Genomic DNA, 55,661 nt, shown 5'->3' with positions numbered 1-55,661 from the left:
ACCCCGGGGGAACAACAATGACCAGCACCACTGACAACACACCGAATACCGTCAAGCCACGGGGTCAGCTCAAGTTGCTGGCCATTGCCGCAGTGGTCATCGGCCCGATTCTCGTTGCCTGGCTGATGGCAACCTGGCAGATCGGTATTCCGCAGACCCAGACCAACAACTCATCTCTGGTCGAACCGGAGTTGACCGTACAGGACTGGCAACTGGCGCTGGAACCGGTTGGCTACGGCGCCCCCTGGCGTCTGCTGGTCACAGCGCCGGGAGGCTGTACGGAAGCCTGTCTGGCATTGGTGCATGAAGCCCGCCAGATCGATGTCGCCACCGGCCGCGAAGCTGATCGTGTGGAACATGTTCTGGCCATCGGCGAACCGGCCTCCGATGAACTCATGCGTCGGCTGAACAACGATTATCCACAGTTGCAGCAATTGCCGCTCGCGCCAGCCGCCTATCAGGACAGTCTCGGCGTGCATCCGGATATCTGGCAGCAAGGGCCGCAACTGTGGGTCATCGATCCACTGGGCCGGGTGGTGCTGCACCGCGACCCGGCCAATCCTGGCAAGAACCTGCTGGATGACCTGCGGCATCTTCTTAAAGTGTCCAAGGTAGGTTGATGAGTATGCGCAAACCCGGTTTCATTTTTGCTGTCTGTGCCCTGCTGCTGGGTTTTGTGGTAGTCATTCTGGGCGCCTATACCCGTCTGGTGCATGCCGGCCTGGGTTGTCCCGACTGGCCAGGCTGTTATGGCTTTCTCAGCGTCCCGCGCAGCGATGCAGCCGTGGAGCTGGCGCAGTTGCGCTTTCCGGACGACCCGGTGGAAGCGTTCAAGGCCTGGGCCGAGATGATCCACCGTTATGCCGCCGGCCTGTTGGGGCTGACCATTCTCGGGCTGGCGCTGTTTTCCCTGAAACAACGCGGGCGTGACGGCTACCCCTTGAAACTGCCGCTGGGCCTGCTGGCGCTGGTCATCTGTCAGGCGCTGTTCGGCATGTGGACGGTCACCCTGAAACTCTGGCCGCAAATCGTAACTGCCCATCTGCTTGGCGGTTTCGCCACCCTCAGCCTACTGTTTCTGCTCAGCCTGCGCCTGTCCGGACGTTTCCCGGCAGATATCGGCCTGAACGCGCTGCGGCCGCTGGCCCGCGCCGTTCTGCTGATAGTGATTCTGCAGATCACCCTCGGCGGCTGGACCAGCAGCAACTATGCGGCGGTGGCCTGCGTCGACTTGCCAACCTGCCACGGCGAATGGTGGCCGGAGATGGACTTTGCCGCCGGCTTCAATATTTTCCAGGAAATCGGACCTAATTATCTGGGCGGCATGCTCTATGGCGAGGGCCGTACGGCGATCCATTTCACCCACCGGGTGGGCGCGATGATCACCCTGCTGGTTACCTTGCTGTTGGCCTGGCGACTGTACCGCGCCGGTCTGACGGCGACTGCGGTCTGGCTGACGCTGGTGTTGCTGACCCAGGTAGGTCTGGGCATCACCAACGTGCTGGCACATCTGCCGCTGGCGGTGGCGGTCGCGCATAACGCTGTGGGCGCACTGCTGCTGTTGAGTCTGGTGTTGGTCAACTATCAGCTGCGCCCGGTGGTCATCTCTCTGAACAGGCGCACGCGTTCCGGGGGTGTGGGACAGTGGACACCGGCCTGAGGGGCCAAGGTAATTGAAATCGACCCGCCAGCCGCTGGCCGGCTGGCGGGTTCTGACACATACTGGGGCAAACCTATAACAACAAGCGCCCAAGGCGCGGGGGAACAGCATGACGACCATGAGCAGAACCGCACGGGCCGTTGCCGGCTGGCGCGATTACCTTGAGCTGACCAAGCCCAAGGTGGTCGCATTGATGATCATCACCTCGGCTATCGGCATGCTGCTGTCTACCCCAGGCGCAGTGTCCTGGTCGGTGCTGCTGCTGGGCAACCTCGGCATCGCCCTGTGCGCCGGTTCGGCAGCAGCGATCAACCATGTAGTGGACCGGCGCATCGATCTGCATATGGCCCGCACCCAGCGCCGTCCGCTGGCGCAGGGACGAGTGAATCCCATCCACGCCCTGCTCTTTGCACTGGCGCTGGGTGTCGCCGGCATGGCCATTCTGCTGCTCTGGATCAATGCCTTGACCGCTTGGCTGACCCTGGGCTCGCTGCTGGGTTATGCGGTGATCTACACCTCCTATCTGAAGCGCGCGACACCACAGAACATCGTCATCGGCGGCCTGGCCGGCGCTGCGCCGCCCCTGCTCGGCTGGACCGCAGTTACCGGCCAGGTGGATGCCGAAGCGCTGCTGCTGGTATTGATCATTTTCGCCTGGACGCCGCCGCACTTCTGGGCGCTGGCCATTCACCGCAAGGCCGAATATGCCAAGGTGGATATTCCCATGCTGCCGGTTACTCACGGTGAGCAATACACCAAGTTGCATATTCTGCTGTATAGCTTCATTTTGCTGGCCGTCAGTCTGCTGCCCTACGTCATTCACATGAGTGGCACGCTGTATCTGGTGGTGGCATTGGGACTGGGTCTGCGCTTCATCGACTGGGCCTGGGCGCTGTACCGTGACAGCCGCCCACATGCTGCGATCAAGACCTTCAAATTTTCATTGTGGTACCTGCTGTGGCTGTTCGTCGCCCTGCTGGTGGACCATTATGCGGGAGTAGTCGGATGGCTCTGAGTGGAGTGCAGAAGACCGTTCTGATCACCGTGGCGGTCATCGCCCTGGTCATCGGTGCCGTCGTCAACAAGGTAGTGCGGCCAGCACCGCTGGATCGTGATGTGCTCTCGCAGAACGGGGTCTTTCTGTTTGATGCCCCGCGTTCGATACCCGAGGTGACACTGGAATCGGCAGCGGGCGGCGACTGGACACAGGATGATCTGCAGGGGCAGTGGGATCTGCTGTTCTTCGGCTACACCTTCTGCCCGGACATCTGCCCAACGACCATGGCCGAACTGCGTCAGCTGGTCACCAGCCTGCCGCCGGAACAGGCCGAGAACCTGCGTGTCACCATGATCAGTGTTGATCCGGAGCGTGATACGCCAGAACAGATGAGCCAGTATCTGAACTTCTTCAATGCTGGATTTCACGGCGCCACCGGCGAGCCAGAGCAACTGGCCCGCCTGGCGCAGGCACTGTCCATAGCCTACATCGAGCCGGATACCAGCGAGCCGGACTATCTGGTCGATCATAGTGGACAAGTCGTGATAGTTGACGCCGAAGGCCGTTATGTCGGCTTCATCCGCCCACCACTGAAACCCGATCAGCTGGCCCAATGGCTACCCAGAGTGATGGCAGAGTAGACCGAACCGCGGTACCGCCCATTGCTTTTAAGTGCCGCGCTCTGACTCGCATTGGAGCGCTACGCTTACAGCGCTGAACTTCAGCCGTGCTTATCGTTGCCGGCGGCCGGCATTTGCATATTCCCCAGCACCGCTTCCAGCAAACCGGGGAAGCGGCTGTCCATCTCCTGGCGCCGCAACGAATTGATATGGGTGGTGCCCACGCCATAGGTACACACCAGTCCAGCGTCACGCAACACCCGAAAATGGTGCGACATGCTCGATTTGGGACGCCCACCATCCAGCTCGCCGCAACTGGCCTCGGCCACTCGCGCCAGGCACTGCACTATCTCCAGACGTACCGGATCGCTGAGAGCATGCAGTACACGCTCCAGTACAAAGTCGTCGGGGGCCGGATGTTTGAAAGGTCTCATGGCTTCGAGTCTACATAATGATTTGTTTTTGATCTATTGTTCGATTATTATCGAACTATCGTTTCAACCACCCCACAGGAAAACTCATGTCCGCGCTCTTCCAACCTTTTACACTCAAGGACGTCACCCTGCGCAATCGGATTGCCGTACCGCCCATGTGCCAGTACAGCGCCGTTGACGGTCTGGTGAATGACTGGCATCTGCAGAACTACGCCGGCATGGCCCGTGGTGGTGCTGGCCTGGTTATCGTCGAGGCCACCGCAGTGGCACCGGAAGGTCGCATCACGCCGGATTGCGCAGGCATCTGGAATGACGAGCTGGCCCAAGCCTTCATTCCCACGGTGCAGGCGATCAAGAAACACGGTTCGGTACCGGGCATTCAGATCGCCCACGCCGGTCGCAAGGCCAGCGCCCACAATCCCTGGGAAGGTGACGACCATATTGCCAACGATGCCCCCCGCGGCTGGCAGACCATTGCCCCCTCGGCGCTGGCCTTCGGCAAGAACCTGCCCAAACAACCGCGTGAAATGACGCTGGAAGATATTGCCCGGGTACGCGATGACTTCGTTGCCGCTGCCAAACGAGCCCACGAGGTCGGTTTCGAGTGGCTGGAGCTGCATTTTGCTCATGGCTACCTGGCGCAGAGCTTCTTCTCAGAGCACTCCAACCAACGTACTGATGCTTATGGTGGCAACTACGAAAACCGCAGCCGCTTCCTCCGTGAGACCTTCGCTGCAGTTCGTGAAGTGTGGCCGGCGCATCTGCCGTTGACCATGCGCTTCGGCGTACTGGAGTTCGATGGCAAGGATGAGCAGACCCTGAACGAATCCATCGATCTGACCCGCCGTCTGAAAGACGCCGGGCTGGACATGATCAGTGTCAGCATCGGCTTCAATACACCCGAAGCACAGATTCCCTGGGCGCCTGCCTTCATGGGTTCGATTGCCGAGCGTGTGCGCCGTGAAGTGGGCATCCCGGTGTCATCTGCCTGGGGCTTCGGCGAGCCGCATATCGCGGAAAAGGCAGTACAGGATGGCCAGTTGGATCTGGTCATGGTCGGCAAGGCGCATCTGGCCAACCCGCACTGGGCCTATTATGCCGCGCGAGAGCTGAAGATCGACAAGGCTTCCTGGACCCTGCCGGCACCTTATGCGCACTGGCTGGAGCGGTACTGATCAGCTGACTGCTACAGCGCCAGCGGCAATCCCAAACGGACCTCCCGATGCATTTCAAGCAATCGCTGGAAATGCATCGGGTCCTTGATCAATACGCTGCTCTGCTCGGCGTGCTGATTCGCCGCCACCTCCCGTGACAACCAGAAGCGCAGTGCGGCCAGACGCAGCAAGTCAGGCCAGTGTTCGGCTTCCAGCGGAGTAAAGCGACGCAGACTGCCGTAGCCCGCCAACAGGGACTCGGCTCGCCGTACGTCCAGCCCACCAGTTTCAGCCAGACACCAGTCGTTCACACAGATAGCAACGTCGTACAGAGCCCAGCCGCTGAAAGCGTTGTAGAAGTCGATGATGCCGGTCAGGTGATGGCCGTCGAATAGCACATTATCCCGGAACAGGTCGCCATGCAGCACCGCCTCAGGCAATCCCGGGCGCTCTCGCTGCAGTCGTTCCAATATGGCAGACATCGGCTGTAACAACTGTCGTGCCGACGCCGCACAGCGCTCCGACAGCGCCTGGGTCTCAGCCACCATCCACTCAAGCCCCCGGTCGCTGCGCCGTTGCAGGCCGCTGTCGGCCGTGGCGTTGTGCAGCTGCGCCAGCGTCTTCCCGACGGCATGACAGTGACTGGCGTCGGTCAGATCGACATGTCGGCCAGGCAACCGCGGTTGCAGCAGTGCCGGGCGCTGATTGAGTTCATGCAATGCCCGGCCCTGACGATCGCGAATGGCATAGGGCACCGGCAGCTCTGCTTCATGCAGACAGTCGAGCAGTTCAACAAGAAACGGCAGCTCGGCAGACGGGCCGCGCTCGATCAGGGTCAGGACATATTCGCCCTGCTCGGTGGCGACGAAAAAATTGCTGTTCTCCGTGCCGCCGACGATGCCGCTGTGATCGATCAATCTGCCGAGATCGAAGCCACTGAGAAAGCCAGCCAACTGCTCGCGTTCAACCGGGGTGAATACCGACATGTCAGCGCCTTACCATTCGAAGATCTTCCACGAGGGGATACGCAAGCCGTTGGGATTGTCGGCACGGGTGAAATTGCCGTCATCATCCACCGCCACCAGGAAATAGGGCGCGCCATTCTTCGGGGTGACCTTGATGGCGTAGAGAAAACCATTCAGGCGATATTCTTCGATGGTCTTGTCGCCTTCCTGACGAATGGTAACGTCTGGCTCGCCGGTCAGCGGTGGCTCCTGCGCCATGACAGAGAAACTTGCGATCAGTACCAGTGCAGCCAACCCGCGGCCAATTATGCGTGTCATGTTAACCTTGTCCTTTTATGGAATGACGACAACCTCATTCTAGCCTCTTTTCTCTCTGGAACGCTGACCTGACGCATGACTGACTCCATTGCCCCGCTGATTCTCGTTGACGGCTCCTCCTATCTGTACCGTGCGTTCCACGCACTGCCGCCGCTGACCACCTCCACCGGCATGCCGACCGGCGCCGTCAAGGGCGTGCTCAATATGCTCAAGAGCCTGCTCAAGCAGTATCCGGATAGCCCCATCGCGGTGGTCTTCGATGCCAAGGGCCCGACCTTCCGCGATGCGCTGTTCGAGGATTACAAATCGCACCGCCCACCGATGCCTGATGATCTGCGCTCGCAGATCGAGCCACTGCACGCCAGCGTCAAGGCGCTGGGCCTGCCGCTGTTGTGCGTCGACGGGGTTGAGGCAGATGACGTTATCGGCACGCTGGCCAGGCAAAGCGCCGCTGTGGGTTGTCCGGTGGTGATTTCCACCGGTGACAAGGACATGGCGCAGCTGGTCGACGAACACATCACGCTGGTCAACACCATGACCAACACAGTCATGAATACCGAAGGGGTAAGGGAAAAATTCGGTGTCGGGCCTGAGCTGATTATCGATTTTCTCGCGCTGATGGGCGACAAATCCGACAATATTCCCGGCGTGCCGGGTGTGGGTGAGAAGACCGCACAAGGCCTGCTCAATGGGCTCGGCGGTGGCATGGATGTGATCTATGCCAATCTGGAGAAGATTCCCGAGCTGCCGATCCGCGGTGCCAAGAAGCTGCCGGAGAAACTGCTGGAACACAAGGACATGGCCTATCTGTCCCATCAACTGGCAACCATCAAGGTAGATGTCGAGCTGGATGTGAAGGTCAATGCCCTGCACCCGACCGAGCCCAACCGCGAAGCCCTGATCGAGCTGTATCGCACGCTGGAATTCAAGAACTGGCTCGACGATCTGCTGCGTGAAGCAAAAGCTGCCGGTCAGGCAGTGGAGACACCGAACCAGGCCGAGGCAGTGGACGCTAAATACGAGACCATCCTCGATCAGACGCACTTCGATCTGTGGCTCAATAAACTGCAGAACGCTTCCCTGTTCGCCTTTGATACCGAAACCACCAGCATCCATGCCCAGCAGGCAGAGCTGGTCGGCCTGTCCTTCGCTGTCAGCCCCCATGAAGCGGCCTATGTGCCGTTGACTCACAGTTACATGGGTGTGCCCGACCAGCTCGATCGCGATCACGTATTGGCCGCCCTCAAACCGCTGCTGGAAGATCCGGAGCGACCTAAAGTGGCGCAGCATGCCAAGTACGACATGAACGTGCTGGCGCACTACGGCATCCAGGTGCAGGGCGTGGCGTTCGATACCATGCTCGAATCCTATGTGCTGGACTCGACGGCGACACGTCATGATATGGACAGCCTGGCGCTCAAATACCTGGGCACCGGCACCGTGCGCTTCGAAGATATTGCCGGCAAGGGCGCAAAGCAGCTGACCTTTGATCAGATCGCGCTGGAACAAGCCGGCCCCTATGCTGCTGAAGATGCCGACATCACCCTGCGCTTGCATCAGACACTGTGGCAGAAATTACAGGGCATCAGCTCGCTGGCCAAGGTGCTGGAGCAGATCGAGATGCCACTGGTGCCGGTGTTGGCGCGTATCGAGCGCAGCGGTGCACTGGTGGATGCCAAATTGCTCGGCATCCAGAGCCATGAGCTGGGTGACAAGATGACCGCACTGCAGCGGCAGGCCTTCGAGTTGGCCGGTGAAGAATTCAACCTCGGCTCGCCGAAACAGCTGGGCACCATTCTGTATGAGAAGCAGGGCCTGCCGGTGATCTCCAAGACCGCTAAAGGCCAGCCGTCCACCGCCGAGTCGGTGCTCGCCGAGCTGGCGGAGCAAGGTTATGAGCTGCCCCAGGTGATCATGCAATACCGCACCGTGAGCAAGCTCAAGAGCACCTATACCGACCGCCTGCCGGAACAGATCAATCCGCGTACCGGTCGTATTCATACCAGTTACCACCAGGCGGTCACGGCCACCGGTCGGCTGTCCTCATCCGATCCGAACCTGCAGAATATCCCGATCCGCAGCGCCGAGGGCCGACGCATCCGTCAGGCCTTCATCGCTCCGCCCGGCTACAAGATCATGGCGGCCGACTACTCGCAGATCGAGTTACGCATCATGGCCCACCTGGCGCAGGACGAAGGGCTGCTGGAAGCCTTCCGCAAAGGCCTCGACGTGCACCGCGCTACAGCCGCCGAGGTCTTCGGTGTAGCCCTGGACGAGGTCAGCAATGATCAGCGGCGCAGCGCCAAGGCGATCAACTTCGGTCTGATCTATGGCATGAGCGCCTTCGGCCTGGCCAAACAGATCGGGGTCGACCGCAAGCAGTCGCAGGCGTATATCGACCGCTATTTCACCCGCTATCCGGGCGTGTTGCGCTATATGGAAGACACCCGAGCGCAGGCAGCGGAAAAAGGCTTCGTCGAAACCCTGTTCGGTCGCCGCCTGTATCTGCCGGAGATTCACTCGAAGAACCAGGCCATGCGCAAGGGTGCCGAGCGCACCGCCATCAACGCACCGATGCAAGGCACTGCCGCCGACATCATCAAGCGGGCAATGGTCGAGGTGGATCGCTGGCTGATTGAGTCGGGGCTGGATGCCCGTGTGGTCATGCAGGTACATGACGAACTGGTACTGGAAGTGCGCGAGGACCTGCTCGACCAAGTCAGCACCGGGCTTTGCCAGCACATGAGCGCCGCCGCCGAACTGGACGTGCCGCTGCTGGTGGAAGTGGGCATAGGGGACAACTGGGATGAGGCGCATTGAGCGCCCCATCGGAATCAGAATCTTTTTTGCAAGATTTCTGAACTTAACCGGAAACTGCCCGGTCAGATATTATGAATGGCCCGTCAAGCCATTCATGCTCCTTAGATGTGATTTAGTGTTGGCAGAATACCGGGCATCCCTTTCCTAGCACAGCCCGGTTGTTAAGCCCCGAATCTTCCCTCCCCATAGAAGTTCGGGGTTTTTTTTGCCTGCTCGTCTGCTGTCAGGCCCTCAGTCGATAGTCCACAAGCGTGTTACCCTCTTCGGAACAGGTCCTGCAGCCAGTGCGCAGGACAAGATTCCAGGAATCAAGACTGATGCAGAAAACTTGCCCCCACGAGCTGCGCAAGGCTTTTCGTGCCTTGCTCGCCAGCTCCGCTTGCTACCATACCGCTTCTGTATTCGATCCATTATCGGCCCGCATCGCTGCCGACCTCGGTTTTGAAGTAGGCATCCTCGGCGGCTCGGTCGCCGCCTTACAGGTCCTCGCCGCACCGGATATCGCTCTGATCACGCTCAGTGAATTCGCCGAGCAGGCCAATCGTATCGGTCGAGTGGCGCGGTTGCCGGTGATCGCCGATGCGGACCATGGCTACGGCAACGCGCTCAACGCCATGCGCACGGTAATGGAACTGGAGCGTGCCGGGGTCGCTGCCCTGACGCTCGAAGACACCCTGCTGCCCGCCCAGTTCGGCCGCCGCTCCTATGATCTGATCAGTATCGAGGAAGGTGTCGGCAAACTGCGCGCAGCGCAGGAAGCCCGCAATGACAGCGCTCTGGCGATCATCGCTCGAACTCATGCCGGAGTGCAGCCGCTCGCCGAAGTGATCCACCGCACTCGGGCTTATCAGGATGCCAACGCCGACGGCATCTGCCTGGTCGGCGTCAAGGATTTCAACCATCTTGAGGACATTGTCGAAGGCCTGCACGTACCGCTGATGCTGGTCACCTATGGCAATCCGGAATTGCGCGACGACAAGCGTCTGGCCGAGCTGGGTGTACGTATCGTGGTCAACGGGCATGCCGCCTACTTCGCGGCGATTCAGGCCACCTACGACAGTCTGCGCGAACAGCGTGGCATCACTGCCGGCAACGGCCTCAATGCCTCGGAACTGGCAGCCAGGTACAGCAGCCCGGACGAGTACCTGGGCTGGGCGGAAAAATACATGAACGTGAAGGAGTGACGCTGGGGGCTACTCGGTGGTGTCCGTCTGATCGCCGTCCACTACCGAGTCCTCGGCGGGATACAGCCAGCTTTCCAGTACCGCATGTGCTTCGTCGATACCCTGGCGCTTGGGTGAGGAGAACAGCTGCACAGTTGCACGGTTGCCGAATTCCTTGCGCACAGTGGTCTGCACTTTGAGCAGCACACCTTTGGCCGCGCCGTAGGACAGCTTGTCCGACTTGCTCAGCAGAATGTGCGCCGGCAGGCCGGTTACATCTGCCCATTCCAGCATCATCCGGTCGAACCCGGATAACGGGTGACGGATATCCATGACCAGCACCACGCCGGCCAGTGAGTTACGCTGAGTCAGGTAAGCATCCAGGTGCAGTTTCCAATGCTCCTTCAGCTCCAGCGGCACCTTGGCGTAACCGTAACCCGGCAGATCGACCAGACGATGGCTCTCGTCCAGGCCGAAGAAGTTGATCAGCTGGGTCCGCCCCGGCGTTTTCGAAGTACGGGCCAGGCGAGCATGGGTCAAGGTATTCAGGGCGCTGGACTTGCCGGCATTGGAGCGGCCGGCAAAGGCCACTTCCAGACCTTGATCGGCAGGGCACTGATCCGCCTGACTGGCGCTTTTGATGAAACTGGCCGTCTGGCAGAGAATGGCAAGAGGTGTAGCTGAGGGCATGGAATATCCGGTCTGTGTTGATGCATTCACGTCAGCGGCTAGCTTAGTATATAATGCCGCCGTTTAATATCATGACAGTGCACTGCGACAGTATGGCCATTGCGCTGCTTCCGAGTGGCGGCTAGCATGGGCGCTTATTGGTGCCGACCCGGTAAACCGTCGGCAAGCATGCAAGGCTGTCTGCACATAACAGTGGTCACCAAGACCAGACGCAGGCCAGGCCTGATTTTTCTTTTAGCCGTAATTGGATTAGCCGATGAATAAATTACTTGTAAGTCTGGTGTTATCCCTCGGTGTGGCCGGTTCGGCCCATGCACTGCAGGGTGATGCGGAAGCTGGCCAAGGCAAAGTCGCAATCTGTTCAGCCTGTCATGGCGCAGATGGCAACAGCGCCATGCCGAACTGGCCGAGCCTGGCCGGTCAGGGTGAACGCTATCTGCTCAAGCAGATGGTCGAGATCAAGGACGGCACCCGCGTGGTTCCGGAAATGACCGGTATGCTGACCAACCTGGACGAGCAGGACATGGCTGATGTCGCAGCCTATTTTTCATCACAAGAGCTGAAGGGCGGCGTTGCCAGCCCGGAACTGGTCGAGCGTGGCGAAGCCATCTACCGCGGCGGTGATATTGCCACCGGTCTGCCGGCCTGCACTGGTTGCCACTCGCCGACCGGCAAGGGCAATGATCCGGCCCGCTACCCACACCTGGCCGGCCAGCATGCTGTCTACACCGTTAAACAGCTGACCGATTTCCGTGAAGGTAACCGGGTCAATGATGGTGATGCCATGATCATGCAAACTGTCGCCTCGCGCATGAGCAACAAGGATATTCAGGCGGTTGCCGATTATATCCAGGGTCTGCGTTGATCCCGATGTTGCCTTGCAATAGCTGGTGATAAAAAAAGGGTGGCTACGGCCACCCTTTTTTGCGACTGTTGAAAACCTAGGCGGTCAGCAGGACAACCAGCCGGGGGAACCTTTTTGCCATCATGATGGCCTGAATGACACAGAACATTGTCTGAAATAGCGTTCGGAGAGATACATGCGCAAGTTGTTGACTGTTGGATTGATATGGTTGCTGGGCGGCCTGGCGATGGTTCAGGCTCAGGAAACTCAGTACCGGGCCGGCGTGCATTATGTCAAGCTGCCAGCCGTGGCTCCGACGCAGGAGCCGGACAAGATCGAAGTGGCTGAACTGTTCTGGTATGGCTGCGGCCATTGCTTCACCTTCGAGCCGATCATCAGCGAATGGAAACAAACCCTGCCCGAAGATGTGAACTTCCGCCCTGTTCCTGCCTTCTTCGGCGGCGCCTGGGATACCCATGGTCAGTTGTTCTACACTCTGGAGAGCATGAATCAGCTGGGTGAAGCCCACGCTGCGGTATTCCAGGCCATTCACAATCAGGGTAACCGCCTGGCCGATACGGATGCGATGGTGGAACTGCTGTCGCAATATGGTATCGATGAAGATGAGTTCCGCAAGACCTGGTCCTCCGCTGGGGTGAGCCTGAAGATGAGCCAGGCCAAACGACTGGCCAAGGCCTATCGTGCTTCCGGCGTACCCACACTGATCGTCAACGGCAAATATCGAATCGAAGGCGGCATGGCCGGCAGTTTCGAGGAAATGCTGAAAATCGCAGAATATCTGGTAGATCAGGAACGTTCCTGACCGAGGGGGCTTTGATGATTGCAACGGGCAATATCCCATGGCGACGCTCTACCCAGGGCTCCATGGCGCCGGCCTGTCTGCAGACCAACCCGAACTGGGCCTGCAGTGACGATGCACCGGCGCTGCCGGATGTGCTCCGCCTGCTGAGTTTCAATATCCAGGTTGGCATCAACACCCAGCGCTACCATCACTACCTGACCCGCGGCTGGCAGCATGTGCTGCCGCATGCGCGGCGTCAGCAGACCCTCGGCCAGATCGCCAAGCTGCTCAACGACTTTGATGTGGTAGCCCTGCAGGAAGTCGATGGCGGCAGCTTGCGCTCGGGCTTCGTCAATCAGGTGGAGCATCTGGCCAAAGAGAGCCAGTTCCCCTTCTGGTATCAGCAGCTCAACCGTAATCTGGGGCGCTTCGCCCAACACTCCAACGGTTTTCTCAGCCGCTTCCAGCCGCAATTGCTGGAGGATCACAAGTTGCCCGGTATGCTGCCCGGGCGCGGCGCCATTCTCACCAGCTTCGGCCAGGGGCCGGACAGTCTGCTGGTGGTGATGATGCATCTGGCACTGAGCACCCGTACCCGCGCCAGCCAGCTGGCCTATATCCGCGAACGCATTGCTGATCACAGCCATGTGGTGCTGATGGGCGACATGAACACCCATGCCGAGGACCTGCTGGAGCATTCGCCGCTGAAAGGCAGCAATCTACATACCGCCAGCCTGCCCGGCACCTATCCGAGCTGGAAGCCAGCGCGGGTGCTCGACCATATTCTGCTCAGCCCCAGCCTGAATATCGAACAGGTGGACGTGCTACCGCAGCCGATTTCCGATCACCTGCCGGTATCCATGCATATCCGTCTGCCGCCCAGCATGTGCAGCCTGCCAGCCGCCAAGCAATAATGCCGCGCTGGTTGCCCCACCCTGTCCACCCGATGGCAGGCCTGCTGATAGCCTTGCTGCTGCTCGCCGGCTGCAGTCGCGGTCTGGTGATTGATACCAGTCATACCGCCCGCGGCCAGGACAGCCGTGTGCAGTATGTCGTCCTGCACTACACCTCATCCAACTCCGTCAGGGCGATGAATACCCTGACCCTGGGCGAGGTCAGCAGCCATTACCTGATCGATACCCATCCGCCGACCATTTACCGTCTGGTGGACGAAAACCGGCGCGCCTGGCACGCCGGTGACAGCAGCTGGCAAGGGCGCACCTGGTTGAATGCCAGCTCCATCGGCATTGAGGTTGTGCACCCCGGCTATCGCGATACGCCCCAAGGGCGACAGTGGCTAGCATGGGACCAGGCACAGATTGACCGTCTGATTCCGCTATTGCAGGATATTCTGCAACGACACGGGCTATCACCGGAGCATGTCATCGGCCACAGCGATATTGCACCGCAGCGCAAACTCGATCCCGGCCCCTTGTTTCCCTGGCAGCAGCTGGCCGAGGCGGGCGTGGCCATCTGGCCGGAGGCTACTCAAGTCGCCCAGTACCAACACTTGCTGGCCGGCCAGACACCGCCCCTGGCCTGGTTCGAAATGGCGCTGGAGCGCTTCGGCTATAGCCTGGCCCGCCGGCCTGGTCAGACCGACGTTATGCGCAATATCATCGCCGCTTTCCAGATGCGTTTTCGGCCGGCGCTGCATGATGGCGCACCCGATGCGCAGACCGCGGCCATTCTCGCCGCACTGGTACCCGGCAGTTTTAACGAAATAGCACGTTTCACCGATGTCACCGCGCCGGCCGTACCTGCGATCACCTCACCCTGAAAGGATTGTCTCACCCATGCTCAATGGAATCTGGCTGAGCTTCTTCCTCGCCGCCTTCAGTGCTGCACTCTGGCAGTGGCTGGGTGTGGGTGACAGCGAAGTATTCAATCGCCTGGTGACGGCCATGTTCGATATGGCCCGGCTGAGTGTCGAGATCATCCTGGTCCTGGTCGGCACCATGACGCTGTGGCTGGGGTTTCTGGCGATTGCCGAAAAGGCCGGATTGATCCGCCTGCTGGCCCGAGTACTGGACCCCTTGTTCCGTCGCCTGATGCCGGACGTACCCAGCGGCCACCCCGCACTGGGGCATATCAGCATGAATTTCGCAGCGAATATTCTCGGCCTGGACAATGCTGCAACACCGATCGGCATCAAGGCCATGCATTCGTTGCAGGAACTGAATCCGCAGAAAAATACCGCAACCAACGCACAGATCCTGTTTCTGGTACTCAATAGCTCATCGCTGACGTTGCTGCCGGTAACGATATTCATGTACCGCGCGCAACAGGGCGCCACCGACCCCACTCTGGTGTTCCTGCCAATCCTGCTGGCCACCACCGCTTCCAGCCTGGTGGGACTGCTGGCGGTCGCCTTCATGCAGCGCCTGCGACTGCACGACCCCGTGGTTCTGGCCTACCTGCTGGGTGGCGCGGCGGCGCTGGGCCTGCTGTTGACCGCTCTCGCCGGGATGTCCGCCCAGGCTCTGGCCGCGACATCCTCATTGATCGGCAATCTGACACTCTTCGGCATCGTCATGCTATTTCTGGGCGTCGCGGCACTGCGCAAGGTCAGGGTTTATGACACCTTCATCGAAGGAGCCAAGGAAGGTTTCAGCTTCACCGTATCGTTGCTACCGTTCCTCATCGCCATGCTGGTAGCTATCGGCGTGCTACGCGCCAGCGGTGTGCTGGACGCCGGGCTGGATGGCGTGCGCTGGCTGGCCGACATGTTCGGTTGGGATACTCGCTTTATCGATGCCCTGCCAACCGCTTTCATGAAACCGCTGTCCGGCAGTGGTGCACGGGCGATGATGATCGAGACCATGGATACCTTCGGCGTCGACAGTTTCCCCGGCCTGCTGGCGGCAACCTTTCAGGGCAGCACGGAAACCACCTTCTATGTCATCGCCGTCTACTTCGGTGCCGTTGGTATCACCCGGATCCGTCATGGTCTGGGCTGTGCGTTGATAGCGGACCTGGCGGGGATGCTGACGGCTATTGGAGTGTGCTACTGGTTCTTCGGTTGAGGCACCCTGCTAAGCTGTAGAGCAGAGCCCCTGATTGGAGATCCCATGCCCGCCCCGCGTTTCGATCAGCTACACCGCCAGACCGGCCCGTATTTCGTTGCCCTCGGCGGCGCGGGAATGTTCGGTGCCAACCTGTACTTGTATGGCTCCGGCGGCGAGTGGATCGCCATCGATTGCGGCTTTGCCATGCAACCGACGGCCAGTGGTGACACCCGGATTTCGGTACCCAGCCTCAGTGCCTTGGAAAAACATGACATCAAACTCAGCGCGCTGCTGATCACCCATGGCCATGAGGATCATATCGGCGCCATTCCACACCTGTGGCGCCAGCTTGGCTGCCCCTTGTACACCAGCCCCTTCACCGCCCGACTGATCCGCAACAAGCTGGCGCAGAATCTCGACTGGCCACCGCTGCATGAAATTCAGCCTCTACAGCCAATCGGTCTGGGCGCTTTCCAGGCGGAATGGATACCGGTGACCCACTCCATTCCCGAGTCCCATGCCATTCTGCTGCAGGTGGCGGACAAGCGCATCTACCACAGCGGCGACTGGAAGCTCGACCCGCAACCGCTGGTAGGCGAGTTGACTGCCGAAAAACGGCTGCGCGCCCTTGGCCGGGAAGGTGTGGATGTGCTGATCGGCGACTCGACCAATGCCCCGGGCAGCGGTGCCAGCCGCTCCGAGGCGGCGGTGCAGAATGGGCTGCTGGACGCCATACGTCCGTGCACACAGCGAGTCATCGTTACCTGTTTTGCCAGCAACCTTGCGCGTCTGCACAGTCTCGCGGAAATTGCCTTCGATACCGGTCGTTATGCCGGCCTGTTGGGACGCAGTCTGGTCAGCATGCACAGCTTCGGCCGCGCGCACGGCTACCTGCGCACACGCCCCGGGTTCATCGGTCCCTGGGAGCTGGGCTTTCTACCGCGCGATCAGCAATTATGGATATGCACCGGCAGTCAGGGCGAACCCGGCGCCGCACTGGGCAGACTGGCCGCAGGTAACCATCCGCAACTGACCCTGGAGGCCGGCGATACCCTGGTGTTTTCCTCACGCCTGATTCCCGGCAACGAAGAAGCCCTGGAGCGCATCAGAAATAACCTGCAGCGCCAGGGTGTGCATATTATCGATGACGACATGGCACCCATCCATGCGTCCGGCCACCCACCACAGGAAGACCTGCGTCAGCTGTATGGCTGGCTGCGTCCGCGTTATCTATTGCCGGTGCATGGCGAGAACTATCATCAGCAAGCCCACATGAACTTTGCCCGCGGCCTGGGTATCGGCGGCCTGATTCCCGACAATGGCGACCTCATCGATCTGAGCGGGCCACCCTGCAGGGTGGCCGAACTGCCTTGGGCGCTGCAGGAAGTCGAACGCTGACCAATCCACCGGTTTCTGCTGGAAATTGCCTAACCGTTTCTCTCTGTTATAATTGCAACATAAATCGTTTCTTTTATGTAGGAGGCACCATGTACAGCGACAAGCGGGTGGCCGATGTTGATCGTTCACGGATTGGCAAAATGCTGATCGCCCTGTTCGATCACTGGAAGCTTTCCACCATCCAGCAGCTGAGCTTGCTGGGCCTGTCCAAGGATAACCGTGCCGCGCTCAGCAAGTACCGTAATGGCCAGCCACTCGCCAACGATAGGGATAAGCTGGAACGTGCCGGCATATTGCTTGGCATCCACAAATCTCTGCGCTTACTGTTCCCCTACAACCGCGACATGGCCTATGCCTGGATGTCCCAGCCCAACAAGGCTTTCGACGGTCAGTCACCGGTCGAAGTCATCGACCGCCAAGGGATGATCGGGATGTATATGGTCAGGGCCTACCTGGATGTTCAGAGAGGTCGATAGGCATGGCATTCGGAGATCTGGAAGGCCTCACTCTCAAAGCCGTTGATGAAGACCTTTTTCGCAATATCGTTTCGCTTCGCAAATCGCAGGATCTTTTCGATGACCTCAGCGACGATCCAGAAGATTGGGCTGCAGCGATTGAATTGGAAATCACCTGCAAGCCATCTCAGTTCCAGTCTGCTCACCCCATAATCGATAGGCCATTCGAGGAGGCCGCATTTCTCGAAGCCATTCGGTTCCCATTCGAGAAATTTGGTGCCAGCCGTTTCAGCAGCGGTCACTTTGGCGTCTGGTATGGAAGCGAAACTCTGGAAACCACCATTCATGAGACCGTCCATCATTGGCGCAATGGCCTGCTCCGTGACGCAGGGTGGCAGGATATGGAAGGAGTGGCGATTGAGCGCCGGGTGCATCTGGTTCAGTGCAACGGCGCCTTGGTCAACCTGGCAACCATGTCAGAAGAGTGGCCTGAGCTTCGCTCAGATGACTACGCAGCGTGTCAGGCGTTAGGAGCATCTTTTGATAGGCAGGGCCTTCCAGGCCTTTTAACCATCTCCGCTCGATGCAACGGAGTGAACGCAGCCGTTTTCAATCCCGCCCTGCTCAGTAACCCGCGAGCTCACTGCTACCTGACCTACAAGGTAGAGAAAGGGCAGGTGAGGGTGTGTCGATCAGAAGATGAAGAGTTGATTTCGGTGCTCTGAAAGCGAGCCCAGACAACCATCCTCGACATATGGATGCCAAACTCATCACAAATTGAGTGTCACACCGCCGTCCCCCATTCCCCCCGCCATCACCTCCGCCTCGGACAACACCCTTATCGATGGCTTCGGTGCCGTCCGGCGATCACCAACCTGCAACAATCCTATATAGGGAAAGTACTGCATGACCAGGAACGTCAACATGAAAAAGTACATAGGGATATTCACCATCGTTCATCTAACGATGGCAAAACCCACTCAAAACGCTATTCCTTGAGTTTCTGCCACAACATCCCCAGCGCCAGCAGCGGCGACCGGAAACGTTCACCCCCCGGAAACGCCATATGCGGCACCCGACTGAACAGATCAAAACCGCGGCTGGCCTGGCCGGTGATGGCTTCGCCGAGGATACGCGCGGCCAGGTGGGTGGCGTTGACGCCATGGCCGGAGTAGGCCTGGGCGTAGAATACATTGGGCTGTTCAGGCAGACGCCCGATCTGCGGCAGGCGGTTGGCGCCGATGCCAATCATGCCGCCCCACTGGTAATCGATGCGGGTGTACTCCAGCTGCGGGAACACCTTGAGCATTTTAGGTCGCATGTAGGCGGCGATATCCGCCGGGTCGCGTCCCGAGTAATGGCAGGCACCGCCGAATAGCAGACGGCGGTCGGCGGACAGTCGGTAGTAATCCAGAGCCACACGCTGATCACACAGCGCCATGTTCTGCGGAATCAGTTCCGCGGCCAGCGCTTCTGACAGGGGTTCGGTGGCGATGACATAGCTGCCGGCGGCGATCACCTGATTGCCGAGACGGCGCTCCAGGCCGCTGTGGTAGGCGTTGCAGCCGAGTACCAATTGCGCTGCACGCACCCGGCCCTGAGGCGTATGTATGGTCATGGTGGAGCCGTAATCAATATGGCTGACGGCGGACTGCTCGAACAGGCGAACGCCCAGCGATTCGGCTGCGGCAGCCTCACCCAATGCCAGGTTCAACGGGTGCAGATGTCCGGACCCCATGTCGATCATGCCGCCCACATAGCGGTCGGAGCCAACCACACTGCGCATCTGCTGCGGCTCTAGGATGGTCAGTTCGTGCTGATAGCCAAGCGACAGCAATTCATCGCGATCAGCACGGAAGTCATCGAGGTGCCGCGGCTTGTTCGCCAGATCGCAGTAACCCCAGGTGAGGTCGCAATCAATACCGAATTCGGCGACCCGCTGGCGCACCATCTGTACCGCTTCGATGCCCATCAGCTTGAGATCGCGTACGCCGTCCTGACCCAGGGTATCGGCAAACTGATCAACATCATGACCAACGCCGCGGATCAACTGACCGCCGTTGCGACCGCTGGCCCCCCAACCGATCTGCCGCGCCTCCAGCAGAATCACCGAGAGACCGCGCTGGGCCAGCTCGATGGCGGTGTTCAGACCGGTGAAGCCGCCGCCGACAATGCATACATCGGCCTGCTCATCGCCTTGCAGAACCGGGTAACCGGTGTCTCGATTGCGCGATGCAACATAGTAGGAGTGCGGATGCTCAGTAGAATGTGTGGCGTGGCGTGACATGCGAAGGGACCTGTTACAGCGGGAACACAGAGCAGCAGAATAGCGGTATTTGGCGTGCTGCAGAAGCCCTGCCATCCCGCCCTCCACCAGGACTCGGGGTATTTATCAGCAGAATTTGATATTCTTGATGCCGGCGACCTCTCGCCACGACCCATCCGTTTCAGTACCGACCTTGCCTGTGGACCTGCCATGCGCCCAGCCCATGCTCTGATTGATTTATCGGCCCTGCGCCACAATTACCGTCTGGCCAAGAGCCTGACCCACTGCCGCGCGCTGGCGGTGGTCAAGGCTAACGCCTACGGTCACGGTGCGCTGCAGTGCGCAGCGGCGCTGAATGATGAAGCCGACGGCTTTGCCGTGTCGTCCATCGAAGAGGCGCTGGAGCTGCGCGAGGCCGGGCATCAGCAGCCGATCGTACTGCTGGAAGGCTGGTTCGAAGCAGCCGAGCTGGAGCTGATCTGCCGCCATGATCTGTGGCCCGTGGTGCATCACCATGGCCAGCTGGTCAACCTGCGGGAGGCCAATCTGAGCCGACCGCTGCATATCTGGCTCAAGCTCGACAGCGGCATGCACCGTACCGGCTTCTCTGTTGCGGAATACCCGCAGGTCTGGCGAGAATTGCGCAGCAGTGGCAAGGTTGCCAGTCTGACCAAGATTACTCACCTGGCCCGCGCCGACGAGCCGGAAACCGGGCGTACCGAGCAGCAACTGGAGGCCTTTGTGCAGGCCACCACCGGACTCGAAGGCCCTACCAGCCTGAGCAACTCGGCTGGGGTATTGGCCTGGCCTGCCGCCTACGGTGACTGGGTGCGGCCGGGCATCATGCTGTACGGTTCCAGCCCTTTCGGCTTTGCCCAGGAACACGCTGCCCAATTGCGGCCGGTAATGCAGCTGGATTCACGGGTGATCGCAGTACATCAGATTGCCGCCGGCGAGCCCATCGGTTACGGCTCGCGCTTTGTCACCTCGCGGCCCAGCCGTATCGGCGTGGTCGCCATGGGTTACGCCGATGGCTACCCACGCCACGCGCCGGATGGCACGCCGGTGCTGGTGGATGGCCAGCGTACCTGCATCAGTGGGCGGGTATCCATGGATATGCTGACTATCGACCTGACTGATCTGCCCAACAGCGGCCTGGGCAGCTATGTCCGTCTGTGGGGGGATGGGCTGGACGCTGGCGAAGTGGCACACAGCGCCGGGACCATTTCCTATCAGCTATTCTGTAACCTGAACCGAGTACCACGTCGCTATCAGAACTGAGGTTCTGCACTGCACGGACGGCTTGAGCTGCGTTGAATATAATGCACGGCCGTGCAATCATGCATGCCACTTGATACCGTCTTACCCAGAGGATTCCGACCTTGGATGTTGGTGCCCGACTGAAAACCATCCGCAAACTCAAGGGTTTGTCGCAGCGTGAACTGGCAAAGCGTGCCGGGGTGACCAACAGCACCATCTCGATGATCGAGAAGAACAGTGTCAGTCCCTCGGTCAGCTCATTGAAGAAGGTGCTGGCCGGCATGCCGATGTCGTTGGTGGATTTCTTCGCCGTGGAAACGCCCGATCAGCCACGCAAGGTGGTGTACCGCACTGATGAACTGCTGGATATCGGCAGTAACGAAGTGATCATGCAGCTGGTCGGCAAGGATCACCCCGGTCGCAACCTGTCATTTCTGCGTGAAACCTATCCGCCTGCTGCGGATACCGGGCCGGACATGCTCAGTCATGAAGGCGAAGAGGCGGGTATCGTGGTCCAGGGTCGCCTGGAACTCACGGTTGGCACCGAGGTGCACATCCTCGGCACGGGTGACAGCTACTATTTCGAGAGCAGTCAGCCGCATCGTTTCAATAATCCCTTCGATGAACCTTGCATCCTGATCAGCGCAACGACACCGGCGAACTTCTGACTCTGGATACCAGCGCTCAATTGGGCGGGTAGGTGCTGAGAATCTGCGCTGCCCGCTCATGCATTTCACGACTGCGTTCGAGGGGTGTCGAGCGATCCTGCACGATCTGACTGTCACTGCCGCGCCAGACCAGGCGCCCATCGCTGGCGTCGAGTAGATCGATCTGCAAGGTCATGACCTGATAGTCCACCGTCCGGGTCTGGCTGTATCCAGGGCCACCCCAATAGGGCCCCCAATAACCCCAGCCGCCACCGTAGTGTGTTGTCACGTTATCCCTGCGCTGTTCGATAACCACCGAGGTACGTACCTGCAAGTCTGCAGTCGCAGCCTCCAGCGCCGGACGCAATCCGCGCACATCCAACTGGGCGCTGACCGCTTCGAGCACCCGCTGAGTGGTCAGATCACTGGTCAGGCGCGGGTCGTTGGCGGGTGCATAGGTAACCGGCGGATCAGCCCAGGTCCAGGTCTGGTACTGGCTGAAATCCCGGCTCAGGTCAAAATCCGCGCGTGGTCCGGTGGCCTGGCAGGCCCCCAGCAACAGTAACGACAGCAGCATGATTGAGCGAAACATGGAAACCTCGGCTGCATCGGTGAGTATATGAAATCAGACTGCCGGAGCAGATGATCGTTCTTCACAACCTACACTATCGGGAGCAACAGTTGAAAGCGTGCACCCTCGCCGGGGTGTGAATTCAGGGTAATCTGCCCGCCGTGCAGCTGCACAATTTCCCGGCACAGTGCGAGCCCGAGGCCGACCCCGCCGCGACTGGCGCCGATCTGCACGAAGGGCTCGAATATGCGTACCTGTTGCCCGTAAGGAATGCCTTCGCCCTGGTCTTCAACGGCGACCAGCAAACGTTCGTCCTGCATCATAGCGCGCATGAGTACGGTTCCGCCGGGTTGACTGTGACGCAAAGCATTGGCCAGCAGATTGTCGAGCACCCGTTCGATCTGCAACCGATCCAACTGTACTGTCGGCAGGTCCGCAGCACAGTCCACTTCCAGCGCAAGGCCCTGCTCTTCGGCTGGACCACTGAACCGCTCGCGGGCCTGGATCAACAAGGAATCAACCCGACAAGGGCTGCGCTCCAGTTTCTGCAAGCCATTCTGGTAACGGGAGAAATCCAGCAACTCATTGATCAGGCGTACCAGTCGGTGCATTTCCTCATCCACTGTGCGCAGCAGTTCGCCCTCGCGCGAGTCGGTCGGAAACCGCAGACGTTCGAGCAATAGCGCAAAGGCCATATGCATACCGGCTACCGGGGTGCGCAGCTCATGTGAGGCGCGCAACACGAACTCGCTGCGGATGCGCTCGAAGGCGCGCTGCTCGGTGACATCATGCAACACCATCACCATGCCCCCGGTGTGACTGACAGGGGTGATGCTGTAGGTCAGCAAGCGCGATTCATCATGCACCGACAGTTCTCCCAACACCCCGCTCTGCGTGATGCCCCCCGCCACTTGCCACAGCTGCTCATCCAGTTCCGGACGCTGCAATGCCTCACTGGCGCTGAGGCCGAGCTGGCGCGAGCCCAAACCCAGTTGCCGCCCGGCGACAGGGTTGAAGTGTTCCAGGCGCCCGCTGCGATCAAACATCAGCAGACCGTCATCAATGCTGTCGAGCACCGCCTGCAACCGCCGCTGTTCCGTCAGCAGCGCCTCCACGTCACTATGGCGGAACTGCTGCAACGCCGCGGCCATCAGGCCGAAGCGTCGACTCAAGGTAGCCAGTTCGGCCACCGGGGTCACCGGCAGGGTGACGCGAAAATCACCCTTGCCTATCAGGTTGGCCGCCTCAGCCAGCGCCTCGATCGGGCGACCGAAGCGCTGTGCGATGCTGTGGGCGGTTATCAGCCCGAGCACCAATACCGCCACACCGACCAGCCCCAGCAAGCCGGCAATCAGCCAGGCGCGCTCCCGGGCGTGCTGTTCGCCGGCGCGCAACTGCACCAGATAATATTTGAGCATGACATCAATACGATTGTGGATAGTACTGAAATGGTCTCGCAGCTCATCACTGCCGAGCATCTGCTGGCGTACCGCCAATGGCTCGGCGAGCAGCTCCTCGAACACGGAATAGACCTGAGCCAGCTGCTCCAACTCCTGAATATCGTGATCATCCACCGCCTCCTGTCTCGCCTTATCCAGCCAGCGATCGAAACGCGCATCGGCCGCATGGATCGCCGCCAGATCGGGCTCTTCCGCTAATAGCAGGGTGAATTGATGGTTCAGGGCCTGACTCAACCCCATGGCCGATTCGATACTGCTCAGGTTGCTGGTCATGGCCTGGCTCTGAGCGCGGGTCAGATGCAGTACGCTGAAGATCCCCAGCAGCAGGCCGATAAGTGCGACTGTGAGCAACGCCCCATTGCTGAGAAACAGCCGGCTGCGCAGCTTCACAGGCCGAGCTGCTTGCGCTTGCGGTACAGTGTGGATGAGTCGATTCCGAGTATCCGCGCGGCTTGATCCAGGGTGCCACTGTTACCCAGCACGGCGGTGATATGTGCTCGCTCAAGCTCCTCAAGACTGAGCTCCCCTCCTGCCCGCGGCACATTACCTGTGGGTAAGCCTTCAAATCCGAGATGTGCCAGATCGACCAGTTCGTCGGTGCAGATGATGCTGGCACGCTCGATCATGTTGCGCAGTTCGCGAATATTACCGGGCCACGGATACCGCTGCAGCGCAGCCAGCGCGGCTTCACTGAAGCCGCGGGCAGGCCGTGCGTAATCACTGACAAAACGCAGCAGAAACCGCTCCGCCAGATCGGGGATATCCTCAGGTCGCTCACGCAGGGGGGGTAATGTCAGCGTAATGACATTGAGCCGATAGAACAGATCTTCGCGAAACGTACCCTCGGCCGCCATTTCCTGCAGATTGCGGTTGGTGGCGGACAGGATGCGCACGTCGGCCTGGCGCGTCTGTGGATCGCCGACCCGCTCGTATTCACGATCCTGGATGAAACGCAGCAGCTTGGGCTGCAAGGCCAGCGGAAAGTCACCTATCTCATCCAGAAACAGGGTACCACCATCGGCCTGATTGACCCGGCCCAGGGTATTCTCCGTGGCGCCGGTAAACGCACCGCGAGCGTGGCCGAACAACTCGCTTTCCATCAGCTCCGCACTCAGCGATGGGCAGTTGACCGTCACACAATCGCGTTTGCTGCGCTTGCTCCATCCGTGAATGGCCCGCGCCAGTTCGCCCTTGCCGGTACCCGACTCGCCGAGGATGAGGATATTGGCGTCGGTATCGGCCACCTGCCGCGCTGTGTCCAATACCGATCTCATCGCCGGGCAACGTGAGTTCAGATCAGTACCCGCCGCCGGCGCCTGTTGCTCCAGCGCCTGCAGGCGCGCCGCCATGCGGCGGGTTTCAAGCTGCCCGGCGGCCGCCATACGCAGCTGTTCAGGACTGCAGGGTTTGACCAGGTAATCCGCCGCACCTGCCTGCATTGCATTGACCGCCGTGTCGATCGCCGAGTGTGCGGTCACTATCACCACACGCATCCACGGCGCCAGAACCCGCAGCCGCGCCAGCACATCCAGGCCATCATCAGCACCCAGCCGCAGATCAAGAAAGCACAGATCAAATACCTGAGCCTGTACCAGGGTTTCCGCCTGTTCCCCCGTGCTGGCGGTTGCGATAGCGTACCCCTCATCCTCAAGACAGTAACGAAAGGTGCGCAGGATGGCCGGCTCGTCGTCCACCAGCAGAATGCGTCCTTCTTTATCAATTGTGTGCATCGCCCGCTCCGGTTTTCCCTGTTGCTTATTTAGTCACCGGTCCGTCGTGCAAGTTGCACGGTTATTTTTTACGACTCTTGCAATGTGCACGGCAACGACCTTTTCGAAAAACAGTAACCATCTGAATTAATTGAACATTTTTATAAAATATAATTGGCATGACTACTGCAACGGTAATAAGCGAACGGCAACATGCCGCTGAATAGGAGCACAGAAATGCATACATTGAAGAAACTCGCTATTGCTACCGCCACCGTTGGATTCATGGCCCTGAGCCCGATGGCAGTCCATGCCGAAGACGGTGACATGACTCGTCAGCTCACCGAAGCCCGTCAGGAAGGTTCTGTCTGGACCGCCTTCGCTCTCAACCAGCATCTCAGTCCTTTCAGCATTGATGTCGAGATTGAAAATGGCGTCGCAGTGCTGACCGGTGAAGTCGAATCGCAAGTCGATCGGGATCTCGCCGAACAGGTGGCACTGGGAGTAGAAGGTGTCAGCGAAGTGGACAACCAGCTCAAGGTCGAGGGTGAAAACGCCGACCGTACTGACAACAAGGACGGCAGCTTTTCCGATCGCTTCAATGATGCAACCACCACCGCGACAGTGAAGTCCAAGCTTTTGTGGAATCGTAATACTGAAGGGCTGGATATCAATGTTACTACCAAGAATGGCGTGGTGACGCTGGAAGGCAATGCCAACTCCGACACCGCCAGTGAACTGGCCGAACGGCTGGCGCGCAATACTGAAGGTGTTCGCCAGGTAGACAACAAGCTGAATATCAATGCCGAAGCGGGTACCGCTGACAAGGCCAAGGCCAAAGCGAATGAGGCCGGTGGCGCCATCAGCGATGCCTGGATTACCAGCAAGGTCAAATCCAGCTTCCTGCTCAGCAGCAATCTCGACGGTCTGGATATTTCAGTGGATACCAAGGGCGGTGAGGTCACATTGAGCGGTCATGTGAATACCTCTGCCGAGAAAGATCTGGCCGTGGAAACTGCCGAAAACATCCGCGGTGTGAATAGTGTGAATGCCGACGCTCTGCACGTTGGAAATGAAAGCTGAACCCGGCGTCGGCAACGCGGACGCACTGAACGGTCTTTCGATTAATCGAGGAGAACTGCCATGTTAAGTTGGGCTATTACCTTTCTGATCATCGCCATCATTGCTGCCGTACTGGGCTTCGGTGGTATCGCGGGCACCGCAACCGGGATCGCCAAGATTCTGTTCGTGGTCTTTCTGGTGCTCTTCGTCGTGTCCTTCATCATGGGGCGTCGCCCCAAGCTATAGGACACCGCAACTGAAGCGCAAACTCGAACCGGTCACTTTGTGGCCGGTTTTGCGTTGGGCGCATCCGGAAAACGCACGCGCACCAAGAGTCCCCCCAGTTCTCCTTGCTCCAGGCTGATCTGCGCCCGGTGTGCGCGGCAGATCTCACCGACGATTGACAGGCCCAGGCCACTGCCGGTGCCTCCTTGGCGATAGAAGCGTTCGAATACCCGGTTGCGTTCGGTTTCCGGAATGCCCGGGCCGGTATCTTCAACCTCCAGGCAGGCGCCGGCGGTGAGCCGCAGGATAATCTGTCCACCCGCCGGGGTATGGGCCAGCGCATTATCAATCAGGTTGCCCAGCAACTCCTGCAACAATGTCCGCTCGCCCCACACCGTGAACGGCTGCGATACCTCCAGCGCCAGCTCGACCCCTCGGCCATGGGCCAGCGGCACCATGGCCATCGCCACCTCCTGCGCCAGTGGCTGCATGGCGATGAGTTCAGCGCTGCCATCCGCTACTGCCCGGGCACCGCGCTCGATGCGGGCCATGGATAACAGCCGGTTGGCCAGCGCGATGGTGCGGTCAGTACTCAGCTCGGCATCCTGCAGCGCCTGGTGCCACTGCTCCGGATGGGAGGAACGCAAACCGAATTCGATACGCGCCTTGAGCGCCGACAAAGGCGTACGCAGCTCATGCGAGGCCTCGGCGATAAAATCGCGTTGGCGCTCGAAGTTACCCTTGAGCTGGCCGGTGAAATGGTTGATGGCATCCACCAGCGGGCTGATCTCGCGTTGCAGCCCCTCGGTACTGATCGGGCTCAGATCATCGCTGCGCCGCTTGGTGACCTCGTCCTTGACCCGGCGTAACGGCCCCAGCGCGGCATTTACCGTCAACCAGACCAATATCAGCGCACTGACGCTGAGGACGCCCAGATTGATCAGCGAGCGGTGCAACAGGCCACGGGCCATACCCTCGCGGGCATTCAGGGTTTCGGCCACGCGGACCTCCGCCATGCCATGCTCACCGTCGATACTGACCGGCTGCAATAAGCTGACCAGGCGTACTTCCGCACCCCGGTAATGGCCATCATAGAAACGCGCCAGCGCCGGGTAGTCGCGGGTCATGGGCGTCCCTGGCGGTGCTGCTGGCAGATCCTCATAACCGGACACGCCGCGCCCCTGCCGATCCAACACCTGATAGTACAGCCGCCCAGTGATGTCATAGGCAAAATTATCCAGGGCGATGTAAGGCACCTCCACTGACAACCGCCCCTCGGCATCGAATAGCCCCCCGACAATGGTCCGCGCCGAGGACAGCAGCGAGCGGTCGTAGGCGGTATCGGCGGCGTCACGTGCATTCCAGTAGGCGCTGATCGCCGCCAGTACCAGCAGCAGGCTGAGCATCAGCGCCAACCGCACCATCAACCGTCGACGCAGGCTACCGGCACTGCGTTGGCGGCTCATTCGATGGCTTCCAGCAGATAGCCCAGACCACGGAAGGTGACGATGCGCACGCTGCTCCCATCAAGCTTGCGGCGCAGCCGGGAGATATAGATCTCGATGGCTTCCGGGCTGGCATCCTGATCCAGGCCGAACACCTTGCTCGCCAACTGCTCCTTGTTCAACAATCGCCCCGGCCGACTGATCAGGTTTTCCAGGACCGCATGTTCGCGCGAGGGCAGCTGCAGAGGCGTATCGTCCAGGGTAAAGCGGCGGTCAGTCAGGTCATAGACCAGCGATCCGCAGCGCTGCTGGCGCTCGCCGCCCATCAGGCTGCGGCGCAGCAGGGCATTGACCCGGGCTTCCAGCTCGCTGAGCTCGAAAGGCTTGGCCAGGTAGTCGTCGGCGCCCAGGTTCAACCCGCGCACCCGGTCGCCGACCTCGCTGCGGGCAGTCAGGATCAATACCGCCAGGGTCTGGCGCCGCTCGCGCAGCTGGCGCAGCACTTCAAAGCCGTCCATGCGCGGCAGGCCGACGTCGAGAATGACCAGGGCGTAATCCTCGCTGCGCAGCGCCAGATCGGCGGCCACGCCATCATGCAGGGTGTCTACCGTCAAGCCGCCAGCCTTGAGCGCACGGGTCAGGCTGTCAGCCAGTTCCGGATCATCTTCCACCAGCAGAATGCGCACCCACTCCCTCCTCCGATCGTTTTGGCGAGTGTACACCGCCTGCCGGCAGTGACGAAGGGTGCACCTTCGATCCGTTGCAGATGACAGGTTGATGAAAGGTTGCGGTATTAGGCTTCGGGTCGCTACCCCGAATATCACCATCCTGTTTCAATGAGCGCTCAGCGTTCCTTACAAGAAAAACAAATGGAGAAGCTGATGATTGTCAGTACCAATACCTGTTTACTGCGTGCCATTCCGTTGGCCCTGCTGGTCGGCCTGCCAATGGCGCAGGCGGCAGATGACGGCTTCCTGGCCGGCAGCAAGGCCAGTCTGGAGATGCGCAACATCTACTACAACCGCGATTACCGTGAAGGTACCGGCCAATCCAAGCGCGAGGAATGGGCCCAGGGTTTTCTGCTGAACCTGCAGTCGGGCTATACCCGCGGCCCGATCGGCTTCGGCCTGGATGCCCAGGGGCTGCTCGGCGTCAAGCTGGACTCCAGCCCCGACCGGACCGGAACCGGCCTGCTGCCCCGCCATGATGATGGCCGCGCCGCCGATGAATACGGCAAGCTCGGGTTGACGGCCAAGGCACGGGTATCCCGATCGGAACTGCGTCTGGGTACGCTGATGCCGACGCTGCCTACTCTGAAGCCGAACAACAGCCGCATCCTGCCGCAGACCTTCGAGGGCGGCATGCTGGAGATCGGTGAGTTCGACGATCTGGATCTGTCCCTCGGTCGACTGACCAAGACCAAGTTGCGCGACTCCTCGGACGCCGAGGATCTCGTGCTCAACAGCAAGAACGGCCGCTTTGCCGGCGTTACTGCTGATCATTTTGATTGGGCCGGGGTGGATTATCAGTTCACGCCTGGCCTGGCGGGCAGTTATCACCTGGCACAACTGGATGATGTCTACCGCCAACAGGTCATGAGCCTGAGCCACCGCGGTACCCTGGGTGCCGGCAATCTGCGCGCCGAGCTGCGCGTGGCGTTGTCCGATGACCAGGGTGCCGCGCGCGCCGGGTCGATCGACAACCAGGCCTGGCAGGGTGTACTGGGTTACCGCCAGGCCGGCCACGGATTGGCGTTGTCCTTGCAGAAGATGCGCGGCGACAATGCCTTTCCGTACATCAACGGCAGCAATCCGAATCTGGTCAACTTCGTGCAGGTCAACGACTTTGCCGAAGCGGGCCAGCGTTCCTGGCAGCTGCGTTACGACTACGACTTCGCCAGCCTGGACATTCCCGGATTGACCTTCATGACCCGCTATACCAGTGGTGACAAGGCTGAGCTGGCTGCCGGCGGTCATGGCAAGGACTGGGAGCGCAATATCGAGCTGCAATACATCGTCCAGCGCGGTGCCCTGAAAAACGTCGGTCTGCGCTGGCGCAATGCGACCTATCGCTCGAGCTACGCGCGCGACCTGGATGAAAACCGGCTGATCGTCAGCTATACCCTGCCGCTTCGCTGAAGTTGTTGGCCTGATCATTATTCTTATAACCTCCGATGAGGAACTGCGACATGACAATCTCTCTGCGCACCGTGCTGCTCACCGTGGCCTGCCTGGGTCTGGCAGCACCGACCCTGGCCGATGAGCCAAGACGCCCCGAATGCATCGCCCCGGCTTCCCCCGGCGGCGGTTTCGACCTGACCTGCAAACTGGCCCAGAGCGGCCTGCTGGAAGGCAAATACATCAGCAAACCCATGCGCGTGACCTACATGCCCGGCGGTATCGGTGCCGTGGCCTACAACGCCGTGGTCGCACAGCGGGCAGACGAGGGCGGCACCATCACCGCCTTCTCCAGTGGCTCGCTGCTGAATCTGGCCCAGGGCAAGTTCGGTCGTTACGACGAAACCGCGGTGAAGTGGCTGGCTGCTTTCGGCACCAGCTACGGCGCGATCGCGGTGCGCGCGGACTCGGAGTTCAAGACTCTGGCTGATCTGGTCAAGGCGCTCAATGACGACCCAAGCAAGGTGGTGATCGGCTCCGGTGGCACGGTCGGCAGCCAGGACTGGATGCAGACCGCCCTGATTGCCCGCGCTGCCGGTGTCGATCCGCGCAAGCTGCGCTACGTGGCAATGGAAGGTGGTGGTGAACTGGCCACTTCGTTGCTGGGCGGCCATATCCATGTTGCCAGCACCGATATCTCCGACTCCATGCCGCACATCGAAAGCGGTGACCTGCGCATTCTGGCGGTCATGGCTGATGAGCGTTTGCCCGGTCCGATCACCGAGCAGATCCCTACGGCCAAGGAGCAGGGCTACGACGTCAGCTGGCCGGTGGTGCGCGGCTTCTACATGGGGCCGGATGTCAGTGATGAGGAGTTTGCCTGGTGGAAGGACAACTTCGACCAGATGATGGCTTCAGAGGACTTCGCCAAGCTGCGCGAGAGTCGCGAGCTGTTCCCCTTCGCCATGAGTGGTGATGAGCTGGACGCCTATGTGAAGCAACAGGTGAACAACTACAAAGCACTGGCGGCCGAATTCGGCCTGATCCGCTGACTCGCTAGTACGGGCGGACGTCCTGTCCGCCCGCTTCTTGAGGACTCCTGTCATGTACCAACGCCTGTTTGCCGGCTTTCTGCTGGCGGTCTGTGCTGTCCTCGGCTGGATGGCCTGGGGGCTGGAAGCACCCTTCTCCTACGAGCCGGTTGGTCCCCGCGCCTACCCGCTGTTGCTGCTGGGCCTGCTGGCCGCCGGCGCACTGTTACTGGTCATCAAGCCGGCCCTGGAAAGTGGCAGCAACGAAGAAGCACCGCTGTCGCGGGTCATGGTGCCGAAGCTGCTGCTGTGCCTGGCGCTGCTGCTGGCGCTGGCCGCCCTGTTCGAGCGCCTGGGATTTGTCCTGACCAGCGTGGCCTTCGCCTATGGCATGAGCCGCCTGTTTGGTGGCCGCAATCTGCCGAGCATCGTCGTCGCACTGGCGCTGGGACTGGGCCTGTACTTCCTCTTCGATCGCATTCTGGATGTGCCGCTGCCGCTGGGTGTGCTGGCTGCCCTGGAGAACTGATATGGATACGTTGCAATATCTCGGCCAGGGCTTCGGTGTTGCCCTCAGCCCGAATAACCTGATCACCGCCCTGGCCGGTACCACCATTGGCACCATCGTCGGGCTACTGCCGGGTCTGGGGCCGATCAACGGTGTCGCGCTGTTGATCCCGGTCGCCTTCGCCCTCGGCCTGCCGCCGGATACGGCGCTGATCCTGCTGGCTTCGGTCTACCTGGGCTGCGAGTACGGCGGACGCATTTCCTCGATTCTGTTGAATATTCCCGGCGAAGCCTCGGCGGTCATGACCACCCTGGATGGTTATCCGCTGGCACGGCAGGGCAAGGCGGGTATCGCCCTGTCGATTTCCGCCTGGAGTTCTTTTATCGGCGGCTTCATCGCCACCATCGGGGTGGTGATCTTCGCCCCCTTGCTGGCGAGCTGGGCGGTGTCCTTCGGACCCGCCGAATACTTCATGCTGATGATCTTCGCCGTGGTCTGTCTGGCCGGTATGGCCGGTGACAAACCGGTGAAGACCGCGGTTGCGGTGCTGATCGGCCTGTTGCTGTCGTGCGTCGGCATCGATGCCAACAGCGGTGTGTACCGCTTCACCTTCGGTGCGCTGGGCTTGTCCGATGGCATCCAGTTCGTGGTGCTGGTGCTGGGGCTGTTCAGCATCAGTGAGATACTGACCCTGCTGGAACGCACCGAGCATGGCCAGACGGCACTCAAGGCCAGCGGCCGCATGCTGTTCAATGTGAAGGAAGGCGCCTCGGTATTCGCCACCAACATCCGCAGCGGCATAATGGGCTTCGTTTTCGGCATCCTGCCCGGGGCGGGAGCGACCCTGGCCAGCGCGATGGCCTACATGACCGAGAAACGCCTGGCCGGCAAGGAAGGCCGCTTCGGCAACGGTGATTTGCGCGGCCTGGCGGCGCCGGAAACCGCCAACAGTGCCTCGGCGTGCGGCTCTATGGTGCCGATGCTGACGCTGGGTATTCCCGGCTCCGGCACCACCGCGGTCATGATGGGTGCCCTGACGCTGTACAACATCACCCCCGGTCCGCTGCTGTTCCAGAACCAGCCGGATCTGGTCTGGGGCCTGATTGCGTCGCTGTTCATCGCCAACATCATCCTGATCGTGATGAACGTACCGATGATCAAGGTATTTACCCGCATTCTGTCCGTGCCGAACTGGACCCTGGTCCCGGCCATTGCCATCATCACCTCGATCGGCGTCTACGCGGTGCATGCCACCACCTTCGATCTGTTCCTGATGATCGGCATCGGTGTGTTCGGTTATATCCTGCGTAAGCTGGACTTCCCGCTGTCCGGGGTGCTGTTGGGCTTCATTCTCGGCGGGCTGATGGAAAGCAACCTGCGTCGGGCGCTGTCGATTTCCAACGGTGATCTGAGCGTACTGTGGAGCAGCCCGATCAGCCAGGCGCTCTGGGTACTGGTCGTGCTTATCGTCCTGCTGCCGTTCTGGCGTGCCTGGCGCGCAAAAAGGCGTGCTCCAGCCCTGCTGCCCGATGGTTGACGGCAGTCCGCTGAAGCACTTGGCAGCCCCGTTCGCGGGGCTGCTTGGCGGTTGGCTGGCCAGCCTGATTCATTTGCCCCTGCCATGGATGACCGGCTCCCTGCTTGCGGTAATCCTGGTCCGCTGCAGCGGCTGGCTGGTGACCGAGCTACCTGGTGGCCGGCGTGCCGGACAGTGGTTGGTTTCTAGTGCCATCGGTCTGCACTTCACTGCTCCGGTGCTCGAGCAGATACTCGGCCATCTGTGGCTGATCTTGCTCGGTTCTCTGGGTACCTGCCTGCTCAGTGTGCTGGGTATCATAATTCTACGCCGCAACGGAGTGGATCGAGCCACCGCTTTTTTCTCCAGCATGCCCGGCGGCGCCAGCGAGATGGTGGTCTTTGCCCTGCGCCATGGCGCCGATCCGGCGCGCGTTGCCGCAGCGCACAGCCTGCGACTGCTGCTGGTGGTATTGACCATTCCGGCGATTTTCATCTGGAACCTGCCGGCCAGTGCACCGGCTGTGCCCGTCAACCCTGATTGGGGCTGGCTGTTGGTGCTGATGCCGCTGGGGCTGCTGGCGGCGCTGGCCTGGCGGCGGCTTGGCCAACCCAACCCGTGGATGCTCGGTCCACTGCTGTGCTGCGCCGCGGCCAGTGTGATATTCGATCTCAACCTTGCCCTGCCAGCGGCAGGTAGCGCCATCGGGCAATGGCTGATCGGCAGTGCCTTGGGATGTCACTTTGATCGGAAGTTCTTTCGCAGTGCACCCGCTTTCCTGATTCGTGTGTTGCTGTTCGCTTTGCTGGCCATGCTCGCTGCTGCCGCTGGCGCCTGGCTGCTCGGCCAGTTCGCAGCTATGGATGTCGCTGGTTTGACCCTTGGCATGATGCCCGGCGGCATTACCGAACTCTGCCTGACCGCCGAAGCTCTGCAATTGTCTGTGGCCCTGGTTACGGCACTGCAAGTAGCGCGACTGTTGTTGGTGATGTTTCTCGCCGACCCGCTATTTCGCTTGTGGCAGCGGCGCAATCCGCTGCTTGATGTACCACAGTGACAGCACCGGTTACCGGCGTTATGCTCGGTACAGCACTGCATATCAGCTGTGCGCGATAACGGGAGTCATCATGTCGAGGAAGCTGGAAGAGGGCTACCGCGAGAAGGCGCTGAAAATGTATCCCTGGGTATGCGGACGTTGCGCGCGGGAGTTCACTGGCAAGCGTATCAGCGAATTGACCGTACACCACCGGGACCACAACCATGACAACAACCCCGAAGACGGTTCCAACTGGGAACTTCTGTGCCTGTATTGTCATGACAACGAGCATTCCCGCTACACCGATCAGCAGTACTTCAGCGAGTCTTCCACCGCCAGTCCCCAGACCGATGTCGCCAAACACAAGGCGCTCGCTGGTCTGGCGGAGCTGCTGAAAGCGCGAGGCGGCGCCGGCTGAGGCGGCACACAGCTTTGTAACTGCGACTTTCAGACCCTTGCCCGGCATCATCTCCAGCTATAGCCTTGTCGACTTTATTCTTTCAAGGAGCGTTGTCGCTGTGCGGATTACAGTCTGGGATCTGCCTTTGCGGTTATTTCACTGGTTGCTGGTGTTGGCAGTGGCCGGTGCACTGGTCACCATCAACCTCGATGGTAACTGGATGGAATGGCACGCCCGCTTCGGCCTGGCCGTGGTCGGGCTGATGGCTTTCCGTCTGGTCTGGGGCGTGCTGGGTTCCACGCATTCACGCTTTACCAGCTTCTTCCCATCGCCTGCGGCCATCGGTCGTTATTACCGTGGACAGTGGCAGGGTCTCGGGCACAATCCGCTCGGTGCATTGTCAGTGTATGCCTTGCTGGGCCTGTTTGCCTTTCAGGCCATCAGCGGCCTGTTCGCCAGCGATGACATCGCCTTTAGTGGCCCGCTGACCCGAGCGGTCTCTTCCAGCACAGTGGCAACCTTGAGTAGCTGGCACCGTCAGACCGAATGGTGGATGTATCTGCTGGTCGGACTGCACGTGTTGGCGATTGTTATTTATCGCGTGCGCGGCAAACAGCTGTTAGGGCCGATGATCCATGGCCAGGTTGATGCGCACAAGACAACAGAGAAGCCGTGTGGTGGCGGGTGGGTTGCCTTTATAGTGACATTGCTGATAGCTGCAGCCGTGGTGTGGGCGGCCAATGGCAGCTGGATTCCGGCGCCAGCTCCAGCGCCTGCCCCGGCCTGGTAAGCCTGTGCGGGGAATACCCGCACAGCGCCGACCTTATTTCTGCCGATACTTGTCGTGGCAGGATTTGCAGGTCTGACCGACTTCACCGAAAGCCACTCGAATAGCCGCCTGATCATCGCTGGCAGCTGCAGACGCCAGGTTGCCCGTGGTTTCGCTCAGGCGGGCGGAAATCGTTGCAACGTCATCGAAGTTGTCGAACATCTCTGGTTTGACGCGAGTGGTCTGAGCGCCGACCTGCTTGTCAGTACCCGGCCCGTACAGCGCACCCATCCCTGAATTGGCGATGGCGGCAATGGTGTTGGCAGCGGCAGCGACCTGAGTTTGATTGTAGGCGACGCTCTGGTCGATGACCTGTGCCTTGATCTTGCCCATGTTCCAGGACATATAGCTGTAGCCGGCTTTGCGCAGTTCGATCTGTTCTTCAGGCGATACAGCCTGTGCGCTCAGGCTGAGGCTCAGCAGAGCCGCGCTCAGTACCCCGGCTATCACGGATTTGTTCACGCTTTACTCCTTGTTTGATGTTATCTCGGAGGCAGCCCAGGCTGCCGCGCCACGTTATATAACGGGCGCGCCGGTAAAATACCAGTAGCCAATAGTTTCAAGCTGTTTTGGGAGAGAGCTCTGCGTCCGCTTCCGGCAATGGCCGCTTGAGACCACTCAAGGTATTGAAGGCGATATGCGTGCTGGGGAATATCTCGGTGACCTGCTCGCTGATCCAATCCGTCTGCTCCAGCTGATCCATTACCGGTCCTTTGACCTCTGCCAGATGGATCTGGATGTTGCGCTCACGCAGGCCCTGGCTCAGCTCAAGCAGCATATCCAGCCCGGTGCTATCGATATGGTTGACCGCTGACAAGATCAGCAGCAGCTCGCGGGTATCGGGGTAGTCACGCAGGGACTGCAGAATCGCCCGTTCAATCGCCTTGGTATTGGCGAAGAAGATATTTTCATCAATGCGGATAGCCAGTAGTTGCGGCTCGGTTTCCACCAAGTGGCGCTGAGTATTGCGAAAGTAGTGCGTTCCTGGCACCCGACCGACCACAGCTACATGGGGGCGGCTGCCACGCCACAACTGAGTGACGATCGACAGACCGACCCCCAGCACTATACCGCCTTCGATCCCCAGCAGCAGTACGCCCACGGCGGTAGAGACCAGGGTCAGCCCCTCACGGCGGTCATAACGCCAGGCGCGTTTCAGGGCAGTGATATCGATCAAGGGCACCACCGCCACCAGAATCACCACCGCCAGCACCACCAAGGGCAGCCAGGCGAACAGCGGCGCGATGGTCAGCAGAATAAGACCGATCACCAGGGCGGAAACCACACCGGCCAACGGGGTGTTGGCACCCGCTTCAACGTTTACCCCCGAACGTGAGAAACCCCCACAGACCGCAAAGCCACCGGTCAGCGCCGCACCCACATTGGCCGTCCCCAGTGCCAGCAGTTCGCGATCAGGATTGATACTCTGGCGCTTGCGCCGCGCCAGCGACTGGGCGATGGAGACACTTTCGACAAAGCTCACCAAGCTGATCAAGGCGGCGGGCAGCAGCAGCGCCTGCAAAGTGGACAGATCCGGGGAGCTCCATACCAATGATGGCAATCCCGCCGGCAGGCTGCCCACCACCGGCACTCCAAGCGCGCCCAGATCCCAAACGATAGTGACCAGCAGCCCGAGCAGCACCACCAGAATGGGCGCCAACCGCGCCAGCAAGCGGGCGGCGGATGCGCCAATACCAAACCGCTGCAGATGCCCGGCCAGCCGGCTGCGGGCATACAACAACCAGGTCAGCGCCACCAACCCCATGCTCAGCACCAGACTGTTGACCGACGTCCATGCTGCCAGCAACTGGGCCGGAGATGTCGGCAGGCTGGCCAGGCCGAGCAGATGCGGCAACTGACTGAACATGATCAGAATGGAGGCGCCACTGATGAAACCGCTGATTACCGGATGGCTGAGAAAGTTGGCGAGAAAGCCCATGCGCAGCAGGCCGAGCACGAACAGCATGGCACCGGACAACAATGCCAACCAGATGGCCAGCTGAAGATAATGTTCACTGCCGATACTGGCCAGCGGCGCCAGCAGAGCAGCGGTCATCAGCGCGGTCACCGCCACCGGGCCGACCGACATGCTCATGCTGGTGCCGAACAGGGCATAACCGATCAGCGGCAGCAGACTGGCATACAGCCCGATCTGCACTGGCAGACCGGCCAGCATGGCATAGGCCATGCTCTGTGGAATGATCATGATGGCCGTGACCACACCCGCCACCAGATCTCCGCTGAGCCAGGCAAGACGATAGTGACGCAGCCAGGCCAACAGTTCCTCGCCGCCGGGTGGCTGCAACCGGGGGTTGATGTGCATCAGATGAGCGTCTCCATGACCATGCGGTGGCCATAGTGTAGCGCCAGCCGTGGGTCAGCGCATGACGGCAGAGTGATCTATGCGGGCTGGAGCCTGTGGCGTTAATCCTTGATACTCGGGTCTTCTCCGATGCTCAGTAACTGACAGGGAACTCGAAATGAACCAACAACGCTTTGATCTGACGGGCAAAACAGCTCTGGTAACCGGTGCATCCAGCGGCCTCGGCGCCCATTTCGCACGTGTACTGGCCGCTGCCGGCGCACGGGTCGTGCTCGCCGCACGCCGTCTCGAACGGCTGGAGGCGCTGACCACTGAGCTGCAGACCCTGGGTCACCAAGCGTTGGCGGTATCCATGGATGTCACCGATGCGGACAGTGTCGATCGCGGTTTCGAACAGGCCGAGCAGCAGTGGGGCTTGGTGGACATCGTCGTCAATAACGCCGGCATTGCCGATCCGGTGATGTTTCTGAACATGACCGAAGGCAACTGGCGCAGCATGATCGATACCAATCTGGATGGCGCCTGGCGAGTAGCTCACCGCGCCAGCCTGGCCATGGCCAGGAGCGAACGGGGCGGCTGCGTGATCAATATCGCCTCCATTCTCGGACTGCGCGTGGGCACCGCCCTGAGTCATTATGCCGTGGCCAAGGCGGGCATAGTGCAGCTGACCAAGGCAATGGCTCTGGAACTGGCGCGCAACAATATCCGCGTCAATGCCATTGCCCCCGGCTATTTCCGCACCGACATGAACGGCGATTACTTCGATACCCCTCAGGGTCAGGACTATATCCGCAGCAAGGTACCCATGCGCCGGCTGGGCCAGCTCGACGAACTGGACGGCCCGCTGCTGTTACTCGCCAGCGAAGCCGGCTCATTCATTACCGGCACCATCATCAACGTGGATGGTGGGCATGTGAGCAATAGTCTCTGAGACATGGCACTCAGGTCTGAAAACGGGTCACCAGCTCGTTGAGCTCCACTGCCAGACGCGACAGTTCGCGGCTGGAGGCACTGGTCTGTTCCGCTCCGGCAGCAGACTGGGTCGACAGGTCGCGAATGTTCACCAGATTGCGATCCACTTCCTGAGCTACCTGAGCCTGCTCCTCTGCGGCGCTGGCGATCACCAGGTTGCGTTCGTTGATTTCATTCACCGCCGTGGACACCCTGGCGAACGCCTCACTGGCCTTCTGTGACTGCTCTTGCGTACCGGACGCCATGGTATTGCTGATTTCCATGGCGGCTACGGTACGTTCAGTACCCTGTTGAATATTGCTGATCATCTCCTCGATCTCGGCAGTCGATTGTTGAGTGCGATGGGCGAGGGCCCGCACCTCGTCGGCGACCACAGCAAAACCGCGGCCATGCTCACCGGCTCGGGCTGCTTCGATGGCAGCGTTGAGCGCCAGCAGATTGGTCTGATCAGCCACAGCACGGATCACATCCAGCACGCTACTGATACGCTGCGCCTTGTCCGCCAGCTCCTGTACTTCACCGGAAGTGGAATGGATGGTTGCAGACAACTGCTCGATGGCGGTCAGCGTGTGGCTCACCTGGCTGTTGCCCTCATGGGCGCTGATGGCCGTACTCTGCGATTGTTCCGAGGTGTATACCGCGTTGCGGGCGACTTCTTCCACGGCGGCGCTCATTTCATTGATCGCCGTAGCGGCCTGCTGAATCTCGTCGTTCTGCCGCTGCAGGCTGCGGGTCGAATCTTCGGTCACCGCGTTCAACTCTTCAGCCGCCGAGGCCAGCTGGGATGACGAGTTGGCGATGCCCTGGATGGTGGAGCGCAGCTGCAGTTGCATGCTCGACAGCGCCCTCAGCAGGCGGGACGCTTCATCCTTGCCGGTCACCTCGATACTCTGAGTCAGATTGCCGGTGGCGATCACTTCACTGGCCGCAACCGCCAGGCGGATCGGCCCTATGATGCTGCGAGTCAATACCCAGGCCAGCAACAACGTCAGACCGGCAGAGCCGATGATGGCCAGGATCACCTGGCGGACGGCGGATGAATAACTTTGCTCAGCACGACCAACTGCGGTATCCGCCGCAGCGACAATCAACTGCTCCAGGTTGATCAGATTCGCAGTGGCAGCGTCAGCTATGGGGTTAAGCTGAGTGTCGAGGATGCGTAAGGCCGCCTGCTGATCGCCGCTGTCCAGCAAGCCAGGCAATTGGCCGGCTGTGGTCATGTATTTCTGGCGCTGGTTGCGGAAATCCTCGAAGGCACGTGCGCGGGCCGGATCATTGACCAGCGCCGCATAAGCGGTTTCGGCTACGCCAAGACTGCTCTCCAGATCAGCCAGTTGCTGCCGCTGCTGATGAATTTTCCGTGCATCATCCTCCAGCATGGTGCGAAGAGTAAAAATACGATAACGCATGAAATCCTGATTGATACTGGCCAGCTGCTGCAGGCTCGGCAACCAGCGCTTTTCAATTTCAACCGTCTGGTCTCGAATGCGGCTGGTTTCCTGCAATGACAGAATACCGAGCAGCAATACAATGAGGGCCATAACCGCAAAGCCGGCGGCCAACCTGGTGGCGATGGATATATTTCGCAGGTTCATCTGAAGGGTTCCTTTCGATTCGATAAAATGTGCACGACGGCAAATGGCTGGGCTGTCGGAGGTTTTTATTGAAAGGATTCCGATTCATGATGACAGAAGGCCGGTGCTTACCCCTGTGTCGGCACGCACCGGCGGGACTTGAGCCTCTGTTTTCGGATTTTGCCGATTTTAACGAGTTTTTTGGCTGACAATTTTTTCAATCAGAGCTCTTCCAGACAGTTGGCCAGCGTGTCGCCTAGTGTCTCCAGCAAGGTTTCATAACCTCGGGCGTCGGGCGTTATATCCATGCCCAGCGGATCCAGTTCCGCACTGCGCACCGGCAAGCCGGCGGTAAGGCTTTCTACTCGTCGCGCCGGGAATTGCGGCTCACGGAACACGCAGGTGGGGCCAGCAGCAGTGAGCTGCTGGCGCAGCGTGTTGACATGCCTGGCGCCGGGCTGGATTTCTTCGGATAGGGTGAACACCCCTCGCGGGTGGATGCCGAGACTGTCTTGCAGATAGCCATAGGCATCATGGAAGACGAAGTAGGGCTTGTCAGCCAGTGGCTGCAGACGCTGGCGCTGGCGCTCATGTAAATGGTCAAGGCGCTGGACGAAGTCTGCAGCGTTACGCTGCAGACGTTCGCCATGCTCGGGGTACACTTCAGCCAGGTCCGTCGCCATCCACAGAGCAATATGCTGCGCATTGCGCACCGATAGCCAGATATGCGGGTCGAGAGTGCCCGGTTCATGTTCATGTTCATGTTCATGTTCATGTTCGTCATGCTCAGGCTCAGACTCATGGGCTTGGTGGTCGTCATGACTGTGTTCAGCATGCTCATCATCGAAGCGACGGAGGGTCAGTTCCGGCACTTCATCCAGGCGCCGTGCGCTGAGTTGGCTGTCGAGCAGCTGTTGCAGAAAGCGCTCCAGATCCGGGCCGACCCAGTAGAGACGGTCAGCGTTGACAATCCGCCGACGGTCCGAGGGACGCAACGCGTAATTGTGTGGTGAGGCGCCCGGCGGCAGCAGCACATCAGGCTCAGCGACACCCTCAAGCACGGCGGCAGCGATCAGTTGCACGGGCTTGATGGTGGTCAACACACTGGGCGTCGCGGCCATGGCAGATGCGGACACCCCCAGTCCACAGGCCAGAACAAACAGAAAGCGCAGCAACATCGATGATACCTCGGGGCGGAAGAATTGTTATATAATAACAGCCGTTTTCCAAAATCCGCTATAGGTACGAGATGAACCAACCCGCTATTCTGGAAGATCCCCATTGCCCGCATGACCACAGCCAATGCGTCAGCGACGCACTGACAGCCGCCGAGCTTGTCTGTGAGCGGGCCGGCGCGCGATTGACCACCTTGCGCAAACGCGTGCTGGAACTGGTCTGGCAGAGTCATCGCCCCCTGGGCGCCTATGATCTGCTGGATACGCTGACACGTGAGGACGACCGTCGCCCGGCACCGCCAACCGTATACCGCGCGCTGGACTTTCTGCAGGAACAAGGTCTGGTACACAGAATCGCCTCATTGAATGCGTTTATCGGCTGCGCCAATCCAGAGCATGTGCATCAGGGCCATTTCCTCATCTGTCGCACATGCCGGGTAGCAATAGAGCTTGATCAGACGCTGCTCCAGCCGACTATTGCCGATATCGCCCAGCAAATGGGCTTTGTCGTGGAAGCCGAAACCGTGGAAATAGCCGGTGTATGCGCGCATTGTCAGGAGGCCGCATGAGCGACATCTTGCTGAGCCTGAGCAATGTCGCCCTGCAGCGCCATGGCAATGCCATTCTGGAGGACATTTCCTTGCAGGTTCGACGCGGTGAAATCGTTACCCTGATCGGCCCCAACGGCGCCGGCAAGACCAGTCTGGTGCGTATCGTGCTGGGTCTGCTCAAGGTGGACAGCGGCGAAGTTCATCTCCAGCCGCGGTTGCGCGTCGGCTATATGCCGCAGAAGCTGCAAGTGGATGCGACTCTGCCGTTGAGCGTGCTGCGTTTCCTGCTGCTGGCCCCGGGGGTCAAGCGACCGGCGGCGCTACAGGCACTGGAAGAAGTCGGCGCGGCGCATCTGGCGCAGCGACCCTTGCAGCAGGTTTCCGGCGGTGAACAGCAACGTATTCTGCTGGCACGGGCATTGCTCCGCCAACCCGATCTGCTGGTGCTCGACGAGCCGGTGCAGGGTGTAGATGTCAATGGTCAGATCGAGCTGTACCAGCTGATCACCCGCCTGCGTGACCGTTACGGCTGCGGGGTATTGATGGTGTCCCATGATTTGCACCTGGTCATGGCGACCACCAATACCGTGGTCTGCCTTAACCGCCATATCTGCTGCTCCGGTCGCCCTGAACAGGTCAGTGCCGACCCTGCCTTCGTCGCCCTGTTCGGCGAGCAGGCCAGCGCATTGGCAATCTACAACCACCAGCATGACCACAGCCACGACATGCACGGCGAAGTCATCGATACTCCCCATAACCACCCGGACGGATCTGCCTGCAACCATGCCTGATTTTCTTCTTTACGCGTTACTTGCGGGCCTCGCGCTGGCGTTGGTGGCTGGTCCTCTGGGTTCATTCGTGGTCTGGCGGCGCATGGCCTATTTCGGCGACACTCTGGCTCACTCTGCGCTGCTCGGCGTGGCCCTGGGCATGCTGCTGCAGATCAACCTGACCCTCGCGGTAACCGCTGGTTGCGTGTTGCTCGCGGTGCTGCTGGTCGCCATGCAGAACCGAAAATGGCTGGCCAGCGACACTCTGCTGGGCATTCTGGCGCATAGCACCTTGTCACTCGGGATCGTGGTGCTGGCGTTGACCGACAATGTGCGGGTGGACCTGCTGGCCTACCTGTTCGGCGACCTGCTGGCGATCACCTCAACGGATCTGGCCTGGATGCTCGGCGGACTGGTGCTGGTGATGGCGCTCATGGTCTGGCTCTGGCGGCGACTGCTGTCAGTGACCGTGCACGAGGAACTGGCCCGAGTCGAAGGCCTGCCGGTGAGCGCAATCCGGCTGGCCCTGATGCTGCTGATTGCCATTGTCATCGCCGTGGCGATGAAAGTGGTCGGCGTGTTGTTGATCACGTCGCTACTGATCATTCCGCCGGCTGCCGCTCAGCGCCATGCACGCACCCCTGAACAGATGGCCGTCGGCGCCAGCTTTCTGGGGTGTCTGGCCGTGCTCGGCGGACTGGCCATGTCATGGAACCTGGACACACCTGCCGGCCCGTCGATTGTGGTGAGCGCGGCCGGGTTGTTCATGCTGGCGCTGCTGGTGCCGCGCAAGACGTGAGCCGGTACTGAACGGTGTCATAGGACAGGTGCACCCCACTCCCTTTGCGCGACTCCTAGCCAGACCTTGGTAGTAGCCGCGCCCTTTCAATTCTGCTTCCGATGCCTCCTGCTACCGCTAACCCCTTGTTAATCATGGATATGCAACTTTTGGGTCCGCGCTTGGCGCTGGGCATCGAGCGCATTCGCGTTTGACGCAAGATCTATTCTTACGCTAGATTGTTCGCATACAACCCAATTGTTCGCATGACGAACAATTGGGTTTCATATCTCTGGTTGAATCTCCCGCGAGGGCTTCTAAACCTTGGAGAGGCCTTTGAGACCTTACTACTCTGTAAGCAAATCAAGCTCGGGCCCCGGGTTGCGCATTTACATAGCCTGTCGCGGTATGTTTCGCGAACTCATATTGCAAACAGTTCAGAAAGGTATAAAAAAATGAAAAAATTACTCCGTGTGACACTGGCAACTGCTTTGAGTAGTGCGCTGGCTCTGCCTCTGATGTCTGCCAGCGTTCAAGCCAAGGACGACTGGCCAACAGATACAATTCGTATGGTCGTACCTTATGCTGCCGGCGGCACTACCGACGTGCTATCTCGCCGCGTAGCAGAGCTACTGCAGCGTGAGCTGGGCAATGTGGTGGTAGAAAACAGACCTGGTGCCGGCTCCACCACAGGCACTGGCCGCCTGGCCCGTGGCGGGCGTGACTCAGACCACACTCTGCTCATGGCCTCACCAGGACATACCATTGGCGCTGCTATCTATCCCGGACTGCGTTATAACCCCACGGAAGACTTCACCTTCATCCAGAACATCATCGACATCCCCAATGTGATGGTTGTCCCTGCCGACAGCCCGTATCAAACGGTACAAGAATTTGTCGAAGCTGCCCGCAAGGAAGGCAAAACCTTCAGCTCCAGCGGTGTAGGCAGTTCCATCCATATGTCCGGCGAACTGTTCAAAAGTCTGACTGAAACCAAAATGACCCATGTCCCGTTCAGGGGTAGCGGTGAAGCGCTGCCGGCTCTGTTGAGTGGCGACGTGGATGTTTCCTTCGAAAACATGCCGACAGTCTTGTCCCACATTCAATCCGGCAGCCTGCGGGCGCTGGCAGTCACCTCACAAACACGTTCCGAATACCTGCCGGATGTCCCTACACTGGATGAAATCGGTGAGTACAATCTGGAAGGCTTCAATGCGACTGCATGGTTCGGCCTGATTGCGCACAATTCACTCCCCGATGTCGCCGTCGAGCGAGTCCATGCGGCGCTGGATAAGATCATGAAAGAAGAAGATTTCCTTTCTTTCATTGCCCAATTGGGTGCCGAACCAGGCCAGCAGGCCGATGAAGAGTTCAAAGCCTTTATCGCCGATGAAGTGCAGCGCTGGAAGAAAGTCGCAGCGCAGGCACAACTTACAAACTGAAAACATAAACAACACGACACGACACGAAGCGAGGCATGCCTCGCTTCGTGTCGTTCTATCCGTCAAGACGCTTCGAGGTCGGGTGCCATGAAAGTAGAGCGTGATGAGAAAGCGGCTGTCCGGCCAGCTAATATGAGCAACGTCGTCATCGGCTTGGTGATTTTCGTCTGTTCGTTGTTTTTTGTTTTATACCTGGTACCCAATCACATCCAGGAACCCCCATTTCTGCAAAACCCCATGATGTCACCCCGATTTCTGCCTGGCATCGTAGGGTGGCTAACGGTGGTTTTTTCTCTGTTGCTGGCGTTCGATGGCGTGTTCGGCAAGGTCAGTACCGAGCAAGCAAGTCAGGAGGAGCGTGCACCCCTGCTGCGCTGGGGTGCAATGGTCGTGGCGCTGGCCATATATCTACTGTGCTTTGAAGCGCTCGGCGCAATCATCGCGGGTATTCTGGCGACCCTCATTCTCTTCGTCGCCCACCCGGTCAGGACATGGTGGCTGTATACGCTGGCCATTGTGCTTCCCGCTCTCGTTGCGTTCATCTTCATCAACGTCATGAATGTGCCTCTGCCGTTACTTTTTCTCTGACAGCAGGTAATAAACCTTTATTCTGCTGGGGGTTATATGGAAAATATTTCTGAAATACTCGCTATCTTTTTCAGCATCGAAAACTTCATCGCCATTGGCGTTGGGGTATTCCTTGGCGTAGTGATCGGTGCGATACCGGGTTTGACGGCGACCATGGCTGTTGCTCTGGCATTGCCTTTCACCTTCTCGATGGAACCGATCACTGCCATTCTGCTGCTCGTCGGTATCTACAAAGGCGGCATGTTTGGCGGCTCGATCACGGCAATTCTGATTCGCACACCGGGATCGCCAGCGTCCGCCTGCACGCTTCTGGATGGTTACCCGCTGGCGCAGCAGGGTCATGCAAAAAAGGCTCTCCAGACCGCACTCTATTCCTCGGTCATTGCCGACTTCATCTCAAACATAGCGTTGATTTTCTTCGCCGCCTATCTGGCCAAGATCGCCCTCAACTTCGGTCCTCCGGAGTTTTTCTGGCTGATCTGCTTTTCCCTGACCGTCATCATTTCCGTGGCGGGTGACTCGGTTATCAAGGGGCTGATTGCCGCTTGTCTGGGCATACTGTTGTCCACTGTCAGTCTGGACATGGTCTATGGCACTCAGCGCCTGACGTTCGAAAACTATAACCTGATGGACGGCATCCCCTTTATTCCGTTGCTGATAGGGCTGTTCGCCATCCCGGAAATCATGGAGTTCTATTTCAAGAAGGCCAAGCCCCATATAAAAATCAAGGCCGAAGGGATTGGCCTGAGCTTTGCCGAGCTCAAGCGTTGCCTGAAAAGTATTGTTCGCGGCAGCCTGATCGGGGTGGTTATCGGGGCTATTCCCGGCACGGGAGCGACGGCAGCGTCCTTCATTTCCTATGGCGAGGCACGCCGCCGCTCTCCGAACAAGGATAACTTCGGCAAGGGTGAAATAGAGGGTGTGGCAGCAGCGGAGGCCGGCAATAATGGCGTGGCGGGAGCCACATTGATCCCCTTGCTGTCCCTGGGTATTCCAGGAGACGTGATCACTGCCATCATCCTGGGCGCCTTCATGGTCCACGGCTTGAGTCCGGGGCCGGTCATGTTCCAGGAAAACATGACGCTGATCTATGCGCTGTTCATTGGCATCATGCTCAGCTCGGTATTCCTGTTCGGGATAGGCCGTGCAGCAATCAAATACTTCTCGTTGATTGCCGATATCCCCAAGGCGATTCTCTTCCCGATCGTGCTGATGTTCTGTGTGTACGGGGCCTATGCGGTGAATAACGACACCTTCGATATCGGCTTGATGCTGGTGTTCGGTGTGCTGGGTTATATCTTCAACAGAGTAGGAATCGCGGCTGCGCCATTCCTGATCGGCTTCATTCTTGGACCCATGTTCGAAGATAACCTGCGACGCTCCCTGTTGATCGGCGCCAATGACCTTTCCATCTTCGTTCGGGGACCGATTACCTGGTTCTTCATTGCACTGACGGCAGGCTCGTTCATCTTTGCACTGCGCCGCTATATCATCTCTCGGCGGCAAGCAGCCTGATCGATGGAGCTCATTACAGTATCCACTGTGGCATCTGGAGTAGTGCATGGAAATGCAAGCGATTGAAATAACCGAACCGGGTGGACCTGATGTGTTACGCCTCACCCGCCGCCCGGTACCTGTACCGGGCCAGGGCGAGGTGCTGATTCGCGTTTCGGCGTTTGGCATCAACCGTCCCGATATCGCCCAGCGCAAGGGCAATTATCCGGTGCCGCCAGGTGTAACCGATATTCCCGGTCTCGAGGTTTCTGGAGAAATCATTGCCGGCGATCTGAGCCACCCCTCGAACTACCTGAGGTTAGCGCAAGGGGATGCGGTCTGCGCACTGCTGCAGGGCGGCGGCTATGCGGAATATTGCGTGGCGCCCATTGCCCAGTGCCTACCACATCCGGCGGGCTTTGATCATGTTCAGGCCGCCGCGCTGCCGGAAACCTTCTATACCGTCTGGAGCAATGTGTTCGAGCGCGGTGCCTTGGGCCGTGGCCCCAAGGGCAAGGAAGAAACCCTGCTGGTTCATGGTGGCAGCAGCGGGATAGGCACCGTGGCTATTCAACTGGCAGTTCAGCGTGGGCACAAGGTATTCGCTACGGCAGGATCTCGGGAGAAATGTGAGTTCTGTGAAGCGCTCGGCGCAACCAGGGCGATCAATTACCGCGAAGAAGATTTTGCGACGGCGATCACCGCGCTGACCGATGGCGTGGGCGTCGATGTCATTCTCGATATGGTAGGCGGTGATTACCTGCCGAAAGAACTGGCTTGCGCTGCTGATGATGGCCGAATCGTGATCATTGCGCTGCAAAAAGGCGCAGAGGCAACCATCCCCCTGAGTGATATCCTGCGCCGCCGCGTCACCATCACCGGCTCCACGCTGCGCCCGCGCTCGGTGGAGTTCAAGGGTGAATTGTCCCGCGAACTCCATTCCCACGTCTGGCCCCTGTTGGAGCAAGGCGTGATCAGCCCGATTATCGAGACGGTGCTGCCCGCCAGTGAGATCATCGAGGCGCATCGTCTCATGGATGCTGGCGCGCACAAGGGAAAGATCCTGCTGAGCTGGAGCCTGTAGCAAAGCGCGGCCTGGGGCACTGTTGCCATAGGCCGCACTCCGATCTGGCGAGGCAGCGTGGTAATCAGTTCTGGCGCAGTGCGGCCAGTACCTGAGAAGTATCCGGGCGTACGCCGCGCCACAGGGCGAAGGCTTCTGCGGCCTGTTCGACCAACATGCCCAGGCCATCAATGCAGCGCGCCGCACCCTGTTCCGCTGCCCAGCGATTGAATACCGTCGCCTCGCTGGCATACATCATGTCGTAGCACCAGGTATGTCCGGGACGGATCAGGGTGGGAGAGATAGGCGGCAGTTTGCCGTCCAGGCTGGCGGAGGTGGCGTTGATGATCAGGTCCACCGGCTCCTCGATCCACTCGAACCCCGCTGCGCTGATCGGCCCCTGCTCCTTGAACAGCATGGCCATTTGTTCGGCCTTTTCCACCGTACGGTTGACCACGCACAATTGCGCCGGACCGGCTTCCAGCAACGGCTGAATGACACCGCGTGCGGCACCACCCGCGCCCACCAGCAGAATCCGCATACCGGCCAGCGCCAGGCCTGCATTGTGCTGGATATCCCGCACCAGGCCCTTGCCATCGGTGTTATCGCCCAGCAGGCTTCCGTCAGCCATACGCTTGATGGTATTGACCGCCCCGGCCCGTTCAGCAGCGGCTGTATGCTTGTCGACCAACGCCCAGGCCTGTTCCTTGAAGGGCACGGTGATGTTCACGCCCAGACCTTCATCGAGGAAACCGCGCAGGGTGCCGGCAAAATCATCCAGTGGTGCCAGCAATGCCTCGTACGCCAGGTCTTCGCCGGTCTGCCGGGCGAACATGCCATGGATCAACGGCGATTTGCTGTGAGCGATCGGATTACCGATCACCGCATAACGGTCCATCAGTTGACCTCCTTCAGCCAGTCGCGTGGTAGCAAAAACTCCTCTACCAAGCGTGCTTCTTCACTGCCTGGTTCGGGCTGCCAGTTGTAGCCCCAGCGTACGGTCGGTGGCAGCGACATGAGAATCGACTCGGTGCGTCCGCCCGACTGCAGCCCAAATAAGGTACCCCGGTCCCAGACCAGATTGAACTCCACGTACCGGCCGCGACGGTACTCCTGAAAGGCCTTCTGCTGTTCAGTCCAGGGCGTGGCTCGGCGGCGCTCGATGATCGGCAAATAGGCTTCAACATAGGCATCACCGATGGCACGCATGAACTCGAAACAGCGTTCGAAGCCCCATTCGTTCAAGTCATCAAAGAACAAGCCACCAATTCCACGCGCTTCGTCGCGGTGCTTGAGATAGAAGTATTCATCGCACCACTTCTTGTACCGAGGATAGACGTCTTCACCGAAGGGCGCACAGACATCACGGGCGACGCGGTGCCAGTGGATGCAGTCTTCCTCGGTCGCGTAATAGGGCGTGAGGTCGAAACCACCGCCGAACCACCAGACCGGCTCGGCGCCGTCTTTTTCGGCGACAAAAAAGCGTACGTTGGCATGGGAAGTCGGCACATGGGGGTTCTCGGGATGCATCACCAGCGAGACACCCATGGCCTGAAAGCTGCGCCCCGCCAGCTCCGGACGATGGGCCGTGGCCGAGGGCGGCATGCCGTCACCAAACACATGGGAAAAGCCGACACCGCCCTTTTCCAGCAACGCACCGTTCTCGATGATCCGCGAACGCCCGCCACCGCCGCCAGGGCGGTTCCAGCTGTCCTCGATAAACCGAGCAGCGCCGTCTGTCTGCTCCAGGGCTGTACAGATACGGTCCTGCAGGTTCATCAGATAGTCTTTTACCGCAGCCACATCAGCGGCATCGGGGATGGATTTCATTGTAGGATCTGAACCTCTCAGGCTGAGCGAATGACGGTATCGGTTTGCAGGTCTCTGATGATACTGGGGTTGCGCTGCTGCCCCAGAACGCCGGGCACTATGTCATCCAGATAACCATGGAAATACTGCTCTACACGCAGCCGTGTACGGGCGGGTGGGCGTCCGGCAGGGTTGCATGAAGTCGATATGAGCGGGCCGGTGATGGCACACATCTGACGGATCTGTGGGTGATCGCTGACGCGCAGGGCAACGGTAGCATGATCGCCGGTGATCCACGGCGGCAGCCGGCCCTGGTGCGGCACCAGCCAGGTATTGGGACCCGGCCAGGAGAGCTGCAGTTTGGCCAGTTGGCTGTGCGGTAGATCCCACAGCAGAAATTCGAACTGGTCCATGCTTCCGGCGACCAGAATCAAGCCTTTTTCCACCGGACGCTGCTTGAGTAACAGCAGACGCTCCACCGCTTCAGGCTTCCAGGGACTGCAACCCAACCCCCATACCGCCTCGGTCGGGTAGGCGATAACACCCCCGGCCTGCAGAATTCTCTGTACCTGCCTCACCCGCCAGCCCGCCAGCATAGTGCACCTCTTTGGTTTGCGAGAGGCGACATTAGCCGAGCCAGCGGTCAGGCTCAAGGGGAGCTCGGAAAAACCTGAGGTCCATTGTTTCAGGGCGGGCAGAAATCAGCCCGGCGCGAATATCCATGGGGGGTGTGCTGCACATGACCGCTCAGCTCAAGCTCCATCAGCCCCTGCAATACCTGATGAATCGGCAGATTGCTCTGCGTTGCCAGCCAATCTGCAGTCACCGCCTCATACCCCAGCCAACGCCACAGCGGATGCCTGACCTGCTCGGGTTCTGCAGACCGTTCTGCGGTAGCAATGGCGTCGCGCAGCGGCACCTGCAGCACGTTGAAAATATCCTGCACGGTTTCCACCAGGGTAGCGCCGTCGCGCAGCAGTCGATGACAACCACGCGCCTGCGGGTTGTGGATCGAACCGGGCATGGCAAACACCTCGCGGTTCTGCTCCATAGCCAACCGGGCGGTGATCAGCGAGCCGCTATTGAGACTCGCCTCGACCACCAGTGTACCCAGGCTCAGGCCACTGATGATGCGGTTACGCAGGGGAAATAGCCCGGCGTGCGGACTGGTGGACGGCGGCTGCTCGGACACCAGTGCGCCACCGGCGTCCAGAATATGCTCTGCCAGCTGGCGGTGCCGTCGTGGATAACAGTTATCCAACCCAGTGCCCCAGACTGCAATGGTTTGCCCACCGGCGTCCAACGCGCCCTGATGACAAGCCCCATCGATGCCCAGCGCCATGCCGCTGGTCACCAGCAGACCGCTCTGGGTAAAGCTGCGCGCAAAGGCGCGGGCAGTGGTTGCGCCCTGGGGACCCGGATTGCGGGTGCCCACCATGGCGATCTGTGGGTCAGTCAGCAGCCCCGGATTACCCCGCACAAACAGCACCAGTGGCGGATCGGTGATTTCACGCAGCAGCGGCGGATAGTCGGGGCCGTCGAACGTCAGCAAGTGGCAATCGGACTGCTGCAACCATGTCAGACACTGCTCGACACGTTCCAGCACCGCACTGGTGCCCTGCTGGCATTGCAGAATGGCATCCTGAATGCGTTTATTGAAACCCAGCCCACCGAGCGTCAACAGGTCGGCTGCAAACAACTCGGGCGGATCGGCAATATGGTCGAGCAGATGTCGTCGCGCAGCCGGTCCCAGCCCATCGAGCATGCTCAGGGCCAGCCAGGCCTGACGACGATCGGTCAGGTCGAGGGGCATGGGTCAGTCTTCAGTAGGGAGGGGGACGAGCCGAGAACAACATAACCACGCCGCCCATGATCGGGCGGCGTGGTTATTCATCAGGGATTGCGGACCTTGTCCATGATCGCCAGCTGGCGCTGGGCGTTCAGCACGATGCCGTAGCTCATGCGATCATAGACGCGGAATACCATCAGCAGACCGGCACGCTCGTCGGGCAATTGCACCCGCTCGTTCTGTATACGGTCGCGCACCGTTTCGCCGGTCTTGTAGATCGCCAGCACGTTGCCTTCTTGGAGATTGTCCCGGGTACCCTTGTTCAGGATCACCACGTCATACTGACCGATCTGGGTCACACCATTGGGCACATCGAGAATCAGACCCTCGATTTCACCTTCGGGATCGCTGGGAAAGAAGGTCGAGGCGACGGCGCGCTCTTCGGTTTCCAGCAGTCGGTCACCGATGCGTACTTCCTGGCGGCTGCGGGTGACCATCAGGGTGGTGATGTCGCGCTCTGTCGCCAGCACGTCGACATTGCCGATTTCCTGAGCGTGAATGCCGAGAAACTCACCGCTATCCGGATCGGTATAGGCCTTTCCGCGGCGATAGAGGCCGAAGGCAGGCATATCCTCGTCCACATCACCGCGGGCGTAGATACGGTTGCCGGCACCGGCCACCACACTTTCCGCTTCGCCACCGATGATATAGGGTGCGGCTTCCAGCTGATCGGCGTCGTCCATGATACGCCCGGCATTCAGGAAGGCATTGATGGCCTCCAGCGGAATGGTCGGGATGGCTTCGGCAACAGGTGAGGAGCGCACTGTGGGCGACAGCTTGATGGTGCCGCCTTGACCACGGTTGACCGTCAGACGAGGCTGACCGTCGATATACACCAGCGAGATGATATCGCCGGGGTAGATAAGATGGGGGTTATTGATCTGCGGATTGGCGTGCCAGATTTCCGGCCACTTCCAGGGTAGACTGAGAAACCGACCGGCAATATCCCATAGGGTGTCGCCCTTGACTACCTGATACCGCTCCGGGTGATTTTCCCTGAACACCGACTCCTGAGCCTGTACCAGAATGCTCATCGAGAGCAGCAACAGGCCGAGTAATGTTTTCCTCATGACATGAATCCCTTTATTATAGAGGCCAGCACCCAAAGTCCCATGCCTTCTCCGGCACGTGGACCAGCTATACTTCCAAGCTGCCTGCCATATTAGCAGCACCTTATGAATCAGTTCTACAAACGTACATCACAAACCGACATGGCTATATTAAATATTCTCGAATTCCCCGACCCCCGGCTGCGCACCATTGCCAAGCCGGTCGATGTTGTCGATGAACGCATCCGGCAACTGGTCGACGACATGTTTGAAACCATGTACGACGCGCCGGGGATTGGTCTTGCGGCCACCCAGGTGAACGTTCATGAGCGTGTCATCGTCATCGACCTTTCCGAAGATCACAGCGAACCGCTGGTGTTCATCAACCCCGAGCTGCTGCCGCTGACCGAGGAGCTCGAAGAGATGCAGGAAGGCTGTCTCTCGGTACCCGGTTTCTACGAGACGGTAACCCGTCCCGAGCGAGTACGCGTTAAAGCGCTGGGGCGCGACGGCGAGGCTTTCGATATCGTCTGTGAAGGCCTGTTGGCAGTGTGCATCCAGCATGAGTGCGATCACCTGAACGGTAAACTCTTTGTGGATTATCTGTCCAACCTCAAGCGTGACCGTATTCGCAAGAAACTGGAAAAAATCCACAAAGCGCAGGGCAACACCTGATAAAGAGCCCAAGGCCTGCTCCGGCAGGCCTTTTCTTTATCTGGAATACAACCATTCACCAAGCTGTGCCGATCAGTGCACCCGCTTGCTTATCCAACAAGGCGCCATTGCATGAGCAGCTCTGATCTACGCATCGTTTTCGCCGGAACTCCGGAATTTGCCGCAGCGCACCTGCAAGTGCTGCTGGAAGCCGGCTTGAATATCGTTGCCGTCTACAGCCAGCCGGACCGGCCTGCCGGGCGCGGCCACAAGCTGGCCATGAGCGCCGTCAAGCAGCTCGCGCTGCAACACGGCTTGCCGGTTCATCAGCCGGTGACGCTGCGCAACGCCGAGGCGCAAAGCGAGCTGGCTGCCCTGCAACCGGACCTGTTGGTGGTGGTGGCCTACGGGCTGATCCTGCCGCAGGCGGTGCTGGATATCCCGCGTCTGGGCTGCATCAACAGCCACGCCTCGCTGTTGCCGCGCTGGCGCGGAGCGGCGCCGATCCAGCGCGCCATTGAAGCCGGTGACAGCGCATCCGGCGTCACCGTGATGCGCATGGAAGCGGGACTGGATACCGGGCCCATGCTGCTCAAGAGCTGCACACCGATCAGCGCCGAGGATACCGGCGGCAGCCTGCATGACCGACTTGCAGAGCTCGGTCCGCAGGCGGTGTTGCAGGCTATCGACGGACTCGCCGCTGGCACGCTGGCAGATGAAAGGCAGGACGACAGTCTGGCTACCTACGCGCACAAGCTGGGCAAGGCCGATGCGCGCATCGACTGGACGCGGCCGGCTGGGGAGCTGGACTGCATGATTCGCGCCTTCAATCCCTGGCCACTGGCACACGCTCGCTGGCAGGATCAGCCGCTGAAAGTCTGGGCAGCAGAGCCGGAAGCCGGACAGGGCCAGCCGGGAGAAATTCTCGACTGCAGCAAATCCGGTCTGTTGGTGGCCTGCGGTGAGGGTGCATTGCGCCTGACTCGTCTGCAACTGCCTGGCGGCAAACCGCTGACCTTTGCCGATCTGTACAACGCCCGGCGCGACCAGTTCGCCGCGGGGCAGTTGCTGGCGAACGGGCAATGAGTCCGCGTCTGGCCGCAGCCAATGCGCTGGCCACCGTCATGGCCGGCAAGGCGTCATTGGGTAGCAGCTTGCCGGCACAATTGAAGCAGGTAGCGCCCCGCGACCATGCGCTGACCCGCGAGTTGGCACTGGGCACCGCGCGCTGGTTTCAACGGCTGGATGGGCTGGCGGGACACCTGATGCAAAAGCCGTTGAAAGCGGCTGACCGTGATCTGCACGCATTACTGCTGATCGGCATGTATCAGTTGTTGTATACCCGGGTTCCAGCCCATGCGGCGATTGGCGAGACAGTACAGTTGGCCGTCACCATGAAGAAAGCCTGGGCCAAGGGCATGCTCAACGCCGTGCTCAGGCGTGTACAGCGCGAAGGCACCGAACTGCTGGCCGAGCTGGAGCATGACCCGGTGATCCGCGTCTCGCATCCACGCTGGCTGCAGAAGACCTTCAAACAGGTATGGCCACAGCACTGGGAGGCGCTATGCGCCGCCAATAATCTGCATCCGCCGATGACCCTGCGGGTCAACCGCCGCCAGCACAGCCGCGATGCCTATCTCGAGCAACTGCAGGTTGCCGGTATCGCCGCGACAGCTTGCCCCTTCAGCGCCGACGGCGTGACCCTGGCCCAGCCCTGCGATGTACAGCAGCTGCCCGGTTTCCTCACTGGGGCCGTGAGTGTGCAGGACGAAGCCGCTCAGCTGGCAGCGCCACTGCTGGAATTGCAACCCGGCCAGCGGGTATTGGATGCCTGCTGCGCTCCAGGGGGCAAGACCTGCCATATTCTCGAGCAGCAAACCGACCTGAAAGAAGTCGTGGCGCTGGATCTGGAACCAACCCGACTGGTGCGTGTGCAGGAGAATCTGCAGCGCTTGGGCTTGGAGGCGACACTCAAGGCCGCCGATGGACGGGATCTGGATGTCTGGTGGGATGGCCAACCATTCGACCGCATCCTGCTGGATGCACCCTGTTCCGCCACCGGCGTGATTCGCCGTCATCCCGATATCAAGCTGACTCGCCAACCGGACGATATCGCCGCGCTGGCGGTGCTACAGGCTGAGCTGCTCGACCAGATCTGGC

The 55,661-nt window shown here is 59.9% G+C and carries 57 protein-coding genes and 1 pseudogene (2 of these 58 only partly in view); 38 read left to right on the top strand and 20 right to left on the bottom strand.

Annotated features, from left to right (window positions below):
- The 5 genes from INT39_RS14235 to INT39_RS14215 form a co-directional block, all read left to right on the top strand.
- Positions 1-34, top strand: the 3' portion of a protein-coding gene (locus tag INT39_RS14235; protein WP_193074639.1) for an SURF1 family protein. The gene continues 725 nt to the left of window position 1, outside the view; only the last 34 of its 759 coding nucleotides appear in the window; its start codon lies off the left edge, out of view; the stop codon is at positions 32-34.
- Positions 18-620, top strand: coding sequence for a hypothetical protein (locus tag INT39_RS14230; protein ID WP_193074638.1), 603 nt, complete (start codon positions 18-20; stop codon positions 618-620). Before INT39_RS14235 ends, INT39_RS14230 begins: the two co-directional genes overlap by 17 nt.
- A gap of 5 nt (positions 621-625) precedes the next feature.
- Positions 626-1,660, top strand: a complete 1,035-nt coding sequence (locus INT39_RS14225; protein WP_193074677.1) for a COX15/CtaA family protein — start codon at positions 626-628, stop codon at positions 1,658-1,660.
- A gap of 118 nt (positions 1,661-1,778) precedes the next feature.
- Positions 1,779-2,675, top strand: coding sequence for a heme o synthase (gene cyoE / locus INT39_RS14220; protein ID WP_226944789.1), 897 nt, complete (start codon positions 1,779-1,781; stop codon positions 2,673-2,675).
- Positions 2,666-3,298 carry an SCO family protein gene (locus INT39_RS14215; protein WP_319021365.1) on the top strand — a complete coding sequence of 211 codons (633 nt, stop codon included), beginning with the start codon at positions 2,666-2,668 and terminating at the stop codon, positions 3,296-3,298. Before cyoE ends, INT39_RS14215 begins: the two co-directional genes overlap by 10 nt.
- Before the next feature lie 80 nt (positions 3,299-3,378).
- On the opposite strand, the gene INT39_RS14210 is transcribed toward INT39_RS14215, so the two are convergent.
- A complete protein-coding gene (locus tag INT39_RS14210; protein ID WP_193074636.1) occupies positions 3,379-3,711 on the bottom strand; it encodes an ArsR/SmtB family transcription factor in 333 nt (110 codons plus the stop codon).
- An 86-nt stretch (positions 3,712-3,797) separates the two neighbouring features.
- Here INT39_RS14210 and INT39_RS14205 point away from each other — a divergent pair, with 86 nt between their 5' ends.
- Positions 3,798-4,886 carry an NADH:flavin oxidoreductase/NADH oxidase gene (locus tag INT39_RS14205; protein ID WP_193074635.1) on the top strand — a complete coding sequence of 363 codons (1,089 nt, stop codon included), beginning with the start codon at positions 3,798-3,800 and terminating at the stop codon, positions 4,884-4,886.
- Between the two features lie 11 nt (positions 4,887-4,897).
- On the opposite strand, the gene INT39_RS14200 is transcribed toward INT39_RS14205, so the two are convergent.
- Positions 4,898-5,851, bottom strand: coding sequence for a homoserine kinase (locus INT39_RS14200; protein WP_193074634.1), 954 nt, complete (start codon positions 5,849-5,851; stop codon positions 4,898-4,900).
- Positions 5,852-5,860: 9 nt separating this feature from the next.
- A complete protein-coding gene (locus INT39_RS14195) occupies positions 5,861-6,148 on the bottom strand; it encodes a DUF2782 domain-containing protein (RefSeq protein WP_090275561.1) in 288 nt (95 codons plus the stop codon).
- A gap of 75 nt (positions 6,149-6,223) precedes the next feature.
- On the opposite strand from INT39_RS14195, the gene polA reads away from it, so the two are divergent.
- Entirely contained in the window at positions 6,224-8,968 is a 2,745-nt protein-coding gene (gene polA, locus INT39_RS14190) for a DNA polymerase I (protein WP_193074633.1), read from the top strand.
- Between the two features lie 317 nt (positions 8,969-9,285).
- A complete protein-coding gene (locus INT39_RS14185) occupies positions 9,286-10,152 on the top strand; it encodes an isocitrate lyase/PEP mutase family protein (protein ID WP_193074632.1) in 867 nt (288 codons plus the stop codon).
- Positions 10,153-10,161: 9 nt separating this feature from the next.
- On the opposite strand, the gene yihA is transcribed toward INT39_RS14185, so the two are convergent.
- The gene (gene yihA, locus INT39_RS14180) at positions 10,162-10,821 is read right to left on the bottom strand and encodes a ribosome biogenesis GTP-binding protein YihA/YsxC (RefSeq protein WP_193074631.1); all 660 of its coding nucleotides are present in this window, start codon (positions 10,819-10,821) and stop codon (positions 10,162-10,164) included.
- A gap of 256 nt (positions 10,822-11,077) precedes the next feature.
- Between yihA and INT39_RS14175 the strand changes: the two genes are divergently transcribed.
- The 8 genes from INT39_RS14175 (at position 11,078) to INT39_RS14140 (ending at position 18,053) form a co-directional block, all read left to right on the top strand.
- Positions 11,078-11,686, top strand: a complete 609-nt coding sequence (locus INT39_RS14175) for a c-type cytochrome (RefSeq protein ID WP_193074630.1) — start codon at positions 11,078-11,080, stop codon at positions 11,684-11,686.
- 175 nt (positions 11,687-11,861) lie between these two features.
- Entirely contained in the window at positions 11,862-12,488 is a 627-nt protein-coding gene (locus INT39_RS14170) for a thiol:disulfide interchange protein DsbA/DsbL (protein ID WP_193074629.1), read from the top strand.
- 62 nt (positions 12,489-12,550) lie between these two features.
- Positions 12,551-13,381, top strand: a complete 831-nt coding sequence (locus INT39_RS14165) for an endonuclease/exonuclease/phosphatase family protein (RefSeq protein WP_193074675.1) — start codon at positions 12,551-12,553, stop codon at positions 13,379-13,381.
- Positions 13,381-14,247: an N-acetylmuramoyl-L-alanine amidase gene (locus tag INT39_RS14160; protein WP_413468926.1), complete on the top strand. Its 867-nt coding sequence runs from the start codon at positions 13,381-13,383 to the stop codon at positions 14,245-14,247. Before INT39_RS14165 ends, INT39_RS14160 begins: the two co-directional genes overlap by 1 nt.
- 16 nt (positions 14,248-14,263) lie before the next feature.
- Complete coding sequence (locus INT39_RS14155; protein ID WP_193074628.1) at positions 14,264-15,493, top strand: nucleoside recognition domain-containing protein; 1,230 nt, start codon at positions 14,264-14,266, stop codon at positions 15,491-15,493.
- Positions 15,494-15,538: 45 nt separating this feature from the next.
- Complete coding sequence (locus INT39_RS14150) at positions 15,539-16,873, top strand: ribonuclease J (protein ID WP_193074627.1); 1,335 nt, start codon at positions 15,539-15,541, stop codon at positions 16,871-16,873.
- Between the two features lie 89 nt (positions 16,874-16,962).
- Positions 16,963-17,349: an MbcA/ParS/Xre antitoxin family protein gene (locus tag INT39_RS14145; protein WP_193074626.1), complete on the top strand. Its 387-nt coding sequence runs from the start codon at positions 16,963-16,965 to the stop codon at positions 17,347-17,349.
- Positions 17,350-17,351: 2 nt separating this feature from the next.
- On the top strand, positions 17,352-18,053 hold the full coding sequence (locus INT39_RS14140) for an RES family NAD+ phosphorylase (RefSeq protein WP_193074625.1): 702 nt from the start codon (positions 17,352-17,354) through the stop codon (positions 18,051-18,053).
- Positions 18,054-18,316: 263 nt separating this feature from the next.
- On the opposite strand, the gene INT39_RS14135 is transcribed toward INT39_RS14140, so the two are convergent.
- Positions 18,317-19,615 carry an NAD(P)/FAD-dependent oxidoreductase gene (locus INT39_RS14135; RefSeq protein WP_193074624.1) on the bottom strand — a complete coding sequence of 433 codons (1,299 nt, stop codon included), beginning with the start codon at positions 19,613-19,615 and terminating at the stop codon, positions 18,317-18,319.
- A 189-nt stretch (positions 19,616-19,804) separates the two neighbouring features.
- On the opposite strand from INT39_RS14135, the gene alr reads away from it, so the two are divergent.
- Both alr and INT39_RS14125 read left to right on the top strand, forming a co-directional pair.
- Positions 19,805-20,875 carry an alanine racemase gene (gene alr / locus INT39_RS14130; RefSeq protein WP_193074673.1) on the top strand — a complete coding sequence of 357 codons (1,071 nt, stop codon included), beginning with the start codon at positions 19,805-19,807 and terminating at the stop codon, positions 20,873-20,875.
- A gap of 101 nt (positions 20,876-20,976) precedes the next feature.
- Positions 20,977-21,522 carry a cupin domain-containing protein gene (locus tag INT39_RS14125; RefSeq protein WP_193074623.1) on the top strand — a complete coding sequence of 182 codons (546 nt, stop codon included), beginning with the start codon at positions 20,977-20,979 and terminating at the stop codon, positions 21,520-21,522.
- A 16-nt stretch (positions 21,523-21,538) separates the two neighbouring features.
- Here the strand turns inward: INT39_RS14125 and INT39_RS14120 are convergent, their stop codons facing one another.
- From INT39_RS14120 to algB, 3 genes are all read right to left on the bottom strand, one after another.
- Positions 21,539-22,093, bottom strand: a complete 555-nt coding sequence (locus INT39_RS14120; protein WP_193074622.1) for a DUF4136 domain-containing protein — start codon at positions 22,091-22,093, stop codon at positions 21,539-21,541.
- A 68-nt stretch (positions 22,094-22,161) separates the two neighbouring features.
- Positions 22,162-23,922, bottom strand: coding sequence for an ATP-binding protein (locus tag INT39_RS14115; protein WP_193074621.1), 1,761 nt, complete (start codon positions 23,920-23,922; stop codon positions 22,162-22,164).
- Entirely contained in the window at positions 23,919-25,262 is a 1,344-nt protein-coding gene (gene algB / locus INT39_RS14110; protein WP_193074620.1) for a sigma-54-dependent response regulator transcription factor AlgB, read from the bottom strand. The genes INT39_RS14115 and algB overlap by 4 nt, the downstream gene beginning before the upstream one ends.
- 216 nt (positions 25,263-25,478) lie before the next feature.
- Between algB and INT39_RS14105 the strand changes: the two genes are divergently transcribed.
- On the top strand, positions 25,479-26,324 hold the full coding sequence (locus INT39_RS14105; RefSeq protein ID WP_193074619.1) for a BON domain-containing protein: 846 nt from the start codon (positions 25,479-25,481) through the stop codon (positions 26,322-26,324).
- Between the two features lie 60 nt (positions 26,325-26,384).
- Positions 26,385-26,549, top strand: a complete 165-nt coding sequence (locus INT39_RS14100) for a DUF1328 domain-containing protein (protein ID WP_036991535.1) — start codon at positions 26,385-26,387, stop codon at positions 26,547-26,549.
- 32 nt (positions 26,550-26,581) lie between these two features.
- Here the strand turns inward: INT39_RS14100 and INT39_RS14095 are convergent, their stop codons facing one another.
- Together INT39_RS14095 and INT39_RS14090 are read right to left on the bottom strand one after the other, a co-directional pair.
- Positions 26,582-27,994, bottom strand: a complete 1,413-nt coding sequence (locus tag INT39_RS14095; RefSeq protein WP_193074618.1) for a sensor histidine kinase — start codon at positions 27,992-27,994, stop codon at positions 26,582-26,584.
- Positions 27,991-28,659, bottom strand: coding sequence for a response regulator (locus INT39_RS14090; RefSeq protein WP_193074617.1), 669 nt, complete (start codon positions 28,657-28,659; stop codon positions 27,991-27,993). Before INT39_RS14090 ends, INT39_RS14095 begins: the two co-directional genes overlap by 4 nt.
- Positions 28,660-28,854: 195 nt before the next feature.
- Here INT39_RS14090 and INT39_RS14085 point away from each other — a divergent pair, with 195 nt between their 5' ends.
- The 7 genes from INT39_RS14085 to INT39_RS14055 all read left to right on the top strand — a co-directional run bounded on the left by INT39_RS14085 (position 28,855) and on the right by INT39_RS14055 (position 35,371).
- Positions 28,855-30,111 (top strand): OprD family porin, encoded by a 1,257-nt coding sequence (locus tag INT39_RS14085; protein ID WP_413468925.1) that lies wholly within the window; start codon positions 28,855-28,857, stop codon positions 30,109-30,111.
- 50 nt (positions 30,112-30,161) lie between these two features.
- On the top strand, positions 30,162-31,142 hold the full coding sequence (locus tag INT39_RS14080; RefSeq protein WP_193074615.1) for a Bug family tripartite tricarboxylate transporter substrate binding protein: 981 nt from the start codon (positions 30,162-30,164) through the stop codon (positions 31,140-31,142).
- A gap of 52 nt (positions 31,143-31,194) precedes the next feature.
- Positions 31,195-31,650 (top strand): tripartite tricarboxylate transporter TctB family protein, encoded by a 456-nt coding sequence (locus tag INT39_RS14075; protein ID WP_193074614.1) that lies wholly within the window; start codon positions 31,195-31,197, stop codon positions 31,648-31,650.
- 1 nt (position 31,651) lies between these two features.
- On the top strand, positions 31,652-33,166 hold the full coding sequence (locus tag INT39_RS14070) for a tripartite tricarboxylate transporter permease (protein ID WP_193074613.1): 1,515 nt from the start codon (positions 31,652-31,654) through the stop codon (positions 33,164-33,166).
- Positions 33,159-34,202, top strand: coding sequence for an AbrB family transcriptional regulator (locus INT39_RS14065; protein WP_193074672.1), 1,044 nt, complete (start codon positions 33,159-33,161; stop codon positions 34,200-34,202). Before INT39_RS14070 ends, INT39_RS14065 begins: the two co-directional genes overlap by 8 nt.
- A 70-nt stretch (positions 34,203-34,272) precedes the next feature.
- Positions 34,273-34,599 (top strand): YajD family HNH nuclease, encoded by a 327-nt coding sequence (locus INT39_RS14060; protein ID WP_193074612.1) that lies wholly within the window; start codon positions 34,273-34,275, stop codon positions 34,597-34,599.
- 100 nt (positions 34,600-34,699) lie between these two features.
- Positions 34,700-35,371, top strand: coding sequence for a cytochrome b/b6 domain-containing protein (locus tag INT39_RS14055; protein WP_319021364.1), 672 nt, complete (start codon positions 34,700-34,702; stop codon positions 35,369-35,371).
- Positions 35,372-35,404: 33 nt separating this feature from the next.
- Here INT39_RS14055 and INT39_RS14050 read toward each other — a convergent pair whose 3' ends face one another.
- The gene (locus INT39_RS14050) at positions 35,405-35,872 is read right to left on the bottom strand and encodes a c-type cytochrome (RefSeq protein WP_193074611.1); all 468 of its coding nucleotides are present in this window, start codon (positions 35,870-35,872) and stop codon (positions 35,405-35,407) included.
- A 97-nt stretch (positions 35,873-35,969) separates the two neighbouring features.
- Complete coding sequence (locus tag INT39_RS14045) at positions 35,970-37,733, bottom strand: SulP family inorganic anion transporter (protein ID WP_193074610.1); 1,764 nt, start codon at positions 37,731-37,733, stop codon at positions 35,970-35,972.
- A 157-nt stretch (positions 37,734-37,890) separates the two neighbouring features.
- Here INT39_RS14045 and INT39_RS14040 point away from each other — a divergent pair, with 157 nt between their 5' ends.
- Entirely contained in the window at positions 37,891-38,664 is a 774-nt protein-coding gene (locus INT39_RS14040; protein WP_193074609.1) for an SDR family NAD(P)-dependent oxidoreductase, read from the top strand.
- Positions 38,665-38,674: 10 nt separating this feature from the next.
- On the opposite strand, the gene INT39_RS23015 is transcribed toward INT39_RS14040, so the two are convergent.
- The 3 genes and pseudogenes from INT39_RS23015 to znuA form a co-directional block, all read right to left on the bottom strand.
- Positions 38,675-39,379, bottom strand: a complete 705-nt coding sequence (locus INT39_RS23015) for a methyl-accepting chemotaxis protein (protein WP_413468930.1) — start codon at positions 39,377-39,379, stop codon at positions 38,675-38,677.
- 201 nt (positions 39,380-39,580) lie between these two features.
- A pseudogene (locus INT39_RS23010) lies at positions 39,581-40,300 on the bottom strand (MCP four helix bundle domain-containing protein); the annotation flags it as partial.
- Positions 40,301-40,500: 200 nt separating this feature from the next.
- On the bottom strand, positions 40,501-41,457 hold the full coding sequence (znuA, locus tag INT39_RS14030; RefSeq protein ID WP_193074607.1) for a zinc ABC transporter substrate-binding protein ZnuA: 957 nt from the start codon (positions 41,455-41,457) through the stop codon (positions 40,501-40,503).
- 71 nt (positions 41,458-41,528) lie between these two features.
- Here znuA and INT39_RS14025 point away from each other — a divergent pair, with 71 nt between their 5' ends.
- The 7 genes from INT39_RS14025 (at position 41,529) to INT39_RS13995 (ending at position 48,161) form a co-directional block, all read left to right on the top strand.
- Positions 41,529-42,023 (top strand): Fur family transcriptional regulator, encoded by a 495-nt coding sequence (locus INT39_RS14025; RefSeq protein WP_193074606.1) that lies wholly within the window; start codon positions 41,529-41,531, stop codon positions 42,021-42,023.
- Positions 42,020-42,796 carry a zinc ABC transporter ATP-binding protein ZnuC gene (gene znuC / locus INT39_RS14020; RefSeq protein WP_193074605.1) on the top strand — a complete coding sequence of 259 codons (777 nt, stop codon included), beginning with the start codon at positions 42,020-42,022 and terminating at the stop codon, positions 42,794-42,796. Before INT39_RS14025 ends, znuC begins: the two co-directional genes overlap by 4 nt.
- Positions 42,789-43,574, top strand: coding sequence for a zinc ABC transporter permease subunit ZnuB (znuB, locus tag INT39_RS14015; protein ID WP_193074604.1), 786 nt, complete (start codon positions 42,789-42,791; stop codon positions 43,572-43,574). Before znuC ends, znuB begins: the two co-directional genes overlap by 8 nt.
- Before the next feature lie 434 nt (positions 43,575-44,008).
- Positions 44,009-44,995, top strand: a complete 987-nt coding sequence (locus tag INT39_RS14010; protein WP_193074603.1) for a Bug family tripartite tricarboxylate transporter substrate binding protein — start codon at positions 44,009-44,011, stop codon at positions 44,993-44,995.
- 87 nt (positions 44,996-45,082) lie between these two features.
- Positions 45,083-45,583 (top strand): tripartite tricarboxylate transporter TctB family protein, encoded by a 501-nt coding sequence (locus INT39_RS14005; protein WP_193074602.1) that lies wholly within the window; start codon positions 45,083-45,085, stop codon positions 45,581-45,583.
- A 36-nt stretch (positions 45,584-45,619) separates the two neighbouring features.
- Positions 45,620-47,098: a tripartite tricarboxylate transporter permease gene (locus INT39_RS14000; RefSeq protein ID WP_193074601.1), complete on the top strand. Its 1,479-nt coding sequence runs from the start codon at positions 45,620-45,622 to the stop codon at positions 47,096-47,098.
- 46 nt (positions 47,099-47,144) lie between these two features.
- On the top strand, positions 47,145-48,161 hold the full coding sequence (locus tag INT39_RS13995; RefSeq protein WP_226944787.1) for an NAD(P)H-quinone oxidoreductase: 1,017 nt from the start codon (positions 47,145-47,147) through the stop codon (positions 48,159-48,161).
- A 64-nt stretch (positions 48,162-48,225) separates the two neighbouring features.
- Here INT39_RS13995 and aroE read toward each other — a convergent pair whose 3' ends face one another.
- The 5 genes from aroE to INT39_RS13970 all read right to left on the bottom strand — a co-directional run bounded on the left by aroE (position 48,226) and on the right by INT39_RS13970 (position 52,868).
- The gene (aroE, locus tag INT39_RS13990) at positions 48,226-49,038 is read right to left on the bottom strand and encodes a shikimate dehydrogenase (RefSeq protein ID WP_193074600.1); all 813 of its coding nucleotides are present in this window, start codon (positions 49,036-49,038) and stop codon (positions 48,226-48,228) included.
- Entirely contained in the window at positions 49,038-49,970 is a 933-nt protein-coding gene (hemF, locus tag INT39_RS13985) for an oxygen-dependent coproporphyrinogen oxidase (RefSeq protein ID WP_193074599.1), read from the bottom strand. The genes aroE and hemF overlap by 1 nt, the downstream gene beginning before the upstream one ends.
- Before the next feature lie 17 nt (positions 49,971-49,987).
- Positions 49,988-50,545, bottom strand: a complete 558-nt coding sequence (locus INT39_RS13980) for an L-threonylcarbamoyladenylate synthase (RefSeq protein ID WP_193074598.1) — start codon at positions 50,543-50,545, stop codon at positions 49,988-49,990.
- A gap of 89 nt (positions 50,546-50,634) precedes the next feature.
- The gene (gene dprA / locus INT39_RS13975; RefSeq protein ID WP_193074597.1) at positions 50,635-51,762 is read right to left on the bottom strand and encodes a DNA-processing protein DprA; all 1,128 of its coding nucleotides are present in this window, start codon (positions 51,760-51,762) and stop codon (positions 50,635-50,637) included.
- Positions 51,763-51,842: 80 nt separating this feature from the next.
- Entirely contained in the window at positions 51,843-52,868 is a 1,026-nt protein-coding gene (locus tag INT39_RS13970; RefSeq protein ID WP_193074596.1) for a LysM peptidoglycan-binding domain-containing protein, read from the bottom strand.
- 141 nt (positions 52,869-53,009) lie between these two features.
- Between INT39_RS13970 and def the strand changes: the two genes are divergently transcribed.
- From def to rsmB, 3 genes are all read left to right on the top strand, one after another.
- Positions 53,010-53,522 carry a peptide deformylase gene (def, locus tag INT39_RS13965; protein ID WP_193074595.1) on the top strand — a complete coding sequence of 171 codons (513 nt, stop codon included), beginning with the start codon at positions 53,010-53,012 and terminating at the stop codon, positions 53,520-53,522.
- 111 nt (positions 53,523-53,633) lie between these two features.
- Positions 53,634-54,587: a methionyl-tRNA formyltransferase gene (gene fmt, locus INT39_RS13960; protein ID WP_193074594.1), complete on the top strand. Its 954-nt coding sequence runs from the start codon at positions 53,634-53,636 to the stop codon at positions 54,585-54,587.
- Positions 54,584-55,661: the 5' portion of a 16S rRNA (cytosine(967)-C(5))-methyltransferase RsmB gene (rsmB, locus tag INT39_RS13955; protein WP_193074593.1), read on the top strand. The gene runs 272 nt beyond the window's last position; the window shows 1,078 of its 1,350 coding nt (coding positions 1-1,078); it begins with the start codon at positions 54,584-54,586; the stop codon falls past the right edge of the window. Before fmt ends, rsmB begins: the two co-directional genes overlap by 4 nt.

The sequence above is a fragment of the Pseudomonas sp. FME51 genome, assembly GCF_014897305.1.
This window is presented reverse-complemented; position numbering and strand designations above follow the sequence as displayed.

What these genes read in the sequence shown, in the direction of transcription:
- INT39_RS14095 (WP_193074618.1), bottom strand. Translation starts at nt 27,994, where the DNA reads ATGAGCCGCCAACGCAGTGCCGGTAGCCTGCGTCGACGGTTGATGGTG.
- INT39_RS14205 (WP_193074635.1), top strand. Translation starts at nt 3,798, where the DNA reads ATGTCCGCGCTCTTCCAACCTTTTACACTCAAGGACGTCACCCTGCGC.
- INT39_RS14145 (WP_193074626.1), top strand. Translation starts at nt 16,963, where the DNA reads ATGTACAGCGACAAGCGGGTGGCCGATGTTGATCGTTCACGGATTGGC.
- polA (WP_193074633.1), top strand. Translation starts at nt 6,224, where the DNA reads ATGACTGACTCCATTGCCCCGCTGATTCTCGTTGACGGCTCCTCCTAT.
- INT39_RS14140 (WP_193074625.1), top strand. Translation starts at nt 17,352, where the DNA reads ATGGCATTCGGAGATCTGGAAGGCCTCACTCTCAAAGCCGTTGATGAA.
- INT39_RS14040 (WP_193074609.1), top strand. Translation starts at nt 37,891, where the DNA reads ATGAACCAACAACGCTTTGATCTGACGGGCAAAACAGCTCTGGTAACC.
- INT39_RS13980 (WP_193074598.1), bottom strand. Translation starts at nt 50,545, where the DNA reads ATGCTGGCGGGCTGGCGGGTGAGGCAGGTACAGAGAATTCTGCAGGCC.
- INT39_RS14200 (WP_193074634.1), bottom strand. Translation starts at nt 5,851, where the DNA reads ATGTCGGTATTCACCCCGGTTGAACGCGAGCAGTTGGCTGGCTTTCTC.
- INT39_RS13995 (WP_226944787.1), top strand. Translation starts at nt 47,145, where the DNA reads ATGGAAATGCAAGCGATTGAAATAACCGAACCGGGTGGACCTGATGTG.
- alr (WP_193074673.1), top strand. Translation starts at nt 19,805, where the DNA reads ATGCGCCCAGCCCATGCTCTGATTGATTTATCGGCCCTGCGCCACAAT.
- cyoE (WP_226944789.1), top strand. Translation starts at nt 1,779, where the DNA reads ATGAGCAGAACCGCACGGGCCGTTGCCGGCTGGCGCGATTACCTTGAG.
- algB (WP_193074620.1), bottom strand. Translation starts at nt 25,262, where the DNA reads ATGCACACAATTGATAAAGAAGGACGCATTCTGCTGGTGGACGACGAG.
- INT39_RS14105 (WP_193074619.1), top strand. Translation starts at nt 25,479, where the DNA reads ATGCATACATTGAAGAAACTCGCTATTGCTACCGCCACCGTTGGATTC.
- INT39_RS14175 (WP_193074630.1), top strand. Translation starts at nt 11,078, where the DNA reads ATGAATAAATTACTTGTAAGTCTGGTGTTATCCCTCGGTGTGGCCGGT.
- def (WP_193074595.1), top strand. Translation starts at nt 53,010, where the DNA reads ATGGCTATATTAAATATTCTCGAATTCCCCGACCCCCGGCTGCGCACC.
- hemF (WP_193074599.1), bottom strand. Translation starts at nt 49,970, where the DNA reads ATGAAATCCATCCCCGATGCCGCTGATGTGGCTGCGGTAAAAGACTAT.
- znuB (WP_193074604.1), top strand. Translation starts at nt 42,789, where the DNA reads ATGCCTGATTTTCTTCTTTACGCGTTACTTGCGGGCCTCGCGCTGGCG.
- INT39_RS14170 (WP_193074629.1), top strand. Translation starts at nt 11,862, where the DNA reads ATGCGCAAGTTGTTGACTGTTGGATTGATATGGTTGCTGGGCGGCCTG.
- INT39_RS23015 (WP_413468930.1), bottom strand. Translation starts at nt 39,379, where the DNA reads ATGAGCGCCGCCGTGGAAGAAGTCGCCCGCAACGCGGTATACACCTCG.
- znuC (WP_193074605.1), top strand. Translation starts at nt 42,020, where the DNA reads ATGAGCGACATCTTGCTGAGCCTGAGCAATGTCGCCCTGCAGCGCCAT.
- fmt (WP_193074594.1), top strand. Translation starts at nt 53,634, where the DNA reads ATGAGCAGCTCTGATCTACGCATCGTTTTCGCCGGAACTCCGGAATTT.
- INT39_RS14185 (WP_193074632.1), top strand. Translation starts at nt 9,286, where the DNA reads ATGCAGAAAACTTGCCCCCACGAGCTGCGCAAGGCTTTTCGTGCCTTG.
- INT39_RS14045 (WP_193074610.1), bottom strand. Translation starts at nt 37,733, where the DNA reads ATGCACATCAACCCCCGGTTGCAGCCACCCGGCGGCGAGGAACTGTTG.
- yihA (WP_193074631.1), bottom strand. Translation starts at nt 10,821, where the DNA reads ATGCCCTCAGCTACACCTCTTGCCATTCTCTGCCAGACGGCCAGTTTC.
- INT39_RS14150 (WP_193074627.1), top strand. Translation starts at nt 15,539, where the DNA reads ATGCCCGCCCCGCGTTTCGATCAGCTACACCGCCAGACCGGCCCGTAT.
- INT39_RS14000 (WP_193074601.1), top strand. Translation starts at nt 45,620, where the DNA reads ATGGAAAATATTTCTGAAATACTCGCTATCTTTTTCAGCATCGAAAAC.
- INT39_RS14135 (WP_193074624.1), bottom strand. Translation starts at nt 19,615, where the DNA reads ATGTCACGCCACGCCACACATTCTACTGAGCATCCGCACTCCTACTAT.
- znuA (WP_193074607.1), bottom strand. Translation starts at nt 41,457, where the DNA reads ATGTTGCTGCGCTTTCTGTTTGTTCTGGCCTGTGGACTGGGGGTGTCC.
- INT39_RS14160 (WP_413468926.1), top strand. Translation starts at nt 13,381, where the DNA reads ATGCCGCGCTGGTTGCCCCACCCTGTCCACCCGATGGCAGGCCTGCTG.
- INT39_RS14120 (WP_193074622.1), bottom strand. Translation starts at nt 22,093, where the DNA reads ATGTTTCGCTCAATCATGCTGCTGTCGTTACTGTTGCTGGGGGCCTGC.
- INT39_RS14060 (WP_193074612.1), top strand. Translation starts at nt 34,273, where the DNA reads ATGTCGAGGAAGCTGGAAGAGGGCTACCGCGAGAAGGCGCTGAAAATG.
- INT39_RS14230 (WP_193074638.1), top strand. Translation starts at nt 18, where the DNA reads ATGACCAGCACCACTGACAACACACCGAATACCGTCAAGCCACGGGGT.
- INT39_RS14070 (WP_193074613.1), top strand. Translation starts at nt 31,652, where the DNA reads ATGGATACGTTGCAATATCTCGGCCAGGGCTTCGGTGTTGCCCTCAGC.
- INT39_RS14065 (WP_193074672.1), top strand. Translation starts at nt 33,159, where the DNA reads ATGGTTGACGGCAGTCCGCTGAAGCACTTGGCAGCCCCGTTCGCGGGG.
- aroE (WP_193074600.1), bottom strand. Translation starts at nt 49,038, where the DNA reads ATGGACCGTTATGCGGTGATCGGTAATCCGATCGCTCACAGCAAATCG.
- INT39_RS14195 (WP_090275561.1), bottom strand. Translation starts at nt 6,148, where the DNA reads ATGACACGCATAATTGGCCGCGGGTTGGCTGCACTGGTACTGATCGCA.
- INT39_RS14165 (WP_193074675.1), top strand. Translation starts at nt 12,551, where the DNA reads ATGGCGCCGGCCTGTCTGCAGACCAACCCGAACTGGGCCTGCAGTGAC.
- INT39_RS14005 (WP_193074602.1), top strand. Translation starts at nt 45,083, where the DNA reads ATGAAAGTAGAGCGTGATGAGAAAGCGGCTGTCCGGCCAGCTAATATG.
- INT39_RS14010 (WP_193074603.1), top strand. Translation starts at nt 44,009, where the DNA reads ATGAAAAAATTACTCCGTGTGACACTGGCAACTGCTTTGAGTAGTGCG.
- INT39_RS14085 (WP_413468925.1), top strand. Translation starts at nt 28,855, where the DNA reads ATGATTGTCAGTACCAATACCTGTTTACTGCGTGCCATTCCGTTGGCC.
- INT39_RS14025 (WP_193074606.1), top strand. Translation starts at nt 41,529, where the DNA reads ATGAACCAACCCGCTATTCTGGAAGATCCCCATTGCCCGCATGACCAC.
- INT39_RS14100 (WP_036991535.1), top strand. Translation starts at nt 26,385, where the DNA reads ATGTTAAGTTGGGCTATTACCTTTCTGATCATCGCCATCATTGCTGCC.
- INT39_RS14155 (WP_193074628.1), top strand. Translation starts at nt 14,264, where the DNA reads ATGCTCAATGGAATCTGGCTGAGCTTCTTCCTCGCCGCCTTCAGTGCT.
- INT39_RS14080 (WP_193074615.1), top strand. Translation starts at nt 30,162, where the DNA reads ATGACAATCTCTCTGCGCACCGTGCTGCTCACCGTGGCCTGCCTGGGT.
- INT39_RS14210 (WP_193074636.1), bottom strand. Translation starts at nt 3,711, where the DNA reads ATGAGACCTTTCAAACATCCGGCCCCCGACGACTTTGTACTGGAGCGT.
- INT39_RS14215 (WP_319021365.1), top strand. Translation starts at nt 2,666, where the DNA reads ATGGCTCTGAGTGGAGTGCAGAAGACCGTTCTGATCACCGTGGCGGTC.
- dprA (WP_193074597.1), bottom strand. Translation starts at nt 51,762, where the DNA reads ATGCCCCTCGACCTGACCGATCGTCGTCAGGCCTGGCTGGCCCTGAGC.
- INT39_RS14225 (WP_193074677.1), top strand. Translation starts at nt 626, where the DNA reads ATGCGCAAACCCGGTTTCATTTTTGCTGTCTGTGCCCTGCTGCTGGGT.
- INT39_RS13970 (WP_193074596.1), bottom strand. Translation starts at nt 52,868, where the DNA reads ATGAGGAAAACATTACTCGGCCTGTTGCTGCTCTCGATGAGCATTCTG.
- INT39_RS14075 (WP_193074614.1), top strand. Translation starts at nt 31,195, where the DNA reads ATGTACCAACGCCTGTTTGCCGGCTTTCTGCTGGCGGTCTGTGCTGTC.